The following is a 57671-nucleotide window of genomic DNA, read 5'->3' on the forward strand; positions in this document are numbered from 1 at the left end:
GCTTCTTTTACAGCATCTTCAGCGGCTCTATTTAGTACTTTTAAGCCTTCATCGGCCAATTTGTTTAAGCCAATATCTCTAAGGCCTTTATCTACTTTTTGTAATTCTTCGGGTAATAAAATTTTAACCAAGTCATTTTTATAAAAACCATCGGTTTGGGTTAGTTTTGTAACTTGTTTTTCAATACCCAAATCTAAAGCTTGTCTTAAACCAGATGCAATTTCATCATTGCCAACGCCAACGCCAACGCCACCTTGAGGTAATTGATTAACAACTTGTTGTAATTCTGCGCAAGCAGTTACATTTAAAACTAAAAGCAATACTAAAATTTTACGAATCATGATTTTTGAATTTGGGTTTTTAAAGAATGGTAAATATAATATTTTATGAGAAAATAACGGTTTTATTATTGTAAACCATAACTTTTCGGTTGGTATGTAATTTAATGGCATTGGCCAAAACTATTTTTTCTAAATCACGTCCTTTGGCAATTAAATCTTCAATAGAATGCGAGTGAGTAACTTGTGTAACACCTTGGTCTATAATAGGACCCGCATCTAATTCTTCGGTCACATAATGGCTTGTGGCTCCAATAATTTTTACACCGCGTTTAAAAGCAGAATGGTAAGGCTTAGCGCCAACAAAAGCAGGTAAAAAAGAATGGTGAATGTTAATTATTTTGTTTGGATATTTTGTGATTAATTTTTCTGAAATAATTTGCATGTATCTCGCTAACACTATAAAATCAATTTTAGCGTTTTCTAATAATTCTAATTGTGTTTTTTCAGCGGCTTCCTTGGTGTCTTTAGTAACAGGAATATGATGAAATGGAATTTTAAAACTATCGGCAATGGGTTTCAAATCCAAATGGTTACTTATTATAAAAGGGATTTCTAAATTAAGTTCACCAGAGTTGTAACGTCCTAATAAATCATATAAACAATGATCGTACTTTGAAACAAATAAGGCCATTTTAGGTTTTCTAGCCGATGAGTATATGCGCCATTTCATTCCAAAAGTTGTGGCCAACGTGCTTTTAAAAGCTTCTCTAAAACCATCAGCAGTAAAACCGTCATGAATGAATTCACTTTCTAAACGCATAAAAAAGATATTTTGCTCTCTATCCACATGCTGATCTATATAAACAATGTTGCCTTGTTTTTCGGCAACAAAATTAGTAACAGAAGCAATAATATTTGGGCGGTCTTTACAATGAATTAAAATGGTGATCTTTTGCATTTTATTTGAAATGATTTAAGTTCAAAATTAACCTAAAAATTAGATACGGATAGGGGATGATTATAATTTTAGATAATCATTTATAAATACTTTGTTTTTTTGAATATTTCGTAAATTTGAGTGTCAAATATTAATTTTATTTAAAATGATGCAGATAGTGCCTTATAAACCAAAGCATAAAGTTAGAATTGTAACCGCAGCATCTTTATTTGATGGGCATGATGCGTCGATTAATATTATGCGTCGCATTATACAAGCTACAGGGGTAGAGGTCATTCATTTGGGGCATGATAGAAGCGTTGAAGAAGTGGTAAATACTGCCATTCAAGAAGATGTGAATGCCATTTGTTTAACCTCATATCAAGGTGGGCACAACGAATATTTTAAATATATGTTCGATTTGTTGAAGGAAAGAGGTGCAGAACATATCAAAATATTTGGCGGCGGTGGCGGTGTTATTTTGCCTTCAGAAACTAAAGAATTGATGGCATATGGTATCACCCGAATTTATTCGCCAGATGATGGTAGGGAATTGGGGTTGCAAGGTATGATTAACGATTTGGTGAAAGCCTCACTTAGTCCCTCCAAGGGAGGGAAACACGCAACTGGAAAAGTTTGTAATGAAGATGGAGATTGGTTATTAGAATTAGGTAGTAATAAAGTTTTAGAAAACTTAAAGAATAAAGATATTAATACTATCGCTAGATTAATTTCTTTAGCCGAAAATAACCAAGAAGTTTTCAATGCTGTATTTTCCCAAAAGCGTGAGCGTTCCTCTCCTTCGGGGAGGTTAGGGGGAGCTTCCGTTCTTGGGATAACAGGTACAGGAGGCGCAGGAAAATCTAGTTTGGTAGATGAATTGGTACGTCGATTTTTAATTGATTTTCCTGAAAAAACAGTCGGTATTATATCCGTTGATCCTTCAAAGAGAAAAACTGGTGGCGCTCTTTTGGGTGATAGAATTCGTATGAATGCCATAAACAATCCACGAGTTTATATGCGTAGTTTGGCAACGCGACAATCTAATTTGGCTTTGTCAAAATATGTGCACGAAGCTATTGAAGTGCTGAAAGCTGCCGAATACGATTTAATTATTTTAGAAACTTCTGGTATTGGGCAATCTGACACCGAAATTATAGAACACAGCGATGTGTCTTTATATGTGATGACACCAGAATTTGGTGCCGCCACCCAATTGGAAAAAATAGACATGCTCGATTTTGCCGATATAGTAGCCATAAATAAATTCGACAAGCGTGGTTCTTTGGATGCTTTGCGCGATGTGAAAAAACAATACATGCGTAACAACAATCTTTGGGACACACCACAAGAGCAATTGCCAGTTTTCGGAACCATTGCGTCACAGTTTAACGACCCGGGCATGAATACGCTGTATAAAGCGGTGATGGACAAATTGGTTGAAAAAGCATCGGCCAATTTAAAATCGACTTTCACAATTTCAGATGAAATGAGTGAAAAGATTTTTGTTATTCCACCATCAAGAACCAGATATCTATCTGAAATTGCTGAAAATAATCGTGCTTATGATGCTAAATCAAACGAGCAAGTTGAAGTTGCCCAAAAACTGTATGGTATTTTTAAAACTATGGAGTCGGTTTTAGACGTCATTGCGAGTGAAGCGAAGCCATCTCTTCTTGATAGAAACGGATTGAATCACAAAGAAATTCTGAAACAAGTTCCAGATGAAAATAAAGATTTTATCAAACTTCTAGTAGCAGAATTCGACCGCGTAAAACGAAATCTGGACATATCCAATTGGGAAATTATCATAGGTTGGGAAGATAAAGTGAACAAATATAAAAATCCCATTTACACATTTAAAGTTAGAGATAAAGATATTAAAATTGAAACCCATTCTGAGTCGCTTTCACATGTGCAAATCCCCAAAGTAGCATTGCCTAAATATCAAGCTTGGGGCGATATTTTAAAATGGGTATTACAGGAAAATGTTCCAGGAGAGTTTCCATTTACATCAGGTTTGTATCCATTCAAACGCACAGGCGAAGATCCTGCACGTATGTTTGCGGGCGAGGGAAGTCCGGAACGAACCAACAAACGTTTCCATTATGTAAGTGCTGGTTTGCCTGCAAAACGTTTGTCAACTGCTTTTGATAGTGTCACGCTTTACGGAAACGACCCCGATTTACGTCCAGATATCTACGGAAAAATTGGTAATGCAGGTGTTAGTATTTGTTGTTTAGATGATGCTAAAAAACTGTATTCGGGTTTTGATTTGTTTGATGCTATGACGTCGGTGAGTATGACTATTAACGGTCCCGCTCCCATGCTTTTAGGTTATTTTATGAATGCTGCCATCGATCAACAATGTGAAGCATATATTAAAGAAAATAATTTAGAGAAAGAGGTTGAGGCTAAAATTGTTGATATTTATAAAGGTAAAGAACGACCAAAATACAATGGGAAATTACCTGATGGCAATAAAGGTTTGGGTTTAATGCTTTTAGGTGTTACTGGCGATCAAGTATTGCCAAAAGAAGTTTATGAAAAGATAAAAACAAATACGATTTCACAAGTTCGAGGAACAGTTCAAGCCGATATTTTAAAAGAAGACCAAGCACAAAACACTTGTATTTTTTCTACGGAATTCGCACTGCGCTTAATGGGCGATGTGCAAGAGTATTTTATTAAAAATAATGTGCGAAATTTTTATTCGGTATCTATTTCTGGCTATCATATTGCCGAAGCAGGCGCAAACCCTATCACACAATTAGCTTTAACGTTGTCTAATGGTTTCACGTATGTGGAATATTATTTAAGCCGCGGTATGGATATTAATAAGTTTGGGCCCAATTTGTCCTTTTTCTTTTCAAACGGAATCGATCCCGAATACGCCGTTATTGGTCGTGTAGCTCGAAAAATTTGGGCAAAAGCCATGAAACTTAAATATCATGCCAATGAACGTGCTCAAATGCTTAAATACCATATTCAAACCTCCGGTAGAAGTTTACATGCGCAGGAAATTGATTTTAACGATATCCGAACCACCTTGCAAGCGCTTTATGCGATTTATGATAATTGCAATTCTCTGCACACCAATGCGTATGATGAAGCGATTACAACACCAACCGAGGAGTCGGTGAGAAGAGCAATGGCAATTCAACTTATAATAAATAAAGAATTAGGATTGGCAAAAAACGAAAACCCAATTCAAGGGTCGTTTATTATTGAAGAATTAACCGATTTAGTAGAAGAAGCTGTTCTTCTAGAATTCGACAGAATTACCGATCGTGGTGGTGTTTTAGGCGCTATGGAAACCATGTACCAACGTAGTAAAATTCAAGAAGAAAGTTTGTATTATGAAACTTTAAAACATAATGGTGCATTTCCAATAATTGGTGTGAATACCTTTTTAAGCAGTAAAGGATCTCCAACGGTTTTACCTGCGGAAGTGATTCGAGCCACCGAAGAAGAAAAACGGTCTCAAATAAAAACCTTGGAAAATCTTCATAAAGCAAATGACACCGAAGCTTTGTTGAAAGATCTTCAGCAGAAAGCGATTCACAACGAAAATATTTTTGAAGCTTTAATGGAAGTTTGTAAAGTGTGTTCATTAGGTCAAATTACAAACGCTTTATTCGAGGTTGGAGGTCAGTATCGTCGGAATATGTAAGCATTGAATCATTTTTTACTTGATAAAAAATATGTGAATTTTTATTTTAACGTTGTTTTACAATAGTATATTTTCAATAATTTTCACTTCAATTCTTATATAATTATAGCATTTAATTGATATTAAGTAAAGCTATAATTAAACTTTTCAACAGAGTTTTTCATCGCCTTTTTTTGCAAATAAAAACCACTTATAGATTTATATAAACCCTTGAACTAATTTTCTTTAAGAAATTTTTTGATTACCAATTCCCAGTGTAAATTTATCCTGTTTAAGTTAATTATTAAACACTTATTTACCCAAATAATTAAAATCTTATGCTTATGAAAACAACACTTACTTACAGCTTTAAACGTCAATCAAAAAATCATTTAGATTGGTTAATAAACATTATTAAATCTGAAAGATATTCTGAAATTGAGAGTTCAATTATTAATTTTAACACTCATGTAATCACTGATTAATTTGAAAACATTTTATAAAATTCATTAAACCCTTATGTTAATAACGTAAGGGTTTTTCATTCTTTTTTATAAAAGTTATATATTTAAATTAAAAATATTATTCATGCCTACTACAACATACAATCATTTGTTCAGTATTGTTTTATTAAACTCTATTCATCCATTATCAAAATCGCTTAATAAATTTTTGTCTAATGCTTTAAAATCATCACATTATAAAAAAGGTGATTATATTTTACGACAAGGAGAAGTTTGCGATAGACTTCATATTATAAGGAAAGGCTTGGTTAGAGGTTATTTCAACTATGAAAATAATGAAATTACTACCTGGGTGAGTGTAGATAGTGAAATGGTTACTTCCATATCGGGTTTTTTTAAAAAAGAACCCGCATTGGAAAATATTGAGTGTTTAGAAGATACCTATACGGAAAGCATTAGCCACCATGATTTAAATTTTGCATTAGAAAACTTTAAGGAAATGGCGTGTTTGTATAGAATTTTACTAGAGGAATATTATATGCATGCTGAATATAGGGCTTTTATGGTCCGGATTCCAACAGCGAAAGATAGGTATTCCTATTTTTTACAAAATAATCATCCAGAAATAATTAAACGCTTGTCTAAAAAGCATTTGGCTTCTTTACTTAACATGCGCCCTGAAACTTTATCGCGAATTGAAACTCCTGTTTTTATGAAAAATTAATATTAAAATTGATATATGTCAATTTCAATGTCAGTTTTTACATTAAACAAGTTTAGTTCAAACTACATTAGCAAAAGTTTCGTGCTACTAATTATCATTAATGGGCAGGAAATATGTTAATTGCTTATTCTCAATAAAAGGACTGATATTTTGTGGTTGATTCTACAATGCTATCTAAAAACACACATTATTCGATGTGTGTTTTTTTTATAAAGTAAGCATCCAAGTACGTTGCAATTGTTTGAATTTTTTTAATTCGTTACGTAAAATAGGTAAGAAGTCCTTTCCATTACTATTAGAATATTCCAAACGGTACGAATTTTTATAAAGCATATTTGTTAAACGCCTTAAGGAAGCAATATGTTTGTACTTTCTATCTGTATAACGCTCTAATTCGGCATTTACAATTTCTGGAGCCAATGATATGGATTGTTGAACGATATCACCAGAAAAATAAATATTATTATCCTCGGTTCCATCATTTTTTAAAGCAGACAAATCATGATTTAAATACATAGAAATACTTTGCGATAAGGTAAATATCTCAATAGCTTTTTTATAAATAGGTAATTCCGATAGGTTTGATGGGGTATTGGGAGACATATTTTTATTTTTCTTAGCAACTCTCTCAAAATTAATAACAAGAATTAACAAACAACTTTTTATTTTAAAGTAAAAGATTATATTTACTTTAGATATTAATTTATTATGATTAAATTTCTTTAAAAATGAATTTAGATAGTCTTAACTGGAAGATTTTAAGGTGTTTGCAAGAAAATGCGCGACAATCCAATGCCGAAATTGGTAGGCGTGTGGGCATTAGTTCACCAGCAGTTTCAGAACGTATTAAAAAAATGGAAGATGCCGGTATTATATTGGGTTATAAAACGGTAGTATCTCCTTTAGATATGGGGTATCAGTTAAAAGCTATAATAACTTTGCATGCGTTTATAGGTAAATTGAAACCATTTTTAGAGAAAGTTAAAACTTATGATGAAGTTTTAAATTGTTATAGAATTACGGGTAACGAAAACATCGTTATGGAAGTGTTACTAAAAAACCAAAAACACTTAGAAACCTTTATAGATGAGCTTATTATTTATGGTGAAACGAAGACACAAATAGTACTATCTCATGTAACACGATTTAAAGAAGTTAAGGAAATAAAATAAAGTTAAACCAACTTTTTTGAATTTAAACGTCTATTAAGTACGAATAGAATAATGGCACAAATAAGTGCGATTATAGATATTATATACCAAGTAGTATCAAACCCAAGGGCTGCTGTCATTTGTAAACCAGCATTATGCCCAAAAATGTGCGCTATGGAAAACGATATGGAATAAAGTGCCATATATTCACCTTGGTTTCCTTTTTTTGCTCTTTGAACTGCAAAGGCATTAGAAAAAGGAAATGCAATCATTTCTCCAATAGTCATCAAAAGCATACCAATTACTAAAATTCCAGACCAATTGGTGAAATTTAATATTAATAAACTCAATCCTGTTAAAATAGCTCCAAAAAACATCAACCCTAATTTTGTGTACCTGCTGTTTTCCAACCACTTAATTAAAGGCATTTCAAAAATAAAAATTAGGAAGCCATTCAATCCTAAAATAAGTCCAATTTGGAGTTCCGTTAGCATATGAACGTCTTTGTAATAAATGGTAATGGTTGAAAAATATTGCAAGAACACCACACCAAACAACATCATAGCTACAAGAAATATTATAAAAGCATGATCGTTATATGCAGAAACTGGATTTTTGTTTTCAATCACATCTAAAACTTTCGCTTTTTTAGGATGCAGTACTTTAATCAATAATAAAGTAGCCATAATACATGTAATACCGTCCACCCAAAATAAACCAGCATATCCAAGTCCAGTAATAATAATTCCGCCAATGGCAGGACCTACTGAAAACCCTAAATTAATAGCTAATCGTATTAATGTTAAGGACCGTATTTTATTTTCCGGTTTACTATAAGCGTTTAGCGCCACAAACATAGCAGGCCTAAAGGCATCGGCTACAAGCATCACAATAAAAATACCCATGCAAATAGATGCAAACGTGTTTAAAAATTGTAAACCAATAAATAAAACACCTGTGGTCAATAAACTTCTAACCATTACCTTATAGTACCCAATTTTGTCGGTTAGTTTACCTCCAATCCAAGAACCAGCTACCGAACCTAATCCAAAAGCACTCATAACCCAGCCCACATGGCTTACGGTAAAATGCATGTCTTCCTTTAGGTATAAGGATAAAAACGGTATAACCATTGTACCAGCTCTATTTACAAGTGTTATAAGTGCAAGCCACCATATTTCTTCCGATAGGCCTCTAAATGTATTTATATAGCTTTTAAAAAGTGTTTTCATTTTTCCTTAATTATCTTCAAAAGAGGGATTCTTTTAACTGATATTTATTTTAAACAAAAAAGTCCGACTGCGAAGTCGGACTTTTACATATTGTAATATTTTATATTCTTATTACCACAATATATAACAAACCCGACTTCTGCTAAGCGAAGCAGTGTATGGCATCTTACAAATTGTGACGTTATAGCGCATTTTTTTAATTTTATGAATTACAAACATATAGAAAATAATTGTAAGTTGTACTTTTGAATTCTAATTATATTTTGAATGAGACCATTTATAGTCATGTTAATATTTGCAACTTGTTTAGTAAGTTGTGCGCAAGAAAAAAAAACAATTAAAGGAGATACCGAATTTCAGCGGGAACTAAATGCCGAGTATAAGGATGCCACAACTTCCCCATTAAAGGATAAGGATAGGAAGCATTTTGAAGGTTTAGAATTTTTTAAGTTTGATAGTACTTATGTAATTACGGCTGCCTTTGAAAGATTTCCAGATGAAAAACCTTTTGAAATGAAAACTTCAACTGAAAGACGTCCCATTTACGTTAAGTACGGCGAACTTTCATTTGAATTAAAAGGCAAAAGTTATAAACTGAATATCTATCAAAATAAAGATTTAATGACACAAGAAGGGTATGAAGATTATTTGTTTTTACCATTTTTAGATGAAACCAATGGACTGGAAAGTTATGGTGGCGGACGTTATATTGATGCTAGAATTCCTAAGGGAAGCACTATGGAGATTGATTTTAACAAAGCCTACAACCCATATTGTGCTTATAATGACACATATTCTTGCCCAATTGTACCCCGAGAAAATTATTTAAAAGTAAAGATTGAAGCAGGAGTGAAGGCTTTTGGAAAGCATTAAAACTATGTTTGTAATTTTAATGTGGTTTAGATTGTTTACTCATTTTTAGTACATATCTGTAGCACATTATTTTTTGTTTCTATACAGTTCTATAGCTTTTAAATATTTGTTTCCCCCAGCCTTTGTTTGGTCGTGCAAAAATCCATTCAATTCAGGGTGGTTTTCGTTAATCCAGTCTACAAGTTTATCTCTTTTTTTTTAAATATCCTCTCATTAAATATCTCATAAGTTTTTTCGATTCTGATTATTTTATTATTATTAAATCGGATAATTTCATTAGAGATAATTGGTTCCTCGTGAAGAAAAATGATTCTTTTATCTATTTTCGAAATTTTTGCTTTTACAATTTCATTTAACTGCTCAATTTCAAGAATTTTATATGTTGGGTCAAATACTGAATCCCATTTCATCCATTCAATATATCCTTTTTTAGAGAAATTCTCCTCATAATTATAGTCACTTTCCTTAATGACAATACTATCTGTCAATAAATTAGATATTTCAGAATGATTAGAATTGTCTAGAACCTTGTAGTATTGCTTAGCAATATTAAGTTTGTCAATTTCTTTTTTAGAATTTTTACAAGATGTAAATCCAAACATCAGTAACAATAAAAGAATTATAGTTTTATTCATTAGCATTTCATTTTCTTATATGTAGAACAGCTCAAAATATTATAAATTGTTGCAACTGTTATCATGTAAAGATAATTTTTTAAACAAAAAACCTGTCTCAAATCATGAAACAGGCTTTTCTAAATTATAGATTAAAAAAACTTAATCGTCTTTTCTATTTTCTCTTGGTCTTCTGTCGTCTCTGCGGTTATCGCGTCCACGATTGTCTCTACCTCTGTTATCACGTCCACCACGGTCGTTATTCTCTCTTGGTGGTCTTGCAACATAACCTTCTGGTTTATCTAATAATGCTTTACGAGATACTTTTTCTTTGCGCGTTTTTGGATCAACTCCAAAATACTTCACTTCAAAAACATCACCCATATTAACAACGTCGCTAACATTTTCAGTACGTTCCCAAGCCAATTCGCTTACGTGTAATAATGTTTCGTTTCCTGGAGCATCCATATATTCTACAACAGCACCAAAGTCAAGCATTTTAATAACTTTTACTTTATAAGAATTGCCAACTACAGGTTTAAACATTAACGAGTCTATTTTTGCTAAAACAGCATCAATACCTTCTTGTCCAGTTCCTAAAATTTCAACAATACCTTCTTCAGTGATGGGGTCTTCGTTAATAACGATGGTTGTTTTAGTAGCTTTTTGTAATTCCTGAATCACTTTTCCACCAGGCCCAATTAAGGCGCCGATAAATTCATTAGGAATCACTCTCGTAATCATTTTAGGAGCATGCGCTTTCACATCTGCATTTGGTGCAGCAATCGTTTCAGTTAATTTACCTAAAATATGTAAACGTCCAGCTTGTGCTTGTTTTAGTGCATTCACTAAAATTTCATAAGAAAGACCTTTTACTTTTATGTCCATTTGGCAAGCAGTAATACCATCGGCAGTACCAGTTACTTTAAAGTCCATATCACCTAAGTGGTCTTCATCACCTAAAATATCAGATAAAACCGCGTATTTTCCTGTTTCCGCATCCGAGATTAATCCCATTGCAATACCAGAAACTGGTTTTTTAATTTGAACTCCAGCATCCATTAACGCCATGGTTCCGGCACAAACAGTTGCCATAGAAGACGAACCGTTAGATTCTAATACTTCTGATACTACTCTTACAGTATACGGGCAATCAACCGGTACCATACCTTTTAATGCACGTTGCGCTAAGTTTCCGTGTCCTACTTCACGACGAGACGTTCCTCTTAAAGGGCGCGCTTCACCTGTTGAAAAAGGAGGGAAGTTATAATGTAAATAGAAACGCTCCTCACCTTCAAAAGATGGCATATCTATTTGGTTTGCTTCTCTCGAAGTTCCTAAAGTTACTGTTGCTAATGCTTGAGTTTCCCCACGAGAAAAGATTGAAGAACCATGTGTAGATGGTAAATAATCAACCTCACACCAAATTGGTCTGATGTCGGTCGTTTTACGTCCATCTAAACGTAAACCTTCGTTTAAGGTTAAATCTCTAACTGCTTTTTTCTCAGCTTTATAGAAATATTTAGAAACCATACCACCATAATCGGCTAATTCTTCTTCAGTAAAAGTTGCTTTTACTTCTTCTTTAATAGCATCAAAAGCAGCACTACGCTCATGTTTTGCAGATGCAGCTCTTGCTACAGCATATACTTTATCATAGGTTAAAGCACTTACTTTTTTAGCTAACTCTTCATCTTCGCGCTCTGCAGTATACTCACGAGTTTCTTTTTTACCAAAAGCCTCGGCTAATTTTACTTGAGCAGCACACTGTATTTTAATAGCATCGTGTGCAAACTTAATAGCTTCCACCATTTCTTCTTCCGAAATCTCATCCATCTCACCTTCAACCATCATCACAGAATCAGCAGAAGCACCAATCATCATATCGATGTCAGACTCTAATAATTGTGCTCTAGTTGGGTTGATGATAAATTGTCCATTTACACGACCAACTCTAGCCTCAGAAATTGGTGTTTCAAATGGAATATCCGATAATTGAATAGCAGCCGAAGCAGCTAATCCAGCCATAGCATCTGGCATAACATCATCATCATGAGACATTAATTGTACCATTACTTGTGTTTCAGCATGGTAATCTTTTGGGAATAACGGACGTAAAACACGGTCAACAAGACGCATTGTTAATACTTCGCCGTCACTCGGTCTTGCTTCTCTCTTAAAGAAACCTCCTGGATAACGTCCAGAAGCAGCAAATTTTTCTCTGTAATCTACCGTTAAAGGTAAAAAGTCAACATCACTTTGTTGGTAGTTGGAAACAACAGTACACAAAAGCATACATTTTCCTGATTGCACAACAACAGAACCATGCGCCTGTTTTGCTAATTTTCCGGTTTCAATGGAGATTTCTCTTCCATCACCAAGGTCAATGACCTCTCTAAAAACTTTTGGAATCATAAATTTTTTTAATTCTAATTAAACAATGGTCGTTGTGTTGTTGTGTGTAGTTGTTGTGTTGACCAATGAAAAACTATAATAAGCTTCTTCTATTTTACGTCATTGCGAAGCAAATTTTTTAATTTGCTGTGGCAATCTGTTTCTTTTGGAAAGATTACCACGTCGTTACTCTCCTCGTAATGACAATGTAACATTTATTTATATGGGCGTTACCCTAAAGGGTCGGGCTTTCCGCTATATCTTTTTAAAATGTCATTGCGAGGACGTAGGACGTGGCAATCTGCCAATTTTAAGTTCTCACCATGTTGTTTTTACACAAATTTTAAAAAGGATGCCGCTACAATCCCTAACGCAAAAACAAAAAAGAGGCTATAAAGCCTCTTTTTCTTATTTTCTTAATCCTAATTCTTTTACTATCGCACGATATCTTAAGATATCTTTCTTAGTTAAGTAATCTAGTAAGCTTCTTCTTTTACCTACCAATTTCACTAAAGAGCGCTCAGTATTATAATCTTTACGATTCTTTTTTAAATGCTCTGTTAAGTGGTTAATTCTGTAAGTGAATAATGCAATTTGTCCTTCTGCAGAACCTGTGTCTTTTGCATCTTTACCATGTTTTGTAAAGATGGTCTCTTTTTCTTTTTGATCTAAATACATGCTAATATTATTGTAAATAATTGTTATGTAAACGAAAGCCTATCTTTCGAGCGGCAAATATAGTAATTAAATACGAGTTGGCAACACTTCTTTTTTTGCAAATTTTTCACTAATTTACCGTAATCAAATTTTTACTTGTCTAAAATGGAAAAAATAATTGCAGATGCATTGGATGCCAATTTGCTTCCCGATATCTTTAATCATGCTTATCATGGTATTGCAATAGTTGGGTTGGATGGTAAATGGTTGCTGGTAAGTAAGAGTTTATGCGACATTTTGGGATATAGTGAAAGTGAACTTTTAAAACGTAGTTTTGATGAAATAACGCACAAAGAAGATTTAAAAATTGATTTAAGAAAATTAAAAAAGCTTTTAAAAGGGGAGATTGAAAGCTATAAAATGGAAAAGCGCTATTTTAAAAAGAACGGTAATTTGGTTTGGGCACAATTATCGGTGTCTTTAGTGAAAAACAAAGACAATAAACCTAAATACTTTATAAGTCAAGTACAAGACATCACAGAACGAAAACAAGAAGAAGATGAAAAGGAAATAATAGCCAATGTTGTTAAAGAGCAAAATGAACGGCTTTTAAACTTTTCTAGAATTATAACCCATAATTTAAGAACACATGCCGGCAATTTAATGACTTTGCTGGGTTTTGTTGAAGATGAAATTGAAGAAACCAAAACAAACGATAGTTTTGAGTTTTTAAGACAAGCAGTTTCCAACTTGCAAGAAACCGTAACGCATTTAACCGAAATAGCTAAGTTTTCTAAATACGATACTGCCGAATTAAAAGCACTTAACTTGCATGATTTTGCTGTTAATGCCATATATAATGTAAGCGCTTTAGCTAAAAACAGTAATTGCATTATTGAAAATAACATAGAGGACTCCTTGCTTGTAACCGGAATTGAAGCCTATTTAGATAGTATTATTCTCAATTTGTTAACAAATGCCATTAAATATAAGGCAGATGACAGGGATTGTATTATTGTTTTGAGTGCAAAACTAGAAGGTGATTTTATTGTATTAAGTGTAAAAGACAACGGTTTAGGTTTAGATTTGGAAACTCATGGTAATAAGTTGTTCTCCCTTTATCAAACTTTTCATAATAACAAAGACTCTAGAGGGGTAGGACTTTTTATTACTAAAAATCAAGTGGAATCTTTAGATGGAAAAATTGATGTTAAAAGTGAAGTAAATAAAGGCTCGGAATTTTTAGTTTATTTAAAAAATGCCCAAAAAAAAGTGCTTCGAAACATGAAAAAAAAACCTACTTGATTTTGAAAACAAGCAGGTCTTAAATTTTATAATAAAAGTAAATTATGCTCTTAAAGGCTGATTTAGAATTAAATCTAAATATTGATTGACTTTATTTTTTAAATCTTTTCTTAATGTGATAAAATCCAAGAATCCATGTTCCATTAAAAACTCAGAGGTTTGAAAACCTTCTGGCAAATCTTTACCGGTAGTGTCTTTAACCACACGTGGTCCTGCAAACCCAATTAAAGCTCCTGGTTCTGCAATATTAATATCACCCAACATAGCGAAAGATGCCGTAGTACCACCGGTTGTAGGGTCGGTACATAAAGAAATGTATGGGATATTAGCATCTGCTAATTGTGCCAATTTAACCGATGTTTTTGCTAATTGCATAAGTGACAATGCAGCTTCCATCATACGGGCACCTCCAGATTTAGAAATAACCATTAGTGGCACGTTGTTTTTTAAGGAATAATCTGCAGCACGTACTATTTTTTCACCTACAACACTCCCCACAGACCCACCAATAAAGGCAAAATCCATACATGCTATAACAATTTCTTTTCCTTTAGATTTACCAACACCAACACGTATAGCATCTTTTAAATCGGTTTTATCTTGAGCCGATTTTAAACGATCTGGGTATTTTTTAGTATCAATAAATTTTAAAGGATCTTTAGATTCTAAATTAGGGTCTAGTTCTTTAAATTTATTATCGTCAAAAAGAATTTCGAAATATTCTTTACTGCCAATTCGAACATGGTAACCATCTTCGGGGCTTACATAAAAGTTTTTTTCAAGTTCTTCGGTATCTACAATTTTTCCAGTAGGCGATTTGTACCAAAGACCCTTAGGGGTGTCTTTTTTTTCCTCTGTTGTAGTTGTTATTCCTTTTGTTTTTCTTTTAAACCAAGACATAGTGATTTATAATTTATAGTTTTACGATTTTAGAACAAAGGCTCTATGTCGTTATTTTTTAGTTTTTTAGGTGCTTTTTTATTCAGCAAAAAGCAAAAAGCTAGATTACAAAATTAAAGCTTTATTTTAATTTTGGTATCACAGGCTTGTTTTTTTTATTAATGACATTACTTTTGTAAGTATTTATAAATGAAAAAATCCTGCTTTAAACAGGATTTTTTCATTTACAAAAACAAACTATGTTTTATAGTGTGTTTACGTTATTTAAATCTTCGAAAGCCTTTTTTAAACGGGCAACAAAAGTAACTTCACCAGCACGTAACCAAACACGTGGGTCGTAGTGTTTTTTGTTTGGAGAATCTGCTCCATCAGGACTTCCTATTTGTGCTTTTAAATATTCAGCTTTACTTCCCATGTAATCACGGATACCTTCCATGAAAGCGTATTGTAAATCGGTATCAATATTCATTTTAATTACACCGTAGCTAATACCTTCACGAATTTCTTCAACCGTAGAACCTGAACCACCATGGAATACAAAATCGATATGATTGTGACCAACTCCATATTTTTTAGTGATATAATCTTGAGAATTTTTTAAGATTTTTGGCGTTAATTTTACGTTTCCTGGTTTGTAAACACCATGAACATTTCCAAAAGCAGCTGCAATAGTAAATTGATCACTTACTTTGCTTAATTCTTCATAAGCATAAGCCACTTCTTCTGGTTGTGTGTATAATTTAGAATCGTCAACATCACTATTATCAACACCATCTTCTTCACCACCAGTGATACCTAGTTCAATTTCTAAAGTCATTCCCATTTTGCTCATACGCGTTAAATAGGTTTTGCAAATTTCGATATTTTCTTCAATTGGTTCTTCAGAAAGGTCAATCATATGCGAACTGAAAAGCGGTTTTCCAGTTTCAGCAAAATGTTTTTCACTAGCGTCAAGCATACCATCAATCCAAGGTAATAGTTTTTTTGCACAGTGGTCTGTATGTAAAATAACAGGAACTCCATAAGCTTCTGCTAGTGTATGTACATGTTTTGCTCCAGCAATAGCTCCAGCAATTGCCGCTTTTTGACCATCATTATTTAAGCCTTTTCCAGCGTTAAATTGAGCACCACCATTTGAAAATTGAATAATTACAGGCGCATTTAATGCTGCAGCTGTTTCTAATACACCATTAATAGTGTCTGAACCAATTACGTTTACAGCAGGTAAAGCAAATCCTTTCTCTTTAGCAAGTTTAAAAATGGCTTGTACTTCTTTTCCTGTAGCAACGCCTGGTTTTATATTATGTCCCATAATTATTTTAAAATTTTTATTTTAGTTTGTGAACTTCAAAAGTAATCAATTTTTAAAACATTTTTAGTGTTTTTATGATTTGAAAATACTAAAAAAGTACTAAAACGTTATAGTTTATAAAGAATAATGAGGCTATTAAAATGGATAGTTAATACCAATATTATAAACGGCATTTGAAAAATTATAATCATTAAACCAACGGTTTTGATCTTGGTAGGAGGGGTCGTAAGTTTTAAATCCAATATCAAAACGGAATACAAAAAAGCTAAAATCGTAGCGTAAACCAAGGCCTGAACCTAAAGCGATATCTTTTAGTGATTTAAAACTTGTAAATGTTGAATTTTCATCGGTAACATCATCAAGTACATTCCAAATATTTCCAGCATCTACAAAAATAGCACCATTTAAGCTTCCAAAAATATTAAATCGTTGTTCAACACTTAGAGCTAACTTTAAGTTGGCTTCATTGAATTCATTAGAAGATTCTGAACTCCCTGGTCCTAAACTGTAGGCGGTCCAAGCACGATTATCGTTAGCGCCTCCAGCAAAAAAACTTTTAGAAAACGGTATATTACTAGAGTTTCCTAAAGGAATGGCAATGCCAAAATAGCTTCTTGTGGCTATAATATTTTTGTTGCCTAAACTCCAGTGTTTAACATAATCTAATTCTGTTTTTACATATTGTGAATAAGCAACATTGAAAAGTTCATAACGGTTATCGGTGTTTTTTTTAAGTCCAAAAGCATCAGATAAACTTGAAAGTAAGTTGCCTGCCAGTTCTAATTTAAATCTGAAAATAGAGAAATCTTCATCAAACAAATTAGTGCGTTCATCATTTGTTAAGCTAAAACTTGATGCTAAAATTAAGTTGTTTTCGGTGAGTCGTGTTTTTCGTTCGTTTATACTATTAACTGTTGATAATTGGGTGGTTGATATTTCGCTAGGAGTGTCATCAGCTAAAACATAAGATAAAAAAGCATCTGTTCCTTCTGGAATTTCTAAATCTGTTTCAGAATTAATATAGCCTACGTCTTGTGCAACTTCATTTAATGAGCTATATGAGTTTTCGTATACATTAAAATAATTTTGAATATTTAAATTCCTAACATATTGAATATTAAACACATTGAGGCTATTGGTTACTTTGGCCGACGGTTGCCAGTTATAATTAAAAATACCGGTAAAAGTTTGTTTGTCTAGCCCTATATTGGTTTGGCTGGTTGTAGCTAAGCTTATTCTGGTACTAGGCGACATGTATTTTGGAATAATTTTTTCAGTATTAAAAGGAAAAAAGAATCGGGGAATGGTGAGTTTTAAATCGGCACCAATTTCATTAATATCAAAAAAGGGATCATTTTCTTTTTTATCTTGCGAAGAACCAATAGCGGTGATGGCCGATATTTCGAAAGTTTCGGCGCCTCTAAAAACATTTCTAATTAATAAACTGGGGTTTAATGAAAATCCAATAGTTTGAATGTTGCTTGTAGAAGCATCGGCACTAAAACCTAAACTAAATTTCTTTAACGGTGTGAGCCTAATGGAATCTGTTAGCGTATTATTTTCGTTTTCTATATAATCAATGTTAGGGTATTTGAAGGTGCGTAATTCATTTAAATGCCTATAGGTTAGCGTGCGGTCGCTGTCTTTAAAAACAGTGTTTGGGTTAATAAAAACGGCATCGGTTAAAGCTTTGGGGCGGTATTTTATTTTGTTATAACCATAAATTTTGTATCCTTTATAGAATATGGAATCTTGAAAGGGTTTGCCTCTGTTTTCAAAGGAATAATCGGTAATAATATTAACATCCTTAATTTTATAGATGTTGAAAGGAACACGTTTTATTGAATCTTGTGTTCTAATAGCTCTATTTTGAATTTGAACTTCAACATTTACTTTTTTATTCGTGCCAATGGTATCCATTTCAAAAGTGACATAATCTTGATTGAAATGATAGATGCCCGAGTTGCGCAACTCGTTAGAAATACGTTCGCGTTCTTGTGAAAAGTTTGAAGACTTATATGGCTCATTATGCTTGACTAATGTGTGATTTTTTGTTCTTTGGTAAATAGAATCAATAAGTGGTGATTTTATTTTTTCGGAAATCGTATCTAAAACAAACGGAACACCAGTTTCAACATTATAAACAACATCAGCACGTTTGTTGTCGGTTTTATTTATGCTGTAATTGGCTTCAACATCAAACCATCCGTTGTTTGTGTAGTAGGCTTCGAGTCTATCAACCGATTTTTTAGCTTTATCCTCATTAACAATTACGGGAGCTTCCCCTGTTTTTCGTAACCAATTATTAAAGCCTACCGAAGATTCTTTTAATTTGTCAAGCTGTTTTTTTGATAATCGTTTTGTAAGTCGTGCTCTTCGGTTCGGAGTTTTATCTAACCAAGCTTCAAACAAGGAGTCTTTATTGTTACGAGCTAAATTATATACGTGTAAACGCAATGGGGTGCCAACAACAGGTATTCTGCTGTTTGGTTCTTGGTATAATAAATTATTAATTAATTCGGTATTGTCTTTTTTACCGTTAATTAAAACGGTATTACTGGTAAGCAAATGTTCATTTTCTGGAACACGTTTTACTGAATCACAAGAAATAAGTTGAGCAGTAATTAAAACTAAAAGTGTTATTTTTGAAAATTGTAGTTTCATCTGTTATTTTCTATTTTTTTAAACGGTCAGATGTCATTCGTAACAGGTAAACTATTAATATATTATAACGTTTTTTATAACTCATTTTAAATTAAAAAAAATATTCAGGTTAAAGGTGTTTGTGTCCTTTTTGGTTTAAAAACAAGACCTTTGTGGCTCAAAAATACATTATTTTACGTGAAAATAATATTTTAATAATGTATGTTTGAAACAATTATGTTTTCACCTCTTTTATAAAATCAATATTAATTACTAAAGTGTCATGCTCTCTAAAAGTCAAATAAAATTAATAACGGGTTTAAAGCAAAAAAAACAAAGACAGCAGCATGGTTTTTTTGTTGTTGAAGGTGTTAAAACAATAAAGGAGTTGCTGCAATCTCATTTAGAACTTTATGCATTATATACGACTGAAACCTTCAATATTGATGCCAAAAATGAAGTTTTAATTTCTGAAGCCGATTTAAAACGAATTAGTTTTTTAACCACGCCCAATACGGCACTGGCAATTTTTAAAATACCAGCTCAAAAACCCATAGAAACTAAAGGACTAATTGTAGCACTGGATGCCGTTAGAGACCCAGGAAATTTAGGGACTATTATAAGACTTTGCGATTGGTTTGGTGTTAAAAATTTAGTGTGCAGCAAGGAAACTGTCGATTGTTTTAATCCAAAAGTTGTTCAAGCCACTATGGGTTCTTTAACACGTGTTAACATCAATTATGTTGATTTGGTTGCCTTTTTAAAAACGATAAGTTTGCCTGTTTTTGGCGCTTTTATGGAAGGTGAAAACGTTTATAAAAGCAAACTTCCAGAACAAGGTATTTTAGTTATGGGAAATGAAGCAAATGGTGTTTCAAAAGAAGTTGAAGCCATTATTACAGAGAAAATATCCATCCCTAGATTTGGCGATATACAAGCAACCGAAAGTTTAAATGTAGCAACCGCTACCGCTATTTTATTGAGCGAATTTAGACGGTGATAGTTTTCAGTCACAGTCGCAGTTTTCAGTTAATTGCGTTAAGTTTTTGAGTGTTTAGGTTTTTGATGGGAAATTTTGGTACACAGATAACTCTTTTTTTTGATTACTGATTTCGGTAATTAGTACAAACCGTAAACTGATTTCTGAATTCTCTGAAAACTGCGACTGAAAACTGAAACTATTGAAACGTGAAATTCACAAAAACGCCTCTACTTTTCATGGAGGCAACGTTACTTGTCCAAGGGCTGTCTGGGTTTTCATCTCTAACCAATTCATCATTAATTCCAAATAATCCACGGATAGAAGGTGTGAATTTAAAGTTGTGCAAGTAAAAATCAATGCCAAAACCTAACTCATAAAACAGGTTGTTTTTGGTCGTTCTAAATTGCCCATTTGCATTATCATTTGGGTTTGCTTCATTACTCGATAAGTTCAAAGCTGTTGAAACACCACCTACAATAAAAGGTTTAAAGTTGTTAATACGTTTGGTTGAAACTTTTAAAAGTAAAGGCACATGTATATAAGTGGATTTTACCTCGCGCGTTAAATCAGATTCTTTAACACTAAGCCCTTCAAAATATGTTTGACTATAATATAATTCTCTGGTGGTAATTAATAAACCTGGTTCTAATCGTAAGTCTAAAAATTGGTTAATACGCAAATTTCCTATTAAACCAACACTAAAACCTGGGCTTCGTTTTACATAAATATCACGTAAATCTTCATTATAATCGAAATTAAAATCATAATTGTTGATCCCTAAAAAGTAGCCCCAGCGTAATAAGTTGTTATCAGTAGAACCTCTACCTGAGTTTGCATCATAAGTTACTTTTTCTTTTCTAAATAACTGAGCATTAGAACTTTCAATAATAAGTAAACATGTAATTAATGCAAAAATATACTTCATGTGTTTCTCTTTATTTTTAAACGTGCGTATTAATAGCTCGTTTTATGGTTTTATTTTGACGATTTATAAATAGTTGCAACTCCAAAGGTTTGCGGAAAATCTTCAACATTTATAAACCCAATTTTACGTAAAATATTGTTTAATACTTCTCCATATGGAAAAACAGATGCCGATTCAGATAAATATTTATATGCGCTTCTATCTTTAGAGAATATTTTTCCTATAAGTGGCAAAATGTTTTTACTATAAAATTTATAGCCTTGTTTGTAAGGTGTTTTAGTCGGAATTGAAGTTTCTAAAATTACAAATGTACCATTTGGTTTTAGTACACGGTAAATTTCTTTTAAACCATTTTCAAGCGTTTCAAAGTTACGAACACCAAAAGCTACGGTAATAGCATCAAAACTATTATCTTCAAATGGCATGTTTTCACTATCACCTAAAATCATGTCTATTTTAGATTCCAGAGCCTTCCTTTTAATTTTTTCTTTGCCAATTTCAAGCATACCATTACTAATGTCTAATCCAATAATTTTGGTAGCATTGGTTTCAGCTAAATTAATGGCTAAATCACCTGTTCCAGTAGCAATATCCAAGATAGTGTCAGGATTCGTTTCCTTAACCAATTTTACTACTTTTTTTCGCCATTTAACATCAATTCCAAAGGAAATAACACGGTTTAGCCCGTCATAATCTCCAGAAATGGTATCAAACATTTTAGCTACTTGTTCTTTTTTTCCTAAATCGCTGTTTTTGTATGGCTTAATTTTTGTCAATGCGCTGTTTTTTTGGCAAACCTACATAATTTATTTCTACTTTAAAACAGCAATCAAAATCTAAATATATTTAGGAATTGAATATTTTTTGTTTTCCCACATAATTAATTATTACAATTTATAGACTTTATTGGTCACATAAAGCTATTTTAATGTACAAATTGTAAATTATAGTATATTGCACTACCTTTAAGGGGGTTTAAAAAATAATGTTATTACATGAAAATAATTATAGCTGGAGCTGGTGAGGTAGGATTTCACTTGGCTAAGTTGTTATCTTACGAGTCTCAAGAAATTACTTTAATAGACCCGAACAAAGTAAGTTTAGCTTACGCCGATACCCATTTAGATATTAGAGTTATTAGAGGTGATGCTACATCCATAGCTATTTTGAAAGAAGCTCGTGTTAATGCCTGCGATTTATTTATAGCCGTAACATCTAGCGAAACTACCAATATTACTGTATGTGTGTTGGCAAAACAATTGGGAGCTAAAAGAACTATTGCCAGAATTTCGAATACTGAATTTATACACCATAAAGAAGAAGTAGGTTTTACAAAATTTGGTATTGATGAGTTGATTTCTCCTGAAGCTTTGGCGGCATCTGAGATTGAATTATCATTGAAACAATCTTCATTCAACGAAAATTACGAATTTGAAAATGGTGCGCTTACCATGGCGGGCTTAACACTGTCCAGATCGGCATCTTTTGTTGGCAAAACAGTAAAAGAAGCTGCTGAAATTTTTCCGGAATTACACTTTGTTCCTATTGCTATTCAGCGTTTTGGTACACAATTTACTATTATTCCACGTGGAGACACTAAGTTTGAACGTGGTGATAATGTGGTGTTTATCACATCGGAAGGTGGTGCAGATGAACTGTGTAGACTTACCGGAAAAACGAATAAAGCCTTAAAAAACGTCATGATTTTAGGGGGAAGCCAAATAGGGTTTAAAACGGCACGAGACTTAAGCGAAAAAGGCTTTAACGTGAAACTTTTAGAAGGTAATAGAGATAACGCTTTTGAACTAGCCGAAGTACTAACAAAAGTATTGGTAATTAATAGCGACGGACGTAATGTAGATTTGTTAGATGAAGAAAACATTAGCGATATGGATGCTTTTATTGCTGTAGGAGCGAATTCTGAAACCAATATTATGTCATGCTTGGTGGCAAAATCTAAAGGTGTTAAAAAAACCATTGCCTTAGTTGAAAATATGGATTATTTTGAACTTTCTTACTCCATAGGTATTGATACTTTGGTGAATAAAAAATTATTGGCCGCCAATAATATTTTTAGATACATACGAAGAGGCGAAGTGGTTGCCATGACAAAGCTTAACAATTTAAATGCAGAGTTGTTAGAGTTTGAAGTAAAAGGTACATCGGCCGTTTGTAACAAAACTATAAAATCAATAGACTTTCCGCGATCTGCCATAGTTGGAGGCGTTATTAGAGATGGTATAGGGTTAATTGCTCTTGGTAATTTTAAAATTCAAGAAGGCGATAGAGTTGTAGTGTGTTGCTTGCTTCAATCCATAAAGCGGGTTGAAAAATTATTCCTTTAAAATATTAAAAATTTGAAACTCAACTATAAAATTATTTTTCATTTTTTAGGATTACTGTTAGTGTTTAACGGTGGTTTTATGCTGTTAGCATCACTTGTAAGTTATGTTTATAACGATGGTGTTTCTTTGCAAATATTTTTTTCAGGTTTGTTTACCATCATCATAGGTATGGTAGTCATGTTGTTTACCAGGAAGCATAAAAAAGAAATGAACAAGCGCGAAGGTTATATTGTAGTAACTTTTGGGTGGATTATTATGTCGTTATCGGGCACCTTGCCTTATGTGCTAACTCAAAGCATTCCTAATTTTACAAATGCTTTTTTTGAAACCATGTCTGGGTACACCACCACGGGGGCATCTATTTTAAATAATATAGAAATAATGCCCGAAGGCATCTTGTTTTGGCGCAGTACTACACATTGGATTGGCGGTATGGGTATCATAGTGCTTGCTATTGCTATTTTGCCCTTATTGGGCATAGGAGGAATGCAACTTTTTGCAGCCGAAGCACCGGGACCTAGTGGCGATAAATTACACCCTCGAATTACCGATACAGCCAAACGCTTATGGCTTATCTATTTTGGTTACACCGCAGCCGAAACACTCCTGCTAAAATTGGCAGGTATGTCTTTTTTCGATGCCATCAATCACTCCATGGCAACCTTATCTACCGGTGGGTTTTCAACAAAAAATGCTAGTGTCGCTTATTGGAACAACCAACCCATAATACAATACATTATTATATTCTTTATGTTTTTGGCAGGTTCCAATTTTGTGTTAAGTTATTTTGCGTTTAAAGGTAAGGTTCAAAAAATAATTAATGATGAGGAATTCAAACTCTACTTTAAGTTTGTTGCCATTTTTACTATTATTGTAGCACTTGTTATTTATTTTCAAGCGGATATTTCTAAATCATCTATAGACCATCCCATGGTTTGGGGCGAAGGAGAAAGTTCCTTTAGGCATGCCTTATTTCAAGTGTTAACTGTTATAACTACTACAGGTTTTGTGAGTGCCGATTATACCCTATGGACACCCTTTTTAACGGTTTTCTTTTTCGGAATTATGTTTCTTGGTGGCTCCGCAGGCAGTACAGCTGGAGGTGTAAAAGTAGTACGCCATTTAATACTAATAAAAAATGGTTTTTTAGAGTTCAAGCGCACGCTACATCCCAACGCCATTGTACCCGTAAGGTATAACAAAAAAGCCATCAACAGGTTTATTGTATTTAATGTATTGGCATTTTTTATGCTTTACATGTTGTCGTTTATTGTGGGCGCTTTGGTATTTTCCATGTTCAATATAGACTTTGAATCTTCCATAGGTTTATCAGCTTCCAGTTTGGGCAATATTGGACCCGCACTGGGTGGTTTTGGACCCGTAAATAACTATGCGGCCTTACCCCCTTTGGCGCAATGGTGGTCGTCCTTTTTAATGCTTATTGGGCGTTTGGAATTGTTTACGGTACTCATTTTATTCACCCCATTCTTTTGGCGTAATAGATAATTTTTAATGTCTATCTATATAGGCAAAAGTCTCATCATTTTAATCTTAAATGTTATTTGGGGGTTCCCTTTATCCTGAAACAAATTCAGGATAAAGGTCGCACTATTCACTACTAGTTTTGGCTCGCTGCGCGTACTCGCCAAAAGCTAACCGTTTCTATCGCTAACCCACTAGCAGCCATAGCCAGTTATTTTTTTAGATAAGCCGGATTATTAATATAAGTCATTGCCAAAAATTGATGAAATACACAAATTAATCACATCAATTAATAGAAAAAGACCAATTAAAACGTCTTAAAAACGCCTCTGATATTTCAAGTTGCAAATTAAAAAATCTACTTGTGTATTCAATTTGGTTTTTATTTGCTAAATTAGGTTTTAAGCAACTAAACAATATGCACACATTTTTATTCTTTATTGCAAAATAATAATCAACCAGATTTTAATAGAAATTAGCTATAATTTATAGACTAGCTAAAAAATAAATACCCAAACAGCAGATGATAAAAGGACTTTATGAAACTCATTTATATGTAGAAAATTTGGAGCGTTCAATAGATTTCTATTCGAATAAACTGGAACTGCAAAAGTGTAACTACGAGAGTGAAAGACGTGCTGCATTCTTTTGGATTGGAAAGCCCAAGCAATTTATGTTAGGGCTTTGGGAAAAACCAAAAAAAGATATTGATATTAGGCATTTTGCTTTTGAATGTGAACCATAATGGATTATAAATGAGTCTGTTAAATATTTAAAAAAACGGAATATAGCATGTCGCAATTTTTTAAATGACGGCATTGAAAGACCCATGGTTTTTACTTGGATGCCTGCCATATCTATATATTTTGATGACCCAGATGGACATTCACTCGAATTTATTGGTATTTTAGAAGGTGAATCAAAACCTGAAAACGGAATTCTTTCTTATGAAGAATGGAAAGAATTAGAAACGGATTGAAAAACAAAAAATATAAACAAATGACAAAAATATTTTTCTACATTTTAATAATTGCATTAGCTTTTAATTGTAAAAACCAACCTACTGTTTATAATGATGTAATTCCACAACATACCAGTTTAACAATAAATTCGAAATTTGTAAATGAAAAGCGAGTTATAAATATATGGACGCCTCCAAATTACAACACATCCAGCGATAGTTTACCCGTTCTTTATATGCCCGATGGCGGTATAAATGAAGACTTTCCGCATATTTCAAATACGCTGGACACTCTTATTAAACAACATAAAATACCTAATATTATATTAGTTGGTATTGAAAATACCGAACGCAGGAGAGACTTAACTGGCCCAACAAAAATAGAATACGATTTAAAATACATCCCCAACCCCGGGGGAGCTGATAATTTTAGGAAATTTATAAAGGAAGAACTATTTCCTGTTATAGATAAGAAATACAGAACAACAAGTGAAAAATCAATTATTGGAGAATCGGCTGCTGGCTTATTTGTTGTTGAAACCTTCATTTTAGATCCAAATTTGTTTGATAATTATATAGCCATGGATCCATCTTTATGGTTTAACGAGCAATACCTAGTGAAAAATTTTGAGACCTTAACTAAAGAAAACAATTATAAAAATAAGAGGTTTTGGTTTGCGGGTTCGGGTGTTGCTGATATATCTTCATTCACACAAGAACTGGAAAAGAAATTAAAAAACATTAAAGGTGATTTGATTTGGAAATATAGTGATGAACCCAATGAAAAGCATAATACAATATTTAGAGCTACAAAAGAAAAAGCTTTAATTTGGACTTTTAATAATGAAAATAAGAAATAAGTTAATTTTTGAAACAAAATTTTTATCCAAAAATGTTCCTGTTTTTCCAACTAAACATAAACTTCATTAAATATTTCAAACTTCAATTGTAACATTTACTCAAAACAAGCTACCAATATATAAAGCAGCTTTTTTTTAGATTGATGGTGAATAACGTAGGTGTAATGCCTTTTCCTATTTATTAAATCAATAGTGTTTCATTTTAAAACTTAGAAATTATGGGTGGCGAAGGTGCTATGATGGCCGCAAACAATTCGTTAAAAAACAACAGAAGCCTGCTGGCAAAACGTAAAGAAACCAAAGCTTTGGGAGGGAGTTATTCAACTATTGAATTAAAGAAATTTCCAAAAGCCACGGCAGAGCAACTTGAAGAAATAAAAAAACGAATCCAAATTAAAAATAAACAAAACAGAGTGCGACAACTTATTGCGACTCTAGTTATCTCAATTCTGGTAATATCATTCCTGTTATATATTTTTTAATACCCTAGAGGCTGTCTAAAAAGTATAATTTTGTGTCATATGGAGCTTGTCGAAATATTTTAGCTTATTAGTAGTCAATATTGGTTTCGACAAGCTCAACCTGACAGAGCAACTTCTAAAATACGTTTTAGATAGCCTCTTTTTTATAGCCTAAAAAAAGTCTTTATTAAAATTCTATAACAAACGATAAGAATTATGTAATAGCAAACACTTGCTGCCATTATACCTTTGTACGACAGAGTGAAGAACTCTAATGATAAAGCTATGAACAAGAGCATAAAATTAATTTTTCTAATAGTTGGTGTGGTATTATTGGGTTATGGTATTTATACCATGATAATTCCAGAAACACAAATAAGTATTGGTGATTTAGACCTTGTTGAAGCACAAAACAATACCGATGCGTACATAACCATTGGCTTAGGGCTTTTAGCGCTTCTTATTAGCTTTTTAGGTAGTAGGAAATCTTAAAATAAAATTATATATGAAAACTGATATTGGAATAAAAGAAAAAAACTTAACATCAAACGTCAAACATTTAACAGCTGTACTGTCAAATGCCATGATATTATATGTAAAAACAAGAAAGTTTCATTGGAATGTTGCAGGACCAAGTTTTATGGAATTACACAAACTATTTGAAGACCAATACAACGATTTAGAACATGATATTGATGAAATTGCCGAACGTATTAGCAAATTAGGCGAAAAACCTATTGGTACCATGAAAGAATTTATAAAACATGGTAGCTTAAAAGAAAGTGAAACCAACCCATCTCAAAAGGTGATGATCGAAGAATTATTAAGCGATCATGAAACGGTGGTAAAAGAATTAAGAGAGATAATAAATACCGTTGAAGAAGATACCGATGATATGGGAACTGCCGATTTTTTAACAGCACTTTTACAATCGCACGAGTCTAAAGCTTGGGTACTTAGAAAATATACGAAATAGTATTATTAACGAAAAAGTTATAAAAGATGAACACAACAAAAATAAAAGGAAATTGGAACGAATTAAAAGGGAAATTAAAACAAAAATACGCTACCTTAACAGATGATGATTTGCTTTTCGCAGAAGGAAAACAAGACGAGTTAGTTGGTAGATTACAAGAAAAACTTGGTAAAAGTGAAGAAGAAATACACAAAATTATTTCTGATTTATAAAAGTAATATTACTGTCTAGAATTGTTGCAAGTTATGGTTGTTTGGTTGGTTAGTTAAATCGTGCTTTGTAATCTCTAGACAGTTTTTTAATTTTACTAAAATAATAAATACTAAATGAATACAAAAAACCACGTAAGTCACAGCGCTTTAAGTTTAATATCGCTAATTGCTGTGGTTTTTATTTTATATATACTCAAGCCATTTATAGTACCTATAATTTTCGCCATTATATTAAGCGTTATGATATTTCCTATACAAAGGTTTCTTGAGCGAAAATGGCGTTGTAATAGGTTGTTTGCTACACTTACCTCATTATTTACCTTATTTATTTTAACTTCATTGCTTTTTTATGTAATAAGTACACGTTTAATGTATTTTATGGATAATAGCGAGATCTATTCACAAAAACTGGGCGAATTATTTCATAAATCGGTAAACAGTATAGAGCAGACATTAAACATACGAAGCAATCGGCTTTTTACACAAAGTGAATTTAAAGCAGAAAACATTATTAAAGATAATCTAGATAATATAGGTCTTTTTTTAACCGAATCGAGTAGTCTTATTAGCGATTTGGTTTTAATACCCATTTACATATTCTTCTTTCTGTATTATAGAGCGTTTTTTAGAACGTTTGTTTATAAGGCATTTAAGTCAAAACCTAAGTCGTTTATAAATAATATTCTAAAAAAAATCTATGCCATTCAACAAAATTACTTATTGGGCTTAATTAAAGTTATTATTATTGTTGGTTGTTTAAATAGTTTAGGCTTAGTACTTTTAGGTATTGGCAATCCGTTTTTCTTTGGGTTTTTAGCGGCCATATTACTTTTAATTCCTTACATAGGCGTCATTATTGGTTCGTTATTACCAGCCATCATTGCTTTGGCGACTAAAGATTCTGCGTGGTATGCCTTTGGGGTTATTGCAGTTTTTGGCTTCATTCAATTTTTAGAAGGCAATTTTATAACACCAAAAATAACGGGTTCTAAAGTAAGCGTCAATGCTTTTGTTGTTATTACATCCCTGGTATTGTTTTCCATGCTTTGGGGCATTACAGGCATGATTTTAGCCTTACCTATTACCGCAACATTAAAAATTTTATTTGATAACACTCCAGGATACGAGGCCTACGGCTTCCTTATTGGCGAACCTGTAGACAAACATCTTCAAAACAAAGCACAGGTACGTTTAAAAAAATGGAAACGTATAAGGAAGGCGAAATAATATAGCTTAAAATTATTTGAGGTTAAAACAAAATGCTTTCTTAACTTTACAATAATTAAAAATATATGATTTCTTCATTAATAATGCTTATATTTTATAGAATTTAATGAAGATAAGCCGATACCACATAACCTTTCAAATAAAATAAGTATCACCATATGAAATTATTTATAAAGTTCGATTTCAATACCATTTGCAAAAAAGTTTTAGAAACAAAGCTTGAAGAACTCGATATAAAATATAAAATTCTCGCTTTTGGAGAAGTTGAGTTATTGGAACGTGTGCCTTCGGAAACATACGAAACTTTAAATAATGCACTAAATGAGTATGGTATTGAAATAGTTGAAAACCAAAAGAGCATCTTGGTTCAAAAAATAAAAGATGCCATTATTGAGATGGTTTTTAATGAAGAAGCAACCGTAAACGTAAAAAGTTCGGTGTACCTCTCGGAAAAATTAGAACATAGTTATGGCTACCTTTCCAATTTATTTTCAGAAGTAACTTATACATCTATAGAAAATTTCATTATTATTCAAAAAATAGAATATACTAAACAATTGTTGTTAACTACAGATTTGAGTTTAACCGAAATAGCCTTTAAACTTAATTATTCGAGTGTAGCACATTTAAGCACCCAATTTAAAAATGCTACCGGTATTACACCTTCCGCCTTTCAGCGTATTATTTCAAAAAGACGAAGCATTGCTCAACAAAAAAACTAACCAGTTACCAAATTTATTATGCCAAACGATTACATAAATATTATTCTTGCTGATGATGATGAAGACGACAGATTATTTTTTACCGATGCTTTCGATGAGTTAAAAATGAACACCAAAGTAAGCACCTTTAATGATGGTGTCGAACTTATGGCGTATTTAAACAGCGACGATGCTATTTTACCAAATGTTCTTTTTTTAGATTTAAACATGCCCTTAAAAAATGGTATTGAGTGTTTAAACGAAATTAAGGCAAATAATAAAATGTCTGATATTGCGATCGCTATTTATTCCACATCGGCATCTGAAGAAGATATTGAGGAAACCTTTGTGTTAGGCGCCAATATTTACATAAAAAAACCAAGTAGTTTTAAACAACTTAAAAAAGTCTTATCTGAAGTGGTTTCTATGAATTGGCAATACCACACCAACGGTTTAAATAAAGATAATTTTTTAATGAGGCTGTAATGATTAGGAAAGTATTTGCAAAATCAGCTTTTTTTTTAAGAATCATATTCGTTGTTGGTTTGTTTTTGATTCTAATTATTGGCGGATTTACATATAGACATATTTACAACTTAACAGATTCCACAAAGCAAGTAGTTAGCACCTACAAAGTAAATGTAGAATTAGAAAAAGTAATTTCATATTTAAAGGATGCAGAAAACGGCCATAGAAATTACATTTTAACCAAAGACACAACCTATTTAGAACCTTATTTAAGTGCCCGCGAAAAAGTTAACGAATCTTTTGCCGAATTAAAGGAAATAGCAAATCACGGTGAAAATCAAGAAGAAAATTTAAAAGTATTAAGCAAATATATAGATGCACTTTTTACCAATTTTTCTGAAACAAGCACTTTTATAAGTGGTGATGAAACCCTATCTGAAGCTTTTAAAACCAATTTTTTTGAAGAAAAAATTATTATGGATTCGATAAGGCAAAAGGTAAACGAGATGATTGATTTTGAAAACTCACTGCTTAAAAAACACCAAGAACAATACCAAAGTAACCTGAAATTTACACCCTTATTTTTATATTTAGTACTATTAATTACCCTAGTATTAATAATTATTTCCTACTATAAAATTAACGTTGACTTTAAAAATATTAGATTGATAAACAGCCAATTATTAATATTTAAAGAAGCGGCTGTTCAATTAGAAATAATTGGTAAACATGGTAATTGGGTTTGGCATATTGATAAAGAGAAATATACATTTTCAGATAATTTATATCGCGTTTTAGGCGAAAAACCAGGGTCTTTTGTGCCAACATTCGAAAATTTTATAAGTTTTGTTCATCCTGAAGACAAAGAAAAATTTGCCAAAGATGTAGAGGATATGATGAAGAACGAAGATTTGCCTTTTATCTATTACAGAATTGTTCAAAAAGATGGCACCATAAAACATATAAAAGGTTACGGAAAACTTTTAATAAATAATGAAGGTGAAAAACGAATTGTTGGTAATATTACTGATATATCAGATGAAATTGAGCGCTTTTTAGAAATTGAAGAACGTAACCTGGAATTGGAAAAAAACAATGCTGAACTTTCAGAATTCAATTATGTTGCCAGTCACGATTTGCAAGAACCTTTAAGAAAAATCCAAACATTTATATCTAGACTAGAAGAAAAAGAAGCTAAAAACCTTTCTAGTTTTGGTAGTCAATATTTAGAACGCATAAAAGTTTCTGCTACCAGGATGCGTTTGTTAATAGATGATTTACTTCAATTTTCAAGAACTAACAAACCCGATAAAGAATTTGTTTTAACCAACTTGAACGAGTTGCTCGAAAACGCAAAGCAAGATGTAACCGAAACCATTTTAGAGAAAAAAGCTATTATTACTAACGATGTATTGCCAACCGTATTGGTAATACCTTTTCAAGTACACCAATTATTTTTGAATTTATTAAGCAATTCACTAAAATACAGCAAAACAGCCGAAGCTCCCGTCATTAAAATAGAGTATTCTTTAATCAACTCAAAAGATGATCATAATTTGATAAATGTATCTAAAAGCAATTACCATAAAATAACATTTTCAGATAATGGCATTGGGTTTGAACAGCAATATGCCGAACAAATATTCGAATTGTTTAATAGACTTCATAACAAACAAGAATATTCGGGAACCGGTGTAGGTCTCTCAATCTGTAAAAAAATTATTGATAACCATAATGGTGTTATTACAGCTCAGGGAGAACCTCAAGTGGGTTCTATTTTCAAAATATACTTACCAGAATAGTTAGTTTGTAAAACACAACATCAGCTTTAAAAAGCCTTAAAGGAAAAATACTTTAAGGCTTTTTTTATACCGTAAACCGTTCGTATTGAAATTCTATAACAAACACTAAAAATGCTGTAACACAAAACCTTGTTAGGGGTTGCATCTTTGTAATGTAGAAAAGAAAAATGTAGAAAGGCAAAAGTGATGATTATTAAAAACATAGAAAAGTATTTAACACTTTCATTAATTATTACAATGTATGTCAGTATTACTTCTTGTGATTTTGATAATGAGGAAAATGAAAGCAGCCCATACAATAATGAAGCTGTAAATGAAAGAGTGAAGGTTAACATTGAAGAGGCAAAAACAATATCAGACATAGCCATTTTGAATGAAACTCTATTGGCTTTAGATGTTGTTTTACAAGAAAAAGAAGAATTGTATGATATTAAAAATATTTCAAATCAGTTTAAACAAGATTACTTAGCAATTAAAAAAAGCTTGAATGATTTGGCTGAAAAAAAGTTGATTTTGTTGCCAACGGAAATGAATGAAAATGAAATCGAAATGCTTCTTAAAATGAATGAAGCTAGTTTTTCTGAAGCTTATTTAAATAAAATTGAAGCATTGCTAGAAAGTGAAATTACACAGTTGGAATATTTATCTACCATAACTAACGATATAGATTTTAAAGTGTTAACAATAAAAGCATTAGTGAAGTTAAATTACAATTTAAGTAAAATACATAAAACTTTAAAAACAGATTATTAACCATTAAATATTAAATATCATGAGAAGTTTATTATACCTAATAGCGGTCATACTGGTAATTGGTTGGGCTTTAGGGTTCTTCGTTTACAGTGCCGGAGGATTGATCCATATTTTATTAGTAATAGCCGTAATAGCCATTTTATTAAGATTAATAGGAGGTAGAGGCGTATAATACTAGCCAAAATTTAAAAATAACAACAATCCATCATTTAATTGGTGGTAAATTATAAACCAAAAAAATAAAATTATGAAATCAAATGTGTTAGGCGTATTAGCCGGAATTGCAACAGGAGCATTATTAGGTGTATTATTTGCACCAGATAAAGGATCTAAAACAAGAAAAAAAATTAAAAACAAAACTGTTGAAGCAAAAGAAAACTTGAAAGAAGAGTTTGATAATTTTTTAGATACAGTATCAAAAAAATACGAATCGGCAGTTAAGAGTGGGGAAGAAATTCTTGAAAAAGGAAAAAAGGAAGTAAAAAAAGCAGCAAACTCTAAATCTTAGAACATGCAAACCAGAACAAACATGGCAAAAAGCGTCGATTTACTTTATGAAAAGGCCAAAAACTATACAGAAACAAGTGCAAAATTACTGGCGTTAAAGGCGGTTGATAAAACAGCCGATGTCCTTTCGTCTACAATCTCAATAGTACTTCTTTTTTTACTGTTTGTCATGTTTACGCTGTTCGTAAATATAGGTTTAGGCTTTTATATAGGTAGCTTATTGGGAGCTTATTATTTAGGGTTTTTTATTGTATCTGGTATTTATTTTGTCTTGGGAATAGTGCTGTATGCATTTAGAAATCAAATTGTTAAAATGCCAGCCACTAATTTAATCATTACAAAATTATTGAAATCCAAAAATTCAGATTTTAATATTTCAGATATACTTAAAGATAACAGTCATGAAGAACTCTAAAAACCAAGCAGAATTATTAGACGATGCCATGATGCTTCTTGAAAAGAAGAGAAGAATGCAACATGAAGCCTTAAGAACTCAATTCTATGAAACCTCCGAAACTTTCAGACCCATAAACATATTCAACCAAACAGTAAAAGATTTTAGAGAATCACCCGAAGGAAAAACCAATCTTTTTGAAACCATCTTAAGTATTTCAGGAGGCTATTTTTCAAAAAAATTACTTATTGGGAAATCAAATTCTTGGGTAAAAAATCTTTTGGGTTATGCATTACAATATACCGTAACCAATTTTATTTCAAAAAAGGTTCATACAGATACAGAAGAATAATAACAAAGTGAAGATTAAATAATTAAAACTAAAAAAATGAAAAGATTAAAAATAACATTAGGAATACTTGCTGCATCTACAATGCTTGTGGCATGTAACGATAGCCAAAAAGATATGGCAGAGAAAAAAGTAGATAATTATGAATTTTATATAGATTCTGTTAGTCGTGAAGCAGCCAATGATGCCGCTGAGAACTGGGAAGCTATTGAAAAACATTATCAAGAAATGAAAACAGATGTAGACAATTCCATTATGTCTGTTAAAGAGAATTCAGAATTACAAAAAGAAGTTGATGAAGCGACCTTAAAATATGAGAAGTTTAAAGCTGAAGTAGTAGCAGAACATGAAAGAATGGAAGCTGAAAATTCAAAAATGATGATTCGTAAATCGCTTTTAGGAAACGAATATACAGGTGGCGATATGCAGTTCGCATGGATTAACAAAGATAATATTTTAGGTGTTTACCAAAATTTTGTTGATACCGTTGAAAAAAACAAAGACTCCTATTCTCGTGAAGATTGGGATGAAATTAAATTAATTTATGAAGCGATTGACACTAGAAAAAATACCGTTGAAAAAGAAGGTTTAAGTAGTGCCGACAATATGAAAATTGCTGCTTTAAAATTAAAGTTTGCACCTATGTATACCGTTAACAGAATGGGTGCCAAATCGGATGAAAATGCCGATGCTAAAAAATAACTAGTAGTATAGTTTAAAATAAGAAAAGAAAAAGAAAAATTTTAATAACGGGTACTTAATGGTTAGAGGGTTTTAAAACAATATTTCTAACTAGTATACTGCCCGTTTTAAAACAATAAAAAAGGAATTATGGAAATTACAAAAGCAAATAAAGAAACTGTAGATATATTACAGGAATTGCTTCAGAAAAATTACGATGCTGAAGCGGGCTATAAACAAATAATGCAAAAAGCTGAGAATAACCTTTTAAAGAATTGGTTACAAGCAAAAGCGAAACAAAGAGGTCAATTTACAAACGAGTTAGATGGTATAATACGTAATCTAAATGCAACACCAGTAACCGATGGTTCACTATTAGGTTCTGCACATAGAGCTTGGATTGATGTAAAAACCACTTTAAGCACTAATACAGATGAAGCTATTTTAGAAGAATGTATTAGAGGCGAAAAAGCCAGTGTAGATGAGTATGAGAAACAACTTGAAAAAGTTAGCAGTTTTTCAGATGTGAATAACTTAGTCTATAACCAAATGGTTAGCATCAAAACGGCTTTAAACACCGTAAAGAGACTTGAAGATATTGCATAGTAATATCTATTAACGAAGTATTAATTAACTTATAAAATATAAAAAAATGAAAAAATTAGTATATACATTTTTACTATTGGCTACGGTAGGAATTATTTCTACAAGCTGTAGAGAGAAAAAAACGGCAGGAGAAAAAGTTGAAGATGGTGTGGAAGAAGTTGGAGATGGTATTGAAGATGCAGCAGATGATGTTTCTGATGAAGTTGAAGATGCTGTAGATTAATTTTAGATAGCTTACAAACAAAAAAAGACTGTTTTAATAAAAAACAGTCTTTTTTTATAATATAAATTTTAAAAGATGTATTTTAACTTACCACCTCTTTAATACGCTTCATAGCTTCAATAATTTGTTCTTGTGAAGCAGCATAAGAAATCCTGATACAATCAGGGTTTCCAAATGATTCTCCATCAACCGTAGCTACTAAAGCTTCAGCTAATAAAAACAAAGAAAAATCGGAAGCATTATTAATTTTTTGTCCTTTTAAAGTTTTTCCAAAGAAATAAGAAATATTTGGGAATACATAAAAAGCACCTTCAGGAACGTTAGTTTTAAAACCTTCAATCTCGTTCAGCAGTCCTAAAATTAAATCGCGACGTACTTTAAACTCATCAATCATATATTGTACACGACTTGGCGATTCATTTAAAGCCGTAATAGTAGCCCGTTGTGCAATACAGTTGGCACCACTAGTAATTTGTCCTTGCATTTTGTTGCAAGCGCGAGCAATTTTTTCAGGAGCACCAATGTATCCAATACGCCATCCCGTCATCGCAAATGCTTTTGATACACCGTTTACGGTAATGGTTCTATCGTACATATCGTCAAACTGAGCCATACTAGCATGACCGCCAACATAATTTATGTGTTCGTAAATTTCATCTGAAACCACGTATATGTTTGGGTGTTTAACCAAAACATCAGCTAAACCACGCAATTCATCTTTGCTATAAATAGATCCACTTGGGTTACAAGGCGAGCTAAACCAAATCATTTTAGTTTTTGGTGTAATAGCAGCTTCTAACTGTGCCGGTGTCATTTTAAAATCGGTATCAATGGTTGTTTTAACTTCAACAGGAATACCATCGTTAAGTTTTACTAAATCGGCATAACTAACCCAGTAAGGACACGGCATAATAACTTCATCACCTTTATTGGTCATAACCGCAGCAATATTAGCTAGAGATTGTTTTGCACCCGTAGAAACTACAATTTGGTTTGGAGTGTATGTTAAGCCGTTATCACGTTTAAATTTAGTGATGATGGCTTTTTTTAAATCGCCATACCCATCTACTGGCGAATACGAATTGTAATTATCATTAATGGCTTGAATAGCAGCATCTTTAATAAAGTCTGGGGTGTTAAAATCTGGCTCACCTAGGCTTAAACCTATAATATCTTTGCCTTCTTCTTTTAACTCTCTTGCTTTTGCAGCCATTGCTAAAGTAGCAGACTGCGCCATGTTTAAAATTCTATCGGATAGTAATTGCATTTAAAATATAATAATAATTGGTTAGACGTGTAAAGCGGGTTTCATGCCCATTTCCTTTAAATGCTTGAAATGCGCGATAATGGCTTTACGGGTAGTTTTATATTCGTGGTATGGTAAATTAAATTCTTTAGCGGTTTCCTTAACTATTTTTGAAATTTTAGTATAATGCACATGGCTAATATGTGGAAAAATATGATGCTCTACTTGGTGATTCAATCCGCCTGTAAACCAATTTATAATACGACTTTTGGCACCAAAATTTACCGTGGTATTTAGTTGGTGAATGGCCCATGTGTTTTTCATAGTACCATCGGCTTCTGGTAAAGGCATTTCAGCATCTTCCATAACGTGTGCTAATTGAAATACCACACTTAAAATTAAACCTGCGGTGTAATGCATTAACAAAAAGCCTATTAAAATTTTCCACCAAGCAATTTCTAGAACAAGCATAGGAAGTACAATCCAAATAGCTATGTAAATAATTTTAGAGATCACTAATTTGCTCCAATTCCAAACAGGGTTAGGGAATTTACCGTATGATAATTTACGTTTCATGTAGCGTTTCATTTGTAGAAAATCGGTGGTAATGGCCCAATTAATGGTTAACAATCCATAAAGTAAAACAGAATAATAATGTTGAAATTTATGATGCCAATGCCATTCTGTGTGTTCTGTGAAACGTAAAATGCGTCCAGCCTCTAAATCTTCATCCATACCATGAATATTGGTGTAAGTATGGTGTAATACATTATGTTGCACCTGCCAATTGTAAACGTTTCCTGCAAGAATGTAAATGCTGCTTCCCATTAAACGGTTCACCCATTCTTTATTAGAAAACGAGCCGTGGTTTCCATCGTGCATCACATTCATGCCAACGCCTGCCATACCTATTCCCATCACGATGGTCAATAATAATTGCGCCCATCCGGGAATGCTTAATGTTAAAAGTAAAAAATAAGGCGTCAAAAACATAGAGAACATTACAATGGTTTTTACCCATAATTTCCAGTTTCCTGTTCTTTTAATGTTGTTATCTTTAAAGTAATCGTTAACGCGTTTATTTAGAGTTCTAAAGAACTTTGCCGAGTCTGTTCTTGAGAATGAAAGGGTTTGTTTTGTCATGCTATTAATTTAATGTTTGTAAATAATTAGTTGGCTTTATTAAATACGCTGCAAAGATAGGTATAAACCAACTTAAGTAATAACGTTTTTTTGTAAAAAAATGTACTTAAAAAGCATATTTTTGTTGAAAATTTAACAAGAATGGACCTGATATTAAAATATTTTACAAATCTTACCGAAGACCAAATAAGTAAATTCCAGCAATTGGAAGCACTTTATCAAGATTGGAATTTGAAAATAAATGTGGTATCCCGAAAAGATATTGATGAACTTTATTTAAGACATGTTTTACATTCTTTAGGCATTGCCAAAGTTGTTGAATTTAAAGATGGCAGTAAAATTTTAGATGTTGGTACCGGTGGTGGTTTTCCTGGTATTCCCTTAGCTATATTGTACCCAAACTGTTCGTTTCATTTGGTTGATAGTATTGCTAAAAAACTAAAAGTGGTAGATGAAGTTGTAGAAGGATTGGGTTTAACTAATGTAAAAACAACCCACAGCCGTGTTGAAGAAATTAATGATACGTTCGATTTTATTGTAAGCAGAGCCGTAGCCATTATGCCAACTTTTACACATTGGGTAAAAGGGAAAATTGCTAAAGAGCAAAAAAACGACCTTAAAAATGGTATTTTATATTTGAAAGGTGGCGATTTAACCGAGGAACTTCAAGATTACAAAACAGCAACTATTTATAATTTAAGCGATTTTTATTCAGAAGAATTTTATGAAACTAAAAAAGTAGTCCATTTACCTTTGAAATATAGAGGTTGAATTTGAATTATAGTTCGGATAATTTTTTAAAATTTTCACTAAATAAATAATATTGATTTTGAAACCAATACGTGTTTTTATAATCATCGATAGATTCTGCATTTCCTTCAGGTGATATTATACCTTTTGCTTTCTGGAAATATAATTTAGAGTTATTTATATCATTCATTTTATAATAGGTTAGGGCTAATCCTAAAAGAGCATCAAAATCTAAAGAATCAAAACGTAAAGCGTTATTATAATCTAAAACAGCTTCATTATATTTTCCTAATAATAAAAAGGAAGTTCCTCTATAAAAAGAAGCGAAACTATTGTTTTCATTTAGCTTTAGAGCAATTGAAAGGTCTAAGTTTGCTTTTTCATAGTAATTGATGCTTAAATAAAAAGCACCTCTATTGTAATAGGAATCTGAACTTGGATCTGCCAAAATAGCAAGTGAATAATCATTTAAAGCCGAAGGGTATTTTTCTAAAGCATTATACGCTGCAGCCCTTAATAAATATGTTTTGGGTTGTGCGGGTACTGCATTTATAACTAAAGTAAAATCTTTAATTGCTTCTTCAAAATTACCTAAATCGAATTTTACGCATCCAAGACTGTAAAGTGCATCAATAAAATTAGGGTCCAGTTTATAAGCATTTTCATAATCTTCTTGAGCACCTATAAAATTTTTTAAACTATAACGTGAATTTCCTCTGTTGTAATAAGTGTCGGCATCTGGTTGCGAAACAATTATTTTAGAATAATCTACTATGGCGCCAGAATAATCGCCTAAATCATTTTTAGCAAGGCCTCTGTAAAAATAGGCGTCCAAATTGTTAGGTTCTAACTCTATAATTTGCGTGTAAAGTTCTATTTTTTCATTTAAATCGGTTGCTTTATTGGCTTGCCTAAAAAATTTATTGACTTGTGCAAAAACAGTAGTGTTTAAAGCTAATAATACAATGATAATAATATGTTTTTTCATATGAGAATTTTATTGTTATTAGTGAATACATGTTGTTACTTATTAGTCAATTCCGTTTAGAATGAAATGTCAACATGTTCAATCCATAATAGGTATTCATCAAATAATATGCCTTATTATGGTTTTAACACTAATGAAAGATAATTAAATTTTCCAAAAAAAAAATAAACCCAACAAATTTGTTGGGTCTATTAGCTAAAAATACATTTTTCTATTCTCCCAAAAACGGATACCTATAATTGGTTGGTGTTACAAAAGTTTCTTTTATTAATCTTGTGGATACCCAACGCAATAAGTTTTGTGGACTTCCTGCTTTATCATTCGTTCCAGAAGCACGCGCACCACCAAAAGGTTGCTGCCCAACAACGGCACCAGTACATTTATCGTTAATGTAGAAGTTTCCAGCACAATTTTGTAATGCTGTTGTTGCTTGCGTAATGGCATATCTATCGGTTGCTAAAATAGCTCCTGTTAATGCATACTCACTTGTGCTATCCACTAATTTCAAGGTGTCTGCATAGGCATCATCTTCATAAACGTAAATAGTAATTACCGGCCCAAATAGCTCGGTGTGCATGGTAGTATAGTTCGGATTTGTTGTTACAATAACCGTAGGTTCTATAAAATAGCCTTTGCTTTTATCGTAGTTACCACCTGCAATAATTTCAGCATCGGCATCTTTTTTGGCAGCATCAATATATTTTGCCAATTTATCGAAAGAACCTTCATGAATAACAGCAGTTATAAAGTTACCCATATCTTCTGGTGAACCCATTTTAAAAGATTTTACATCTTCTAGAATGAAATTTTTCACCTCTGCCCAAAGACTTTTAGGAATGTAAGCACGCGATGCTGCACTACATTTTTGACCTTGATATTCAAAAGCACCACGAACAATAGCAGTTGATACTTGTTTTGGTATGGCAGTATTGTGAGCCATTATAAAATCTTTTCCGCCAGTTTCCCCAACAATTCTTGGGTAGGTTTTGTAATTGTGTATGTTGTTGCCAATTTGTTTCCAAAGTTCTTTAAAAACAAAGGTAGAACCTGTAAAATGTAAACCAGAAAAATCTGGACTTGATAACACCGTTTCAGAAATCATAACAGGATCACCAAAAACGACATTAATAACACCTGGAGGCACACCGGCTTCTTCAAAAATATCCATGATTATTTTGGCTGAATATACTTGGCTATCGCTCGGTTTCCAAACTACAACATTCCCCATTAACGCCATACATGCAGGTAAATTTCCAGCAATGGCAGTAAAATTAAAAGGCGTCACCGCATAAGTGAATCCTTCTAAGGGTCTGTATTCAACTCGGTTCCAAGCATCACTGGTGCTTTTTGGTTGCTCACTGTAAATTTCAGTCATGTATTGTACATTAAAACGTAAAAAATCTACAAGCTCACAAGCAGCATCAATTTCAGCTTGAAATATGTTTTTTGATTGCGCTATCATGGTAGCGGCATTAATTTTATATCGGTACGGGCCGGCAACCAATTCGGCTGCTTTTAAAAAAATGGCAGCGCGTTGTTCCCAAGGCATTAAAGACCATGTTTTTCTTGCTTCTAAAGCAGTTGCAATAGCTTCGTCTACATGTTTTTTTTTAGCTAAATGATAAGTACCCACAATGTGTTTATGATCGTGTGGAGGCGACATGGTTTTGGTGTTTTCTGTTGTTACATACTGTCCGTTTATATATAAAGGTACGTCTACTTTGCTTGCGTACATGTCTTTATAAGCTTTTAAAACAGCGTCGCGTTCAGGTGTTCCTGGTGCGTAACTCTTAACAGGTTCGTTAATAGCAATTGGTACATTAAAAAAACCTTTTCCCATGATTTGTTTGTTTTTGTTATTGAATTATCAGTAAATTAGTCACAAATTTACGAATTTTCAAATGATTTATTGGGGTGATTCGTTCTTAAAAACGCGTTAAAATTTATTTATTTTTTGTAAGTTGCTAATCTGTTTTCAGACTATAGTTTTATGTGTACAGTAACCATTTTTCCAAAAGGAGGCAATGATTTTGTGATAACCTCCAATAGAGACGAGGCTCCTAATAGAATTTCGCTTCTGCCTGATATTTATATAAATGAAGGTGTTAACCTTTTATTTCCGATGGATAAACTATCAGGTGGTACTTGGATTGGTTTAAGTGAAAAAAATAGAGTGATTTGTATTTTGAATGGTGCATTTAATACTCATGAACGTAAAGAAGCTTACAGAAAAAGTAGAGGCATCATTGTTTTGGATTTTTTGACTTCGGAAAATATTTTAACGACTATTGAAACCTGTAATTTAGTTAATATAGAACCATTTACCATGGTGATTGTTGATTGGGATAATGCTTTGAAATTTTACGAGTTGGTTTGGGATGGTACTAAAAAACACGTTGAAGAATTACCTTTAGAACCAAAAATATGGTCGTCTACTTCTTTATATACTGCGGAAATGAAGCAAGAACGCCAACAATGGTTTGAAGCTTTTAAAGATGAAAACAACTTAAATGCCCAAACGCTATTCAAGTTTCATAAAACAACAGGGGCAGAAAACAAAGATTATGGAGTTGTTATGAACCGCGGATTTGTAAAAACAACCAGTATCACTCAAATCGAGAAATTTAGTGAATCGCTTGAAATGTATCATGAAAATCTTCAAAATAGAAACATTTCAAGTAAAACCTTCCCGCTTTCTGCAACGGTAAATGGTTAATACAGGCATTATTTTAACTTTAGCCTATCCAGAAACTATTGTGATGGTTTCAAAAGAGTGGTTCTCACCATTTCTTAGATTTTTAGGTGTGGGCAAAAAGAATTATTTACGTGCGGGTCATGCGGCTTTGGTACTTATTAATAAAAACACGGGCATTTTGGAATACCATGATTTTGGACGTTACATTACGCCAGAACCTAATGGGCGTGTTAGAGGATTTGATACAGATAATGAGTTGCATATTCCGTTAGTAGCAGAAATAAAAAATGATAAAATTGTTAACTTAAATGCTATTTTACAGTTTTTGGCAACCCATCCTAAACTAACTCATGGCGACGGTAAAATGGTAGCATCTGTTTGTAATGCTATTAACTATCATAAAGCAAGAACCCATATTACTGGCATGCAAGAAAAACATTTTATTAGGTATGCAGCTTTTATAAAAGATGCTTGCAATTGTGCCCGTTTTGTTACCGATGCGTTAATTGCTTCGGTTACAGATCAAACGATTAAAAAGAACCTCGAAAATTCCAAATGGTTTACACCTAGTACTGTTGGTAACGTATTGTTGGCAAATACTGAAGCCCATACTTTTGAGGTAAGCGAAAAGGGTGTGATTACTAAATTTGAAGGCTCCCAAAAAAGTGAAAACATACGCTGTTTTTTAGATAAACTTAAAAACCATACACCTAATTTTATGGGCACTTTACACCCTAAACCTATTGATAGTTTACACGAAAAAGCACAATGGTTATCAGGCATTGCTGCAGGTGCATGGTTTGAGTTGCATAAAACGGAAAAGAATTTGGAATATCTTTTTAGAAGAATTTCACCTGTTGGAAATGTAGATGTACACGCTCTTTTTAAAGTGGAAACGGATACTTTTAATTATCATGAAACTTTTGAATTTGTACATTACTCCAACTGTAAATTTTTTCATGTGAAACAGGGTGATGTTGTTTTTAGATTTGTAAGGTTGGATTGAGTTTTGGATTAATCTTTATATATCCAAAGTTAATGTATACATCTTAGTTTCTAATAATCTAAGTCTCTATAAATCTAACCACATACAACCCCAAAAACACTGCTAAAAACCCAAAAACAAAACTAGCAATAGTGTAAATAGCAAAACTTAAAAAATCGCCCGATTTTAAAAACATATGGTTTTCGTGAGCAAAAGCTGAAAAGGTTGTAAAGCCACCACAAAACCCAGTAGCCAGAAGCAAGGTTTGGTTTTGGGTTAACGAGTCATTTTTGGCAGCAAGTCCCAAAATAATACCAATAAGTAAGCTGCCTAAAATGTTTGCTAAAAAAGTGCCGTAAGGAATACCATTTTCAACATTATTTAAATATTTTCCAATAATGTAACGTAATACGCTACCAAAACCACCTCCAAAAAAAACAAGTAAAATACTCTTCATTAAATAGATACAATTTGTTTCATATTAATAAAAATCGAGATTTAAATGTAAATGGTTCATTTATTCAATGGTATCTTTAACAGCAATGTAAATTTCAGTAACTAAATCTGCAGGGTTTGGAGTGTTTGCAGGGGTGTTAATATATGTTTCAATCATAGGGCCGTTTTCTACAACCTCAAAACCATTTTTAGGAATATATGCCATGGCAGTTTCCCAAGTTTCTTTTAAATGATTGTAATTTCCTTTTAGTGTTGTTTTAACGGCTTTAAAGCTTTCAAAATTACCAGTAATTATAGCATCACCTTCTGCCGTAATAACTTGTTCGGTTGTGGGCACACAGCACGAAAATATAACAGCATTGTTTTCTTCGTCCCATTTTATATAATTTATAAAAGGTTTACCAGCTAAAGTAACATGGTTTTTTTGCGCATACTTTATAACTTTTGGAAGCATTTCTTCAATTTTGCTTTCTAACTCGCTTATTTTACAAGATGCTGTATTGTATAAATAATAGCCACCGCTATGTTTTGTAATGCCATTAACGGCAATGCTGTATTTTTTCATTTCGGCAATAACAACACTATCTAGTTTTTCTAAGCTTCGTTCATAATCTGGACCAATTTTTTTATCAATTCCTCCTGTAAAAACGTTGTAAGCTTTAAATCCAAAAGGTAAATCTTTTCCAGAAATAGTCCAAGTAACATCGGTACTACCATTGGTGTTTTGTTTAAAATTCCAAATAATTTCAGAAGGAGGGAAATCTGCAAACTGCATATACTGTTTAATATATTCATTGGCAATGGCTTCCTGTGTTTTGATAGTGCCAATGCCATCTTTGTCTTCCCAAGAATAAGAACCGCCAATACCTTTGGTTTGCGCTGATAAGGTTATTTTTGCACTAGGGTCTGCCTCAACCCAGGCCGACCAATCTTTCCAGTTTTTAAAATCGATAACATTGCTATATATCACAGCATCGGGTGCTTTGATGGTGCGTGTTCTGCTAACTTCAAAAGAGTTTGGTTGCACAGAAATGTATATAGAGGTACCTATAATGGCGATTAAAAATAAAAATGCAATGTATTTAAAAGCTTTCATGCTAATTTTTTTGAAAAGATATAAATCAAAGATAAACAAATTTAAATTCTCGTTAATAAATTATTACATTTGTCCTTTAAAAAATAAATATTCAATAATCAAAACGGCTCATGTTCGTGTAATCAATAATCCGCATAGGTTGATTGCCCTTTTTTTATGATATTAATAAATACAAACAAATGAAATTAAAATCCACACTAAGTTTTATCTTATTAGGGGTATTGTTATTTTCTTGCGGAAATGATAAGACCAAAGAAAATAAGGAAGATTTAAAAGTAACTGAAACAGCATTTAATTACAACGTCGATCAATTTGCAGATATTAAAGTATTGCGTTACCAAATTCCAGGTTGGGAAAATTTAACTTTAAAAGAGCAAAAACTGGTCTATTATTTAACCCAAGCAGGTTTGTCTGGGCGCGATATTATTTGGGACCAAAACTATAAACATAATCTTAAAATTAGAAAGGCTTTAGAAAACGTTTATACCAATTATAAAGGCGACAAAACATCTGAAGAATGGAGTGCTTTTGAGGTATATTTAAAACGTGTTTGGTTTAGTAATGGTATACATCATCATTATTCAAACGATAAAATAAAACCAGAATTCACATCAGATTATTTAAAACAATTACTAGCTGAAACCAACACGGTTTTAGAAGGTGAAGCATTTGATGTTATTTTTAACGATGTAGATTCTAAAAAAGTAAATCAAGCTAAAGGTGTAGATAATGTGGCCCAATCGGCTGTTAATTTTTATGGAGCAGGGGTTACCAATAAGGATGTTGAAACCTTTTATGCGTCTAAAAAATCCCCAGATCCAAGTAAACCGTTATCGTTTGGTTTAAACTCGCAATTGGTAAAAGAAAACGGGATCCTTAAAGAGCGCGTTTACAAATCTGGAGGTTTATATGGATCGGCTATTGATGAAATAATTAAATGGTTGGAATTAGCAAAAGGTGTTGCCGAAAACGAGGCACAAGCTAATGCTTTAGGTTTGTTGATTTCATATTATAAAACAGGCGATTTGCAAACTTGGGACGATTACAATGTAGCATGGACAGCAGCTACTGAAGGTAATATAGATTATATAAATAGTTTTATTGAAGTGTACAGCGACCCGTTGGGGTATAGAGGCTCCTATGAAAATATTGTGCAAATAAAGGATTTCGATATGTCTAAAAAAATGGAGGTACTTTCCCAAAATGCACAGTGGTTTGAAGACAATTCAACTTTAATGGAAGCGCATAAAAAGAAAAATGTGGTAGGTGTTTCATATAAAACGGTTAACGTTGCAGGTGAAGCGGGCGATGCATCACCAAGTACACCCATAGGTGTTAATTTGCCAAATGCCAACTGGATTCGTGCAGCTGTAGGAAGCAAATCGGTATCATTAGGAAATATTGTAGATGCGAGTAACAATGCAGGTAATTCAGATAGATTGAAGGAGTTTGTAAACGATGAAGAGGAATTAGAATTGGAAGACAACTATAGTAAACAAGCCGATAAATTACATACTGCTTTACACGAAGTAATAGGGCATGCATCGGGCCAATTAAATCCAGGCATTGGTGAAACCAAGGAAACTTTAAAAAATTATGCTTCAACTTTAGAAGAAGGGCGTGCAGATTTGGTGGCTCTCTATTATTTATACGATAGTAAAATTCAAGAATTAGGCTTGACAGATAATTGGGAGAAAACCGGTAAAGCAGCCTATAACGATTATATTAGAAACGGACTTTTAACTCAATTAATCCGTTTAAATTTAGGTGATGATGTTGAAGAAGCCCACATGAGAAACAGACAATGGATTTCGGCTTGGGTTTTTGAAAAAGGGAAGGCAGATAACGTTATTGAAAAGATTTCCCGAAACGGAAAAACCTATTACAATATAAACGATTATGCAAAACTTCGTAAACTATTTGGTGAGTTGTTACGTGAAACTCAACGTATCAAATCTGAAGGTGATTATAAAGCTGCTGAAGCTTTAGTAGAAAACTATGGTGTAAAAGTAGATCAAAAAATTCATGCCGAAATTTTAGAACGCAACAAACAATTTAATTCGGCTCCATATACTGGTTATGTAAATCCTATATTGGTTGCAAAAACAAATGAAGCAGGCGAAATAGTTGAAGTTACTGTAGAAAAACCTGAAACATTCGTAGAACAAATGTTAGATTACAGTAAAAAATACAACTTTTTACCAGAAGTAAACTAAAATTAATTTAAGAATAGCTAATAAATTACAAACAGAATCTTAATTAAGGTTCTGTTTTTTTATTGACACTAAACACCAAAAGAATAAGGTTTACAACTATAAGAGCACTAATAATAAGTATAATATTCATGATTTTAGTTATGTTAATTATTCATAAGATGCACGGTTTTAAAAAAGGTTGCGTCAAATTATTAAGATAATTTTAACAATGGCTAAAATATATTTTATCAGTCTGAGGAATGATTACTTAAATATAAATTTAATAGCAGTTATCAATCCTATAAAACCAATAAAGGCAATTAAAATCCATATGCTTCCAGAATAAAAGCGTTTGTGCAGTTTTAAATCTTTTCGGTATGTGTAGCCAATAATGATGGCGAAAACAATAAAAAATAAAACTCCAAAAATGATTTGACCTTTACTAAACATATAATTATTTTTATGCAAAAATAATTAATAATGATGAGATTCCGTCCTTATAGGAATTACAATATAAGTATTTATGAAAAATAAAATAGAAGCCGTAAAAGCTTTTCATACCGCATTTAAATTGGGGCATAGCGAAACACTTAAAGCAGATTTAGGCGCTGCTAAAAACAAACTGCGCTTTAATTTAATGAAAGAAGAAAACGAAGAATATTTAGAAGCAGCTAATAATAATGATTTAGTTGAAGTTGCCGATGCCTTGGGTGATATGCTTTACATTTTATGCGGCACTATTATAGAGCACGGTATGCAGTATAAAATTGAAGAAGTGTTTAATGAAATACAACGCAGTAACATGAGTAAATTGGATGAAAACGGCCAACCTATTTACAGAGAAGATGGAAAGGTATTAAAAGGTCCAAATTATTTTAAACCCAATATTCAATCTATTTTAGATAAATAATGAGTTTGTCATTCTGAATTCGTTTCAGAATCTTATACACAATGACAAAAAAAAAGAGAAACAATACGTTTCTCTTTTTTTTTAATATTTAAAAGTCTACTCAACTTTAAATCGCCATCCAAAAGGATCTTCAGATTTGTTCGTTTGAATATCGGTTATAATTTTCTTTAATTTTGAACCGTAAGAATCGGCTATTTCAGGTAAATCGTAATCAGCATCTTTATATCCAAATCCAGAAATTGGCGAAATAACAGCTGCTGTACCAGCGCCAAACATTTCTTTTAAACTACCATTTTTAGCAGCTTCAACAACTTCTTTTACAGATATTTTTCTAACTTCAACAGGAATGCCTTCTGCTTTTGCTAACTCAATAATACTTTTACGGGTAATACCATCTAAAATTCTATCACTGGTAGGTCCCGTTACTAATGTGTTATTAATACGCACAAAAATATTCATGGCACCAGCTTCTTCAATGTATTCGTGGTTGGTATCATCTGTCCAAATAACTTGTTGATATCCTTTTTCAACAGCTAATTGAGTAGGATAAAATTGACCAGCATAGTTACCACCAGCTTTTGCAAAACCAACACCGCCGTTAGCAGAACGCGAATAGGTTTCTTCAATTAAAACCTTAACTTTTCCAGAGAAATAAGCACCCGATGGGGCTGTACAAATAATAAATTTATATTCATCGGCAGGAGATGCATGAAATCCTTTTCCAGATGCAAATACAAACGGCCGAATGTATAAAGAACTACCTTCTTTAGTAGGAATCCAGTTTTTATCAACTTCCAATAAAGCTTTTAAACCTTCCATAAAATAGCTTTCTGGCAATTCAGGAATTGCTAAACGTTTGGATGAAATGTTCAAGCGTTTGAAATTTTCTAACGGACGAAATAACCAGACATCTTCATTAGCATCTTTATATGCTTTCATACCTTCAAAAACAGATTGACCATAGTGAAAAATTTTCGCCGATGGGTCTAAAGTAATTCCTTGGTAAGGCACAATTTTAGGTGCTTGCCATGATCCGTTTTTAAAATCGCACTCAAGCATATGGTCAGAAAATACCTTGCCAAATGTTAGGTTGTCAAAATCTACCTCATTTATTTTGGTAGTTTTCGCTTTTATAATCTCTATGTCATTGATTATTGCGCTCATAAATCTCGTTATTTTATGTTACAAATTTAAGTAAAAACGTTTTTAAAAAAGCGGTATATTTACAACAAATCGTTTAAAAATTTAAAATTAAGCAATGAAGAATGTGTTATTTACATGCATTTGCTTATTCTTGTTAATTTCTTGCAAATAAAAGATAGAGTAAAAAACAACGAAATTGAAAGTATTATAAGCCCAAAACTAACCTATTCTTTGGAGGCTGATGGGGTTTTGTTAAAACAATAAATTTGGAGAGAGAAGTAGTTATAACAGGTGATGGTTCATCAACCATACACTTACCAGAATGGGATGAACAATACCATTCTAAACACGGTGCCATACAGGAGGCTTATCATGTATTTGTAAAACATGGGCTACATCATTTTTGCGAAAAAACCAATTCGTGTTCTAATGTTACCCCGAGCACAGGCAAAGTAAAAGAAGTTAAAGAGCAAATAGCAATTCTTGAAATTGGTTTCGGAACAGGTTTAAATGCTTTTATAACCTTGTTAGAATCTGAAAAATTAGGAATAGAAATTAATTATACAGGTGTTGAAGGATATCCTGTTGTTAGTAATGAAATTCTGCAACTTAATTACCCTAAACAATTAAAAGCAGAGGAGAAAGAATCACTTTTTAAAAGGATGCATGATTTTTCTTGGGATGAAAAACATTCGGTTTTAAACACTTTTTCTTTAACCAAACAAAAGAAGTTCTTTTCTGAAATCACAGATAAAAATTTATACAACCTTATTTATTTTGATGCTTTTGGTGCGCGTGTTCAACCTGAATTATGGACTGAAACTATCTTCCTGAAAATGTACGATGCCCTAAAACAAAATGGTGTTTTAGTAACTTACGCAGCAAAAGGTAGTGTGCGTCGCGCCATGCAAACAGTGGGTTTTATGGTTGAAAAACTCCCTGGGCCACCTGGTAAACGTGAAATGCTGAGGGCTACGAAATAGTTGCAGTTTACAGTCTCAGTTTTCAGTTACAGTAAACAGTTTTAGTTTATAAATGATTGGTTAAATCCTTTGGGTATAATTAAAAGTCAATTTTGTACTAATTGTCACATTGAGCTTGTCGAAATGTTTTTTTATAAAGTCTTCGACAAGCTCAGACTGACATTTGGGTTCTAATTGGCTTATGAATTTCAAATAAAAACTGATTTTGATTGATTACACCCAAAGGGTTGGGTGAGTTTTTGCTTAGCAACTTTGCTTCTTTGTCTCTTTGTGACTTTTTACATTAATTCTGTTAAACCTAATATAAAACCATGGTTTTTAACCATATCGTTTTGTAACTTTAAATAAAAAAATTAGCATGAAAGTTTTAATTACAGGAGCGACGGGACTTATTGGGCAAGAGATTGTAAAACACTGTCATACTAAAGGTATTACGGTAAATTATTTAACAACAAGTAAATCTAAAATAAATCAATCTGATAAAACACATGGGTTTTATTGGAACCCCAAACAACAAGAAATTGATTTAAATTGTTTTGATGGTGTAGAGGCTATTATTCATTTAGCAGGTGCTACGGTATCAAAACGATGGACTAGTTCATATAAAAAGGAAATTATTTCAAGCAGAAAAGAAACTACTCAGCTATTGGTGAGTAGTTTAAAAAAGATTGAACACAAGGTGAAACAAGTTGTTTCAGCAAGTGCTATTGGAATATATCCAGATTCATTGATTAATTATTACGATGAAACATTCAAAGATTTCGATAATTCATTTCTAAGTAGTGTCGTACAAATTTGGGAACAGGAGGTTAATGCTTTTTCAAATTTAAATATTATAGTTTCTAAAGTCAGAATTGGATTGGTTTTATCCAACAAAGGTGGCGCATTAAAAGAAATGGTTAAACCTGTAAAATTTGGGTTGGGAGCTCCTTTTGGAGACGGAAAACAATGGCAATCTTGGATACATATTACCGATTTAGCACAACTATTTTTATACGTGTTAAAGCATCAATTACCAGGCGTGTATAATGGGGTGGCGCCAAACCCTGTTACAAACCAAGAGCTAACAAAAACCATTGCTATTACTTTAGATAAACCTTTGTTTTTACCAAATATTCCTCGGTTTGTGATGAAACTGGTTTTGGGCGAGATGCATACCTTACTATTTGATAGCCAGCGTGTAAGCAATAAAAAAATAGAAGATAAAGGTTTTTATTTTGAATACCACCATTTACAACCTGCTTTGGAGGATTTGTTGGGGTAGTTTGCGGATGGGTTTGAATTAAGCCTTGCATGTCCTTGTTGCGCGATAAATAGTTTTTATGATCGTTTATTGAACGCATTGATTATTACGAATTCGTGTGGCTAAAAATTAGTAAAGAAGTTTATTAATCTACTTCTATGCTTTGAACATTATTTAGTGCATAGTTACTTTAGTTTGGGTGGGTTTTTTATTGCTTCTTTCACAACTGGGGCAATTGTATCCTTATTGATTTTGTTCTTTTTGCAATAGTCACTTTGCAGCCAATACTCAAGAAGTTTGGCTCCTTTACTAGCATTACAAGACATACAGCAAATAGAAATATTATCTATTCCATTTATTCTAATGTCGTTAATAATATGTTCCCATGTCGGCTTAGATTTTCGAGATTCATTATTTATAGTGAATTTAATACTACAGTAAACGCAATTTTTATCCCTTTCTTTTACAAAATTTTCTACGTCTTTGGGAATGCCCCATCTATTTGCCATTGTATATATTATTCTCCGTCAAAGAAATCATTATCAAGTTCTTTAACTTCATAAACAGTTTTAATTTGAACTCCGACATTGTATTGGTGCAATAAATCGACCAGTTTTATGCCATCAATTAAAATTATTGTATGGTGGGCATCATTTGCTTTTTTAATAGCGCCTATATCAAAACTGGTGGTAGTGACGAATACACCTTTTTGAGTGTCTCCACTCATTGCACCGATAAAATTTCGAATATCCTTTTCGCGAACTTTGTTCTCGCCATACCTTTTCGCTTGTATGTAAATTTTGTCCAAACCTAGTTTGTCTTCATTAATAATTCCATCAATTCCGCCATCACCAGTTTTTGAAGTTTCTACAAAGTCCCCATATCCCATTTTTTTTAGAAGAATGAGTATAACTTTTTCAAAGTAAAAAGGATCAATAGTCTTAAGTTTTTCAAGTAATTCGTCTTTGACTTGAATATCTATCGAATAGAATCCTTCGTCTATTAGATCTTGTGGTGAAGCATTTGATATTTTTAAAGGTGTTGAATCATTTTTCGGACTTTCTTCATTATAGAATTCTAAAAAACTTCCAGAATTTTCAACCTGACTCAATGTTAATTTTGTTGAACTATGTTTTTTACCTTTTTCAGTAATTTGAACATATCCTCTTTTTGGGAATTCTATATATCCTCCCTTTTTCAGATAAGATTTACCCCAAGCAATTCTATTAATTATCAGAATGTCACCGCTCTTTGTTTTTTCTTCAAGTTGTTCTTTTGACAGTCCTGAATAAAATTGATCAATAACCTTTTTATACATGTCTCTTGTTTGGAGTGTTTCGCCATTTTCTAAGACATTCAATATTGGCATAAAGGTTTCGTGAAATTTTGGAATTTCCATTAGGATATTTTTGATTATGTGCAACACAAAGATATAGTTCACTTCAATTAACTATATCAACTGTAAAACAAATTTATCATTTATTTCCCACAAATTCAACATCCAAAAATCAAAAAACACAAAAATATTTTGATGACATTATGACATTTTCACAATAATGGCAGTACTTTTGCCAACCAAATTAAGTATTTATATAAAATTAAGATACAGCAATGAGTAAAAAGGATAAAGCAAACGATATAGAAAAGGAGCAACTAGATGCTGTTCAAAATGAAATGGCTGAAGTTGAAGAGCAAGTTGTTGAAGAACAAACGGTTGAAGAGAAACTTCAAAGTGAATTAAAGCAAGAAAAAGACAAGTTTTTACGTTTATTTGCTGAGTTTGAAAATTATAAACGTCGTACTTCAAAAGAACGTATCGAGTTGTTTTCAACAGCAAGTGAAGATGTTATGAAAAACTTACTGCCAGTTTTGGACGATTTTGAACGCGCATTAAGTCATATTGACGACGATAAAGAAGCTGAAGCGCTGCGTAAAGGCGTGTTATTAATTTACAATAAATTGGTAGGTACTTTAGAGCAAAAAGGACTTAAAGTGGTGGCTGTTGAAAAAGGCGAAGCATTTAATGCCGATAACCACGAAGCTATTACACAAATACCAGCACCAACACCCAATTTAAAAGGAAAAGTTATAGATGTAGTCGAAAAAGGGTATAAACTGGGCGAAAAAGTAATTCGTTTTCCTAAAGTAGTAATAGGACAATAAATATTAATTTAAAAAAGTCCTTCCTTTGGAAAGGATTTAGGATAGAATATGGCTAAAAAAGATTATTACGACGTATTAGGTATTAGTAAAAGCGCTAGTGCTGCCGAAATAAAGAAAGCGTACAGAAAAAAGGCAATAGAACATCATCCAGATAAAAATCCTGATGATAAAGGAGCTGAAGCTAAATTTAAAGAAGCAGCTGAAGCTTATGAAGTTTTAAGCGACGAAAACAAAAAAGCACGTTACGACCAATACGGGCATCAAGCCTTTGAAAATGGCGGTGGCTTTGGCGGCGGTGGCATGAATATGGATGACATATTCAGTCAGTTTGGTGATATTTTTGGCGGTGGCGGCTTTGGTGGCGGCTTTTCTGGTTTTGGCGGTGGCGGTGGTCAACGCAGGGTTAAAGGGAGTAATTTGCGTATTCGAGTAAAACTTACTTTAGAGGAAATTGCCAATGGTGTCGAGAAAAAAATAAAAGTAAAGCGTAAAGTTCAAGCGCCAGGAACTACCTATAAAACCTGTACAACCTGCCATGGTTCTGGGCAAGTAACCCGTATTGCCAATACTATTTTAGGAAGAATGCAAACATCGGCACCTTGTAATGTGTGTGGTGGAGCAGGACAAATTATAGATAAAAAACCTGCCGATGCCGATGCACAAGGGTTAAAAGTTTCAGAAGAAACCGTTTCTATAAAAATACCAGCAGGTGTGGTTGATGGGATGCAACTTAAAGTGTCTGGAAAAGGAAATGAAGCTCCAGGAAATGGTATTTCAGGCGATATTATTGTTGTTATAGAAGAAGAACAACACGAAAAACTGCAACGTGAAGGCGATAATTTACATTACGATTTGTATATAAGCTATTCGGATGCTGTTTTAGGAACTTCAAAAGAAATTGATACCGTTACAGGAAAAGTGCGTATAAAAGTAGAAGCTGGTGTGCAATCTGGTAAAATTTTACGTTTACGCGGAAAAGGAATACCGAGTATAAATGGTTATGGAAGAGGGGATTTATTAGTGCATGTGAATGTGTGGACACCAAAAACGTTAAACAAACAACAGCGTGAGTTTTTCGAATCGATGCAAGAAGATGAGCACTTTATGCCAAAACCAGATAGTTCAGACAAATCGTTTTTTGAAAAAGTAAAAGACATGTTTTCATAATATTATGAATAAAAGAAAAAACCACATTGTATCTATTAATTTTTTAAAAGTCCTGTTTAGTTTTTGGGTTTTTTAGAAAAAAAAGACATATATTTGGTTTATCACTAATTTATGTTAGTGGTATTTTTCTTTTTCATAGCAATTTTTTTCCCATCCTTAATCTTTTTTAAGGGTGGGTTTTGTTTTTAAGCAAATTCCAAAAGGTTTTTTATTATAATTGACTTATAGTATACGAATATTTTTTGTTTGAAAAGACCTTATTTAAATGTCTCGTTCATATATTAATAAAATTTGATCAATTAATTAGCTTTGCCACTTTGCCACTTTACTAGATAACATTTTTTGGTATTCATGTCAAACAAAAAACATACGTGTATTCGTGGCGACTTCAAAAGATATATTCATAAATTAAATATAATTCTTTAACATCTCGTACAACATTTAATATATTTACAAACTACAAGTTTATAAAAAGCATAAATGAATAACTTATTGGAAGTTAACCAAGTTTCTAAAAATTTCGGAAACTTTAAAGCTCTTAACAATGCATCTATTTCCGTTCCTAAAGGCAGTATTTTTGGACTGTTAGGGCCCAATGGCGCAGGGAAAACAACCTTAATACGTATTATAAATCAAATTACCATGCCAGATTCTGGTACGGTGCATTTAGATGGTACATTGCTAAACGCATCTCATATTAAAGATATTGGCTATTTGCCAGAAGAACGTGGTTTGTATAAATCGATGAAGGTGGGAGAACAAGCCTTATATTTAGCACAATTAAAAGGATTAAGTAAAGCGGAAGCAAAAGAACGCTTAACATATTGGTTCGAGCGTTTAGAAATTGGCGATTGGTGGAACAAAAAAATACAAGAACTATCAAAAGGAATGGCGCAAAAAATACAGTTTGTTGTAACGGTATTGCATCAACCTAAATTGTTGATTTTTGATGAGCCTTTTTCTGGTTTCGACCCCATAAATGCCAATTTAATTAAAGATGAAATTTTGCGTTTGCGTGAAGATGGTGCTACGGTTATTTTTTCAACCCACCGAATGGAATCGGTTGAAGAGTTGTGCGACGATATTGCTTTAATTCATAAATCGAACAAAATACTAGAAGGTAAATTGGTTGATATAAAGCGACAGTACAAAATTAATACCTTTGAAGTTGGAATTCATTCTAACAATAAGGAGGCTTTAAAAGCAGATTTATCACAAAAATTCGATGTCTCGTTAGCTCATTTTAAAACTTTGGAAAACGACTTAAAACTAAGCATTAAACTTAAAGAAGGCGATAAACCAAACGATTTATTAAGTTATTTAACTACCAAAGGTGAAGTAACTCATTTTGTAGAATTAATACCTAGCGTAAACGATATTTTTATTCAAACCATAAAGAATAATTAACAATTAACAATTGATAATTAAAAAATGAGTAATCGTTAAGACCCAACAACTATAACCAAAAACCCAGCAACTAATGAACCATTTGCCACTTATAATTAAACGTGAATATTTAACAAAAGTTAGAAACAAATCGTTTATAGTGATGACTATTTTAAGTCCAATTATCATGATTGTACTAATTTCGGTGGTTGCCTACCTTTCAGAATTAAACAACGATAAAGTTAGAACTATTACTGTTTTAGATGCATCTGGTTTGGTTAAAGATGTTTTTGAGAATACTAACAAAACCAAATATAATTTTTTAGAAAATATGTCTTTAAACGACGCTAAAAAATTAGTAAAAGAAACAAATTCTGCGGGGTTACTTTATGTTGATAAGTTTGAAACTATTGAGGATATTTCAAATCATATTAAGTTTTATTCAGAAGACTCACCATCCTTAACTTTAATTTCAGATTTAGAAACTAAACTTGAAAATAAACTAACCAATTTAAAATTACAAAAAGAAGGTATAGATTTAGAAACCATTAGAGCATCCAATGTTCTCATCAACATAGCACAAGAAAGTTTTGAAGGAGAAGAAATATCGAAAATTGATAATTTCGCCAAATTAGGCTTTGGTATTGCTGCTGGGTATTTGCTTTTTATGTTCATAATAATTTATGGAAATATGATTATGCGCAGTGTTATTGAAGAAAAAACAAGTAGAATTATTGAAATTATTATTTCATCTGTAAAACCAGTGCAGCTTTTGTTGGGTAAAATTATAGGCACTTCATTAGTTGGTCTTACACAATTTATAATATGGTTGGTTTTTGGAGGTCTTTTAATGACGGTGGTTTCACTAGTATTGGGAGTCAATTTTTCTAATTCAGGAATCCCGCAACAGGAAATAATGCAAATGAGTTCTGGAGGTTCAGACTTTAATTTTTATTTTGAATCTTTTAGATTGGCTTTAGTAAGTTTACCTTTAATGAACCTTATTGTGGCATTCATTTTGTTTTTTATATGCGGATATCTTCTATATAGTTCGCTATATGCAGCTAT

The 57671-nt window shown here is 32.5% G+C and carries 60 protein-coding genes (2 of these 60 cut by a window edge); 38 read left to right on the plus strand and 22 right to left on the minus strand.

Features of this window, described 5'->3' with window-relative positions:
- A protein-coding gene (locus EV196_RS09695; RefSeq protein WP_132217558.1) for a DUF4197 domain-containing protein crosses the window boundary here: on the minus strand, window positions 1-341 show its beginning. 373 nt of this gene lie to the left of the window's left edge; 341 of the gene's 714 nt are visible here — the first part of the coding sequence; its start codon is at window positions 339-341; its stop codon lies off the left edge, out of view.
- A gap of 43 nt (window positions 342-384) precedes the next feature.
- Entirely contained in the window at window positions 385-1239 is an 855-nt protein-coding gene (gene purU / locus EV196_RS09700) for a formyltetrahydrofolate deformylase (protein ID WP_132217559.1), read from the minus strand.
- Between the two features lie 145 nt (window positions 1240-1384).
- Here purU and EV196_RS09705 point away from each other — a divergent pair, with 145 nt between their 5' ends.
- Both EV196_RS09705 and EV196_RS09710 read left to right on the plus strand, forming a co-directional pair.
- On the plus strand, window positions 1385-4891 hold the full coding sequence (locus EV196_RS09705) for a methylmalonyl-CoA mutase family protein (protein WP_132217560.1): 3507 nt from the start codon (window positions 1385-1387) through the stop codon (window positions 4889-4891).
- A 567-nt stretch (window positions 4892-5458) separates the two neighbouring features.
- A complete protein-coding gene (locus tag EV196_RS09710; RefSeq protein WP_132217561.1) occupies window positions 5459-6058 on the plus strand; it encodes a Crp/Fnr family transcriptional regulator in 600 nt (199 codons plus the stop codon).
- A gap of 207 nt (window positions 6059-6265) precedes the next feature.
- Here EV196_RS09710 and EV196_RS09715 read toward each other — a convergent pair whose 3' ends face one another.
- Window positions 6266-6661, minus strand: coding sequence for a hypothetical protein (locus tag EV196_RS09715; RefSeq protein ID WP_132217562.1), 396 nt, complete (start codon window positions 6659-6661; stop codon window positions 6266-6268).
- Window positions 6662-6786: 125 nt separating this feature from the next.
- Here EV196_RS09715 and EV196_RS09720 point away from each other — a divergent pair, with 125 nt between their 5' ends.
- Window positions 6787-7230 carry an Lrp/AsnC family transcriptional regulator gene (locus EV196_RS09720; RefSeq protein WP_132217563.1) on the plus strand — a complete coding sequence of 148 codons (444 nt, stop codon included), beginning with the start codon at window positions 6787-6789 and terminating at the stop codon, window positions 7228-7230.
- 2 nt (window positions 7231-7232) lie between these two features.
- Here EV196_RS09720 and EV196_RS09725 read toward each other — a convergent pair whose 3' ends face one another.
- Window positions 7233-8441 (minus strand): MFS transporter, encoded by a 1209-nt coding sequence (locus EV196_RS09725; RefSeq protein WP_132217564.1) that lies wholly within the window; start codon window positions 8439-8441, stop codon window positions 7233-7235.
- Between the two features lie 267 nt (window positions 8442-8708).
- Between EV196_RS09725 and EV196_RS09730 the strand changes: the two genes are divergently transcribed.
- Window positions 8709-9314: a DUF1684 domain-containing protein gene (locus tag EV196_RS09730; protein WP_132217565.1), complete on the plus strand. Its 606-nt coding sequence runs from the start codon at window positions 8709-8711 to the stop codon at window positions 9312-9314.
- 176 nt (window positions 9315-9490) lie between these two features.
- On the opposite strand, the gene EV196_RS09735 is transcribed toward EV196_RS09730, so the two are convergent.
- The 3 genes from EV196_RS09735 to rpsO form a co-directional block, all read right to left on the minus strand.
- Window positions 9491-9949, minus strand: coding sequence for a hypothetical protein (locus EV196_RS09735; RefSeq protein ID WP_132217566.1), 459 nt, complete (start codon window positions 9947-9949; stop codon window positions 9491-9493).
- 141 nt (window positions 9950-10090) lie between these two features.
- A complete protein-coding gene (locus EV196_RS09740; RefSeq protein WP_132217567.1) occupies window positions 10091-12343 on the minus strand; it encodes a polyribonucleotide nucleotidyltransferase in 2253 nt (750 codons plus the stop codon).
- A gap of 387 nt (window positions 12344-12730) precedes the next feature.
- Window positions 12731-13000, minus strand: a complete 270-nt coding sequence (gene rpsO / locus EV196_RS09745; RefSeq protein WP_132217568.1) for a 30S ribosomal protein S15 — start codon at window positions 12998-13000, stop codon at window positions 12731-12733.
- A gap of 144 nt (window positions 13001-13144) precedes the next feature.
- On the opposite strand from rpsO, the gene EV196_RS09750 reads away from it, so the two are divergent.
- Window positions 13145-14284, plus strand: a complete 1140-nt coding sequence (locus EV196_RS09750) for a sensor histidine kinase (RefSeq protein ID WP_132217569.1) — start codon at window positions 13145-13147, stop codon at window positions 14282-14284.
- Between the two features lie 42 nt (window positions 14285-14326).
- Here EV196_RS09750 and accD read toward each other — a convergent pair whose 3' ends face one another.
- From accD to tamL, 3 genes are all read right to left on the minus strand, one after another.
- A complete protein-coding gene (gene accD, locus EV196_RS09755; protein WP_132217570.1) occupies window positions 14327-15184 on the minus strand; it encodes an acetyl-CoA carboxylase, carboxyltransferase subunit beta in 858 nt (285 codons plus the stop codon).
- A gap of 244 nt (window positions 15185-15428) precedes the next feature.
- Window positions 15429-16496, minus strand: coding sequence for a class II fructose-bisphosphate aldolase (gene fbaA, locus EV196_RS09760; protein ID WP_132217571.1), 1068 nt, complete (start codon window positions 16494-16496; stop codon window positions 15429-15431).
- 135 nt (window positions 16497-16631) lie between these two features.
- A complete protein-coding gene (tamL, locus tag EV196_RS09765; protein ID WP_132217572.1) occupies window positions 16632-19160 on the minus strand; it encodes a translocation and assembly module lipoprotein TamL in 2529 nt (842 codons plus the stop codon).
- 262 nt (window positions 19161-19422) lie between these two features.
- Between tamL and EV196_RS09770 the strand changes: the two genes are divergently transcribed.
- On the plus strand, window positions 19423-20139 hold the full coding sequence (locus EV196_RS09770; RefSeq protein WP_132217573.1) for a TrmH family RNA methyltransferase: 717 nt from the start codon (window positions 19423-19425) through the stop codon (window positions 20137-20139).
- 178 nt (window positions 20140-20317) lie between these two features.
- Here the strand turns inward: EV196_RS09770 and porT are convergent, their stop codons facing one another.
- On the minus strand, window positions 20318-21046 hold the full coding sequence (porT, locus tag EV196_RS09775) for a type IX secretion/gliding motility protein PorT/SprT (RefSeq protein ID WP_132217574.1): 729 nt from the start codon (window positions 21044-21046) through the stop codon (window positions 20318-20320).
- 50 nt (window positions 21047-21096) lie between these two features.
- A complete protein-coding gene (gene ubiE, locus EV196_RS09780; RefSeq protein ID WP_132217575.1) occupies window positions 21097-21822 on the minus strand; it encodes a bifunctional demethylmenaquinone methyltransferase/2-methoxy-6-polyprenyl-1,4-benzoquinol methylase UbiE in 726 nt (241 codons plus the stop codon).
- Between the two features lie 219 nt (window positions 21823-22041).
- Between ubiE and trkA the strand changes: the two genes are divergently transcribed.
- The 21 genes from trkA (at window position 22042) to EV196_RS19895 (ending at window position 36054) form a co-directional block, all read left to right on the plus strand.
- Window positions 22042-23391: a Trk system potassium transporter TrkA gene (gene trkA / locus EV196_RS09785; protein WP_132217576.1), complete on the plus strand. Its 1350-nt coding sequence runs from the start codon at window positions 22042-22044 to the stop codon at window positions 23389-23391.
- A gap of 12 nt (window positions 23392-23403) precedes the next feature.
- Entirely contained in the window at window positions 23404-24897 is a 1494-nt protein-coding gene (locus EV196_RS09790; protein WP_165876135.1) for a TrkH family potassium uptake protein, read from the plus strand.
- 499 nt (window positions 24898-25396) lie between these two features.
- Window positions 25397-25618 (plus strand): VOC family protein, encoded by a 222-nt coding sequence (locus tag EV196_RS20135; RefSeq protein ID WP_243652220.1) that lies wholly within the window; start codon window positions 25397-25399, stop codon window positions 25616-25618.
- A gap of 84 nt (window positions 25619-25702) precedes the next feature.
- On the plus strand, window positions 25703-25852 hold the full coding sequence (locus EV196_RS20140) for a hypothetical protein (protein ID WP_243652221.1): 150 nt from the start codon (window positions 25703-25705) through the stop codon (window positions 25850-25852).
- Between the two features lie 20 nt (window positions 25853-25872).
- Window positions 25873-26694, plus strand: coding sequence for an alpha/beta hydrolase (locus EV196_RS09800; RefSeq protein WP_132217577.1), 822 nt, complete (start codon window positions 25873-25875; stop codon window positions 26692-26694).
- 218 nt (window positions 26695-26912) lie between these two features.
- The gene (locus EV196_RS09805; protein ID WP_132217578.1) at window positions 26913-27176 is read left to right on the plus strand and encodes a hypothetical protein; all 264 of its coding nucleotides are present in this window, start codon (window positions 26913-26915) and stop codon (window positions 27174-27176) included.
- A 264-nt stretch (window positions 27177-27440) separates the two neighbouring features.
- Complete coding sequence (locus EV196_RS09810; protein ID WP_132217579.1) at window positions 27441-27647, plus strand: hypothetical protein; 207 nt, start codon at window positions 27441-27443, stop codon at window positions 27645-27647.
- A 13-nt stretch (window positions 27648-27660) separates the two neighbouring features.
- A complete protein-coding gene (locus EV196_RS09815; protein WP_132217580.1) occupies window positions 27661-28131 on the plus strand; it encodes a Dps family protein in 471 nt (156 codons plus the stop codon).
- A 26-nt stretch (window positions 28132-28157) separates the two neighbouring features.
- The gene (locus tag EV196_RS09820; RefSeq protein WP_132217581.1) at window positions 28158-28343 is read left to right on the plus strand and encodes a CsbD family protein; all 186 of its coding nucleotides are present in this window, start codon (window positions 28158-28160) and stop codon (window positions 28341-28343) included.
- Window positions 28344-28457: 114 nt separating this feature from the next.
- Window positions 28458-29570, plus strand: coding sequence for an AI-2E family transporter (locus EV196_RS09825; RefSeq protein WP_132217582.1), 1113 nt, complete (start codon window positions 28458-28460; stop codon window positions 29568-29570).
- Between the two features lie 158 nt (window positions 29571-29728).
- Complete coding sequence (locus EV196_RS09830; protein WP_132217583.1) at window positions 29729-30292, plus strand: helix-turn-helix domain-containing protein; 564 nt, start codon at window positions 29729-29731, stop codon at window positions 30290-30292.
- 18 nt (window positions 30293-30310) lie between these two features.
- On the plus strand, window positions 30311-30757 hold the full coding sequence (locus EV196_RS09835) for a response regulator (RefSeq protein WP_132217584.1): 447 nt from the start codon (window positions 30311-30313) through the stop codon (window positions 30755-30757).
- On the plus strand, window positions 30757-32541 hold the full coding sequence (locus EV196_RS09840) for a CHASE3 domain-containing protein (RefSeq protein ID WP_132217585.1): 1785 nt from the start codon (window positions 30757-30759) through the stop codon (window positions 32539-32541). Before EV196_RS09835 ends, EV196_RS09840 begins: the two co-directional genes overlap by 1 nt.
- A gap of 186 nt (window positions 32542-32727) precedes the next feature.
- Entirely contained in the window at window positions 32728-33294 is a 567-nt protein-coding gene (locus EV196_RS09845) for a hypothetical protein (protein ID WP_132217586.1), read from the plus strand.
- 19 nt (window positions 33295-33313) lie between these two features.
- On the plus strand, window positions 33314-33466 hold the full coding sequence (locus EV196_RS09850) for a lmo0937 family membrane protein (protein ID WP_132217587.1): 153 nt from the start codon (window positions 33314-33316) through the stop codon (window positions 33464-33466).
- A gap of 75 nt (window positions 33467-33541) precedes the next feature.
- The gene (locus tag EV196_RS09855; RefSeq protein WP_132217588.1) at window positions 33542-33802 is read left to right on the plus strand and encodes a YtxH domain-containing protein; all 261 of its coding nucleotides are present in this window, start codon (window positions 33542-33544) and stop codon (window positions 33800-33802) included.
- 3 nt (window positions 33803-33805) lie between these two features.
- On the plus strand, window positions 33806-34216 hold the full coding sequence (locus EV196_RS09860; RefSeq protein WP_132217589.1) for a hypothetical protein: 411 nt from the start codon (window positions 33806-33808) through the stop codon (window positions 34214-34216).
- Complete coding sequence (locus EV196_RS09865; RefSeq protein ID WP_132217590.1) at window positions 34203-34547, plus strand: hypothetical protein; 345 nt, start codon at window positions 34203-34205, stop codon at window positions 34545-34547. The genes EV196_RS09860 and EV196_RS09865 overlap by 14 nt, the downstream gene beginning before the upstream one ends.
- A 36-nt stretch (window positions 34548-34583) precedes the next feature.
- Complete coding sequence (locus tag EV196_RS09870) at window positions 34584-35246, plus strand: DUF6565 domain-containing protein (RefSeq protein WP_132217591.1); 663 nt, start codon at window positions 34584-34586, stop codon at window positions 35244-35246.
- A 129-nt stretch (window positions 35247-35375) separates the two neighbouring features.
- Window positions 35376-35831, plus strand: a complete 456-nt coding sequence (locus EV196_RS09875; RefSeq protein WP_132217592.1) for a ferritin-like domain-containing protein — start codon at window positions 35376-35378, stop codon at window positions 35829-35831.
- Window positions 35832-35877: 46 nt separating this feature from the next.
- Window positions 35878-36054, plus strand: coding sequence for a hypothetical protein (locus tag EV196_RS19895; protein ID WP_165876136.1), 177 nt, complete (start codon window positions 35878-35880; stop codon window positions 36052-36054).
- Window positions 36055-36136: 82 nt separating this feature from the next.
- Here EV196_RS19895 and EV196_RS09880 read toward each other — a convergent pair whose 3' ends face one another.
- Together EV196_RS09880 and EV196_RS09885 are read right to left on the minus strand one after the other, a co-directional pair.
- Window positions 36137-37321 (minus strand): pyridoxal phosphate-dependent aminotransferase, encoded by a 1185-nt coding sequence (locus EV196_RS09880; protein ID WP_132217593.1) that lies wholly within the window; start codon window positions 37319-37321, stop codon window positions 36137-36139.
- 21 nt (window positions 37322-37342) lie between these two features.
- A complete protein-coding gene (locus tag EV196_RS09885; protein WP_132217594.1) occupies window positions 37343-38443 on the minus strand; it encodes a fatty acid desaturase family protein in 1101 nt (366 codons plus the stop codon).
- Window positions 38444-38584: 141 nt separating this feature from the next.
- Here EV196_RS09885 and rsmG point away from each other — a divergent pair, with 141 nt between their 5' ends.
- On the plus strand, window positions 38585-39214 hold the full coding sequence (gene rsmG, locus EV196_RS09890; RefSeq protein WP_132217595.1) for a 16S rRNA (guanine(527)-N(7))-methyltransferase RsmG: 630 nt from the start codon (window positions 38585-38587) through the stop codon (window positions 39212-39214).
- Window positions 39215-39221: 7 nt separating this feature from the next.
- Here the strand turns inward: rsmG and EV196_RS09895 are convergent, their stop codons facing one another.
- Window positions 39222-40181 carry a tetratricopeptide repeat protein gene (locus tag EV196_RS09895; RefSeq protein ID WP_132217596.1) on the minus strand — a complete coding sequence of 320 codons (960 nt, stop codon included), beginning with the start codon at window positions 40179-40181 and terminating at the stop codon, window positions 39222-39224.
- 211 nt (window positions 40182-40392) lie between these two features.
- Window positions 40393-42021 (minus strand): L-glutamate gamma-semialdehyde dehydrogenase, encoded by a 1629-nt coding sequence (pruA, locus tag EV196_RS09900; RefSeq protein WP_132217597.1) that lies wholly within the window; start codon window positions 42019-42021, stop codon window positions 40393-40395.
- A gap of 150 nt (window positions 42022-42171) precedes the next feature.
- Between pruA and EV196_RS09905 the strand changes: the two genes are divergently transcribed.
- The gene (locus EV196_RS09905; RefSeq protein ID WP_132217598.1) at window positions 42172-42897 is read left to right on the plus strand and encodes an NRDE family protein; all 726 of its coding nucleotides are present in this window, start codon (window positions 42172-42174) and stop codon (window positions 42895-42897) included.
- Window positions 42890-43882 carry a DUF6695 family protein gene (locus EV196_RS09910; protein ID WP_132217599.1) on the plus strand — a complete coding sequence of 331 codons (993 nt, stop codon included), beginning with the start codon at window positions 42890-42892 and terminating at the stop codon, window positions 43880-43882. Before EV196_RS09905 ends, EV196_RS09910 begins: the two co-directional genes overlap by 8 nt.
- A 58-nt stretch (window positions 43883-43940) precedes the next feature.
- On the opposite strand, the gene crcB is transcribed toward EV196_RS09910, so the two are convergent.
- Complete coding sequence (gene crcB, locus EV196_RS09915; RefSeq protein WP_132217600.1) at window positions 43941-44318, minus strand: fluoride efflux transporter CrcB; 378 nt, start codon at window positions 44316-44318, stop codon at window positions 43941-43943.
- 60 nt (window positions 44319-44378) lie between these two features.
- A complete protein-coding gene (locus EV196_RS09920; RefSeq protein ID WP_132217601.1) occupies window positions 44379-45413 on the minus strand; it encodes an SRPBCC family protein in 1035 nt (344 codons plus the stop codon).
- A gap of 179 nt (window positions 45414-45592) precedes the next feature.
- Here EV196_RS09920 and EV196_RS09925 point away from each other — a divergent pair, with 179 nt between their 5' ends.
- Window positions 45593-47629 (plus strand): dipeptidyl-peptidase 3 family protein, encoded by a 2037-nt coding sequence (locus EV196_RS09925; protein ID WP_132217602.1) that lies wholly within the window; start codon window positions 45593-45595, stop codon window positions 47627-47629.
- Between the two features lie 243 nt (window positions 47630-47872).
- Here the strand turns inward: EV196_RS09925 and EV196_RS09930 are convergent, their stop codons facing one another.
- Window positions 47873-48058 (minus strand): hypothetical protein, encoded by a 186-nt coding sequence (locus EV196_RS09930; protein WP_132217603.1) that lies wholly within the window; start codon window positions 48056-48058, stop codon window positions 47873-47875.
- A 73-nt stretch (window positions 48059-48131) separates the two neighbouring features.
- Here EV196_RS09930 and EV196_RS09935 point away from each other — a divergent pair, with 73 nt between their 5' ends.
- On the plus strand, window positions 48132-48518 hold the full coding sequence (locus EV196_RS09935; protein WP_132217604.1) for a pyrophosphohydrolase domain-containing protein: 387 nt from the start codon (window positions 48132-48134) through the stop codon (window positions 48516-48518).
- 96 nt (window positions 48519-48614) lie between these two features.
- On the opposite strand, the gene EV196_RS09940 is transcribed toward EV196_RS09935, so the two are convergent.
- The gene (locus EV196_RS09940; RefSeq protein WP_132217605.1) at window positions 48615-49682 is read right to left on the minus strand and encodes a branched-chain amino acid aminotransferase; all 1068 of its coding nucleotides are present in this window, start codon (window positions 49680-49682) and stop codon (window positions 48615-48617) included.
- 245 nt (window positions 49683-49927) lie between these two features.
- On the opposite strand from EV196_RS09940, the gene mnmD reads away from it, so the two are divergent.
- Together mnmD and EV196_RS09950 are read left to right on the plus strand one after the other, a co-directional pair.
- Complete coding sequence (gene mnmD / locus EV196_RS09945) at window positions 49928-50644, plus strand: tRNA (5-methylaminomethyl-2-thiouridine)(34)-methyltransferase MnmD (RefSeq protein ID WP_132217606.1); 717 nt, start codon at window positions 49928-49930, stop codon at window positions 50642-50644.
- Window positions 50645-51002: 358 nt separating this feature from the next.
- Window positions 51003-51908, plus strand: a complete 906-nt coding sequence (locus EV196_RS09950; protein WP_132217607.1) for a TIGR01777 family oxidoreductase — start codon at window positions 51003-51005, stop codon at window positions 51906-51908.
- A 164-nt stretch (window positions 51909-52072) separates the two neighbouring features.
- On the opposite strand, the gene EV196_RS09955 is transcribed toward EV196_RS09950, so the two are convergent.
- Together EV196_RS09955 and EV196_RS09960 are read right to left on the minus strand one after the other, a co-directional pair.
- Window positions 52073-52396, minus strand: coding sequence for an HNH endonuclease (locus tag EV196_RS09955; RefSeq protein ID WP_132217608.1), 324 nt, complete (start codon window positions 52394-52396; stop codon window positions 52073-52075).
- Between the two features lie 8 nt (window positions 52397-52404).
- On the minus strand, window positions 52405-53286 hold the full coding sequence (locus tag EV196_RS09960) for a restriction endonuclease (protein WP_132217609.1): 882 nt from the start codon (window positions 53284-53286) through the stop codon (window positions 52405-52407).
- A 212-nt stretch (window positions 53287-53498) separates the two neighbouring features.
- Between EV196_RS09960 and EV196_RS09965 the strand changes: the two genes are divergently transcribed.
- From EV196_RS09965 to EV196_RS09980, 4 genes are all read left to right on the plus strand, one after another.
- A complete protein-coding gene (locus EV196_RS09965) occupies window positions 53499-54050 on the plus strand; it encodes a nucleotide exchange factor GrpE (protein ID WP_132217610.1) in 552 nt (183 codons plus the stop codon).
- A gap of 48 nt (window positions 54051-54098) precedes the next feature.
- On the plus strand, window positions 54099-55217 hold the full coding sequence (dnaJ, locus tag EV196_RS09970; RefSeq protein WP_132217611.1) for a molecular chaperone DnaJ: 1119 nt from the start codon (window positions 54099-54101) through the stop codon (window positions 55215-55217).
- 480 nt (window positions 55218-55697) lie between these two features.
- On the plus strand, window positions 55698-56624 hold the full coding sequence (locus EV196_RS09975) for an ABC transporter ATP-binding protein (protein WP_132217612.1): 927 nt from the start codon (window positions 55698-55700) through the stop codon (window positions 56622-56624).
- A 73-nt stretch (window positions 56625-56697) separates the two neighbouring features.
- A protein-coding gene (locus tag EV196_RS09980) for an ABC transporter permease (protein WP_132217613.1) crosses the window boundary here: on the plus strand, window positions 56698-57671 show its 5' portion. Its footprint extends 340 nt past the window's final position; the window shows 974 of its 1314 coding nt (coding positions 1-974); it begins with the start codon at window positions 56698-56700; its stop codon lies beyond the right edge, outside the window.

The sequence above is a fragment of the Mariniflexile fucanivorans genome, assembly GCF_004341235.1.
Classification (GTDB): domain Bacteria; phylum Bacteroidota; class Bacteroidia; order Flavobacteriales; family Flavobacteriaceae; genus Mariniflexile; species Mariniflexile fucanivorans.

What these genes read in the sequence shown, in the direction of transcription:
- purU (WP_132217559.1), bottom strand. Translation starts at nt 1,239, where the DNA reads ATGCAAAAGATCACCATTTTAATTCATTGTAAAGACCGCCCAAATATT.
- EV196_RS09705 (WP_132217560.1), top strand. Translation starts at nt 1,385, where the DNA reads ATGATGCAGATAGTGCCTTATAAACCAAAGCATAAAGTTAGAATTGTA.
- EV196_RS09710 (WP_132217561.1), top strand. Translation starts at nt 5,459, where the DNA reads ATGCCTACTACAACATACAATCATTTGTTCAGTATTGTTTTATTAAAC.
- EV196_RS09715 (WP_132217562.1), bottom strand. Translation starts at nt 6,661, where the DNA reads ATGTCTCCCAATACCCCATCAAACCTATCGGAATTACCTATTTATAAA.
- EV196_RS09720 (WP_132217563.1), top strand. Translation starts at nt 6,787, where the DNA reads ATGAATTTAGATAGTCTTAACTGGAAGATTTTAAGGTGTTTGCAAGAA.
- EV196_RS09725 (WP_132217564.1), bottom strand. Translation starts at nt 8,441, where the DNA reads ATGAAAACACTTTTTAAAAGCTATATAAATACATTTAGAGGCCTATCG.
- EV196_RS09730 (WP_132217565.1), top strand. Translation starts at nt 8,709, where the DNA reads ATGAGACCATTTATAGTCATGTTAATATTTGCAACTTGTTTAGTAAGT.
- EV196_RS09735 (WP_132217566.1), bottom strand. Translation starts at nt 9,949, where the DNA reads ATGAATAAAACTATAATTCTTTTATTGTTACTGATGTTTGGATTTACA.
- EV196_RS09740 (WP_132217567.1), bottom strand. Translation starts at nt 12,343, where the DNA reads ATGATTCCAAAAGTTTTTAGAGAGGTCATTGACCTTGGTGATGGAAGA.
- rpsO (WP_132217568.1), bottom strand. Translation starts at nt 13,000, where the DNA reads ATGTATTTAGATCAAAAAGAAAAAGAGACCATCTTTACAAAACATGGT.
- EV196_RS09750 (WP_132217569.1), top strand. Translation starts at nt 13,145, where the DNA reads ATGGAAAAAATAATTGCAGATGCATTGGATGCCAATTTGCTTCCCGAT.
- accD (WP_132217570.1), bottom strand. Translation starts at nt 15,184, where the DNA reads ATGTCTTGGTTTAAAAGAAAAACAAAAGGAATAACAACTACAACAGAG.
- fbaA (WP_132217571.1), bottom strand. Translation starts at nt 16,496, where the DNA reads ATGGGACATAATATAAAACCAGGCGTTGCTACAGGAAAAGAAGTACAA.
- tamL (WP_132217572.1), bottom strand. Translation starts at nt 19,160, where the DNA reads ATGAAACTACAATTTTCAAAAATAACACTTTTAGTTTTAATTACTGCT.
- EV196_RS09770 (WP_132217573.1), top strand. Translation starts at nt 19,423, where the DNA reads ATGCTCTCTAAAAGTCAAATAAAATTAATAACGGGTTTAAAGCAAAAA.
- porT (WP_132217574.1), bottom strand. Translation starts at nt 21,046, where the DNA reads ATGAAGTATATTTTTGCATTAATTACATGTTTACTTATTATTGAAAGT.
- trkA (WP_132217576.1), top strand. Translation starts at nt 22,042, where the DNA reads ATGAAAATAATTATAGCTGGAGCTGGTGAGGTAGGATTTCACTTGGCT.
- EV196_RS20135 (WP_243652220.1), top strand. Translation starts at nt 25,397, where the DNA reads ATGATAAAAGGACTTTATGAAACTCATTTATATGTAGAAAATTTGGAG.
- EV196_RS20140 (WP_243652221.1), top strand. Translation starts at nt 25,703, where the DNA reads ATGGTTTTTACTTGGATGCCTGCCATATCTATATATTTTGATGACCCA.
- EV196_RS09800 (WP_132217577.1), top strand. Translation starts at nt 25,873, where the DNA reads ATGACAAAAATATTTTTCTACATTTTAATAATTGCATTAGCTTTTAAT.
- EV196_RS09805 (WP_132217578.1), top strand. Translation starts at nt 26,913, where the DNA reads ATGGGTGGCGAAGGTGCTATGATGGCCGCAAACAATTCGTTAAAAAAC.
- EV196_RS09810 (WP_132217579.1), top strand. Translation starts at nt 27,441, where the DNA reads ATGAACAAGAGCATAAAATTAATTTTTCTAATAGTTGGTGTGGTATTA.
- EV196_RS09815 (WP_132217580.1), top strand. Translation starts at nt 27,661, where the DNA reads ATGAAAACTGATATTGGAATAAAAGAAAAAAACTTAACATCAAACGTC.
- EV196_RS09820 (WP_132217581.1), top strand. Translation starts at nt 28,158, where the DNA reads ATGAACACAACAAAAATAAAAGGAAATTGGAACGAATTAAAAGGGAAA.
- EV196_RS09825 (WP_132217582.1), top strand. Translation starts at nt 28,458, where the DNA reads ATGAATACAAAAAACCACGTAAGTCACAGCGCTTTAAGTTTAATATCG.
- EV196_RS09830 (WP_132217583.1), top strand. Translation starts at nt 29,729, where the DNA reads ATGAAATTATTTATAAAGTTCGATTTCAATACCATTTGCAAAAAAGTT.
- EV196_RS09835 (WP_132217584.1), top strand. Translation starts at nt 30,311, where the DNA reads ATGCCAAACGATTACATAAATATTATTCTTGCTGATGATGATGAAGAC.
- EV196_RS09840 (WP_132217585.1), top strand. Translation starts at nt 30,757, where the DNA reads ATGATTAGGAAAGTATTTGCAAAATCAGCTTTTTTTTTAAGAATCATA.
- EV196_RS09845 (WP_132217586.1), top strand. Translation starts at nt 32,728, where the DNA reads ATGATTATTAAAAACATAGAAAAGTATTTAACACTTTCATTAATTATT.
- EV196_RS09850 (WP_132217587.1), top strand. Translation starts at nt 33,314, where the DNA reads ATGAGAAGTTTATTATACCTAATAGCGGTCATACTGGTAATTGGTTGG.
- EV196_RS09855 (WP_132217588.1), top strand. Translation starts at nt 33,542, where the DNA reads ATGAAATCAAATGTGTTAGGCGTATTAGCCGGAATTGCAACAGGAGCA.
- EV196_RS09860 (WP_132217589.1), top strand. Translation starts at nt 33,806, where the DNA reads ATGCAAACCAGAACAAACATGGCAAAAAGCGTCGATTTACTTTATGAA.
- EV196_RS09865 (WP_132217590.1), top strand. Translation starts at nt 34,203, where the DNA reads ATGAAGAACTCTAAAAACCAAGCAGAATTATTAGACGATGCCATGATG.
- EV196_RS09870 (WP_132217591.1), top strand. Translation starts at nt 34,584, where the DNA reads ATGAAAAGATTAAAAATAACATTAGGAATACTTGCTGCATCTACAATG.
- EV196_RS09875 (WP_132217592.1), top strand. Translation starts at nt 35,376, where the DNA reads ATGGAAATTACAAAAGCAAATAAAGAAACTGTAGATATATTACAGGAA.
- EV196_RS19895 (WP_165876136.1), top strand. Translation starts at nt 35,878, where the DNA reads ATGAAAAAATTAGTATATACATTTTTACTATTGGCTACGGTAGGAATT.
- EV196_RS09880 (WP_132217593.1), bottom strand. Translation starts at nt 37,321, where the DNA reads ATGCAATTACTATCCGATAGAATTTTAAACATGGCGCAGTCTGCTACT.
- EV196_RS09885 (WP_132217594.1), bottom strand. Translation starts at nt 38,443, where the DNA reads ATGACAAAACAAACCCTTTCATTCTCAAGAACAGACTCGGCAAAGTTC.
- rsmG (WP_132217595.1), top strand. Translation starts at nt 38,585, where the DNA reads ATGGACCTGATATTAAAATATTTTACAAATCTTACCGAAGACCAAATA.
- EV196_RS09895 (WP_132217596.1), bottom strand. Translation starts at nt 40,181, where the DNA reads ATGAAAAAACATATTATTATCATTGTATTATTAGCTTTAAACACTACT.
- pruA (WP_132217597.1), bottom strand. Translation starts at nt 42,021, where the DNA reads ATGGGAAAAGGTTTTTTTAATGTACCAATTGCTATTAACGAACCTGTT.
- EV196_RS09905 (WP_132217598.1), top strand. Translation starts at nt 42,172, where the DNA reads ATGTGTACAGTAACCATTTTTCCAAAAGGAGGCAATGATTTTGTGATA.
- EV196_RS09910 (WP_132217599.1), top strand. Translation starts at nt 42,890, where the DNA reads ATGGTTAATACAGGCATTATTTTAACTTTAGCCTATCCAGAAACTATT.
- crcB (WP_132217600.1), bottom strand. Translation starts at nt 44,318, where the DNA reads ATGAAGAGTATTTTACTTGTTTTTTTTGGAGGTGGTTTTGGTAGCGTA.
- EV196_RS09920 (WP_132217601.1), bottom strand. Translation starts at nt 45,413, where the DNA reads ATGAAAGCTTTTAAATACATTGCATTTTTATTTTTAATCGCCATTATA.
- EV196_RS09925 (WP_132217602.1), top strand. Translation starts at nt 45,593, where the DNA reads ATGAAATTAAAATCCACACTAAGTTTTATCTTATTAGGGGTATTGTTA.
- EV196_RS09930 (WP_132217603.1), bottom strand. Translation starts at nt 48,058, where the DNA reads ATGTTTAGTAAAGGTCAAATCATTTTTGGAGTTTTATTTTTTATTGTT.
- EV196_RS09935 (WP_132217604.1), top strand. Translation starts at nt 48,132, where the DNA reads ATGAAAAATAAAATAGAAGCCGTAAAAGCTTTTCATACCGCATTTAAA.
- EV196_RS09940 (WP_132217605.1), bottom strand. Translation starts at nt 49,682, where the DNA reads ATGAGCGCAATAATCAATGACATAGAGATTATAAAAGCGAAAACTACC.
- EV196_RS09950 (WP_132217607.1), top strand. Translation starts at nt 51,003, where the DNA reads ATGAAAGTTTTAATTACAGGAGCGACGGGACTTATTGGGCAAGAGATT.
- EV196_RS09955 (WP_132217608.1), bottom strand. Translation starts at nt 52,396, where the DNA reads ATGGCAAATAGATGGGGCATTCCCAAAGACGTAGAAAATTTTGTAAAA.
- EV196_RS09960 (WP_132217609.1), bottom strand. Translation starts at nt 53,286, where the DNA reads ATGGAAATTCCAAAATTTCACGAAACCTTTATGCCAATATTGAATGTC.
- EV196_RS09965 (WP_132217610.1), top strand. Translation starts at nt 53,499, where the DNA reads ATGAGTAAAAAGGATAAAGCAAACGATATAGAAAAGGAGCAACTAGAT.
- dnaJ (WP_132217611.1), top strand. Translation starts at nt 54,099, where the DNA reads ATGGCTAAAAAAGATTATTACGACGTATTAGGTATTAGTAAAAGCGCT.
- EV196_RS09975 (WP_132217612.1), top strand. Translation starts at nt 55,698, where the DNA reads ATGAATAACTTATTGGAAGTTAACCAAGTTTCTAAAAATTTCGGAAAC.